Source organism: Bradyrhizobium ingae, from assembly GCF_055791185.1.
Genome location: NZ_JBVUBB010000021.1, coordinates 1 through 54,492, shown reverse-complemented (window position 1 = coordinate 54,492; position 54,492 = coordinate 1). Strand labels below are relative to the sequence as shown.

Genomic DNA, 54,492 nt, shown 5'->3' with positions numbered 1-54,492 from the left:
TGCGGCGCTCGGTCTCTATGAACTCAGCAGCAGGCGCGAACGCGGCGACAACGCCAGCGCCTGGGATGCCATGGACGTGCTTCGCTCGCCCTCCTTCGGCGCCATGCTCGGGCTCGGCACACTCCTGCTCGCGCTGTTCGTGACCTGGGTTGCGACCGCGCAGGCGATCTACGTGGCGGCGTTCGGCTATGAAGGCGTCACCGGCATTTCCGACTTCCTCAAGCACGTCCTGACGACACCGCAAGGCTGGTGGCTGATCGTGGTCGGCTGCGGCGTCGGCTTCCTGTTCGCGCTGGCCGCGCTCTGCATCAGCGTCATCTCGTTCCCGTTGATGCTCGACCGGCACGCGACCGCCGGCGAAGCCATGGTGACCTCGCTGCGCGCCGTGGCGAAGAACCCGGTGCCTATGGCGGCCTGGGGCGTGATCGTCGCGGTGCTGCTGGCGCTGGGAACCATCCCGGCGTTCCTCGGTCTCGCCGTCGTCATCCCCCTGCTCGGCCATGCCACCTGGCATCTCTATCGGAAGGTGATCGTGTCCGATCCCAACGCACGGCATGACGCTCCGCCGCCGCGCCCGCGCAAACCGGCGGCGGATTTCCCCGCCAACCTGTTCCCCTGGCGGAATCGGTCGGAGTGAAACGGAAATCACGTTGCTGCGAGTCCGCCGGTTGATCGCTTGCGGACTCGCCCAATATCGTTCCTTTAACCCTGCTCTTGCTTGAGCAGACGCCACGGGCCCCCCACCGGTCCATGGGCCTTGTTTTAGCCGCGGTTGGAACCGACATTCCGCACCGCCGGTCATACCACTTCATGGAAATCGATTTGCTCGAATGACCCCGACGATCTCTCGTCTCGCCCTCACAGCCTTTGCCCTCACTGCCTCGATTGCCTCAGCCGGGCCCACGCTCGCGGCGGTCGCCTGCGGTTCGGGCAATTTCGATGCCTGGATTGCCGACTTCAAGACAGAAGCCGCCGCCAAGGGCATCTCGCAGCAGGCGATCACGGCCGGCCTTGCCGGCATCACGCTCGATCAAAGCGTGCTGTCCCGCGACCGTTCGCAAAAGGTCTTCAGCCAGAGCTTTGAGGAGTTCTCCGGCCGCATGGTGCCGCCCCGCATGCAGCGCGGCTCCAACATGATGAAGCAATACGGCTCGGTGCTGTCGCGGATCGAGCAGACCTATGGCGTGCCCGGCGAGGTGCTGGTCGCCATCTGGGGACTGGAGACCGATTTCGGCGTCAATACCGGCAAGTTTCCGACGCTGCGCTCGCTCGCGACGCTTGCCTATGACTGCCGGCGCGCCGAGCAGTTTCGCGGCGAGCTGATGGACGCGCTGCGCATCGTCCAGCGCGGCGATCTCGCGCCGAACGAGATGAAGGGTGCCTGGGCCGGCGAGCTCGGCCAGACCCAGTTCATGCCGTCATCCTGGATGAAATATGCCGTCGATTTCGACGGCAATGGCCGTCGCGATCTTCTGCATAGCGCGCCCGACGTGCTCGCTTCGACGGCCAATTATCTTGCGAACTACGGTTGGCAGCGCGGCAAGGACTGGGAGCCTGGCGGCCCCAACTTTGCAGTGCTCCAGCAATGGAACAAGAGCGAGGTCTACGCGAAGACGGTCGCCTATTTCGCGACCCAGCTCGCACGCGCCCCCTAGGAAGCTAAAAATAGGGGCCGATCGCGTCGCGACCGGCCCTCCTTGGTTCCCTGGCGTTACTTGCCCGCGGTGGCGTGCATCGCCTTGTTGAGGTGCGCACCGCAAACACCCATCTTGCCGTTCAGCAGCGCATCCTGGGCCGCAGCAATCTCCTTCTGCGCGGTGAACTTGCTGTCACCGTCGGACATGTTCTCGATCGCAGTCTCGGTTTGCTCGAGATTGGACGAGCTGCATCCGCCCATCTTCTTCGCGGCCTGCGCGGGAGCGACGGCGAATGCGACGGCAGCAATTGCGATGACCCCTAGTAACGTCTTCATTGTTACCTTCCTTATATTGTTGCGCAGCCCGACATCATTGCCGGAATCTGCGGATCAGATTGTTCGTCGACCGCTGCAAGTTTTGAGAATGAATTCCGCGCGAGAATTGCGTGATGTTGCGCGGCGCGCAGAGCCTCATGCGAAATTTCTGATTTTCATTACAACTCTGTAATTTGGCCATCACACGCTCGGCGTGTGTGCGTCGCAGCGAAAGATGATGCGAGGCGCAGTCTGGTCCCTCGGACCGGAAATCGGCGGCCCGTGAACGAGTCTAAGTCGGAATCGATGCCGGCTCCGACCTGAGCAATCTTCGCTTCCACCCTTGAAGCCCCCTGACGCCTCGTCTCCTCGCCAGCCGCTTCAGATGACAAAATAGTGAATTTAAAATCAGTTCTATGAATCATAATGCATGCGATTCGCGCATACGAAGGATAAGGCATTAATTCCGCCTGGCGGCTTGCAGCGGACACAACGCAACATATTTCCGTAACGAATAAAGCTCACAGAAACTGTTAAAACCCGTGGTTTCACGGGGCGTTATCGCGCTTTATGGGGCACGGCTTTGGCGAATGGCTGGGAGCGCCAACGGGTTAATCGTCCCTTACCGGCGCTATGCGCTGACCGCTTAGCTGCATCGCAACATCGGAACTTCTGCAGTGCAGCAGTCCGACCTATATTCATTTCAACGATGACGCCCAGGTCAAGGGTTGAATCGAACTACAGGAGACTACCATGCTGCTCTCGCTCATTCGTATGATCCACGCGTTCCGGGACTATCAGCGCAATGTCGCTGAACTCTCGCAGCTCAGCGATCGCGAGCTGGCCGACATCGGCCTCGACCGTTCGGACATTCCGCGCGTTGCCGCCGGCGCCTTCAAGGGCTGATTGGCCTTCACGGACCGGACGAACCGATAGCGCCCGCTTCGTGCGGGCGTTGTCGTTTCTGGGGTGAGAAACGCCATCTCGGCGATTCCACTCGACACTGAAAAGCGCTACCTGTCGCGCCCATGACAGGATCTCATTCCAAGACCGTACACATCATCGGCGCAGGCCTTGCCGGCTCCGAAGCCGCCTGGCAGGTTGCCAGATCAGGCATATCCGCGGTGCTGCACGAGATGCGGCCGAGCCGCATGACCGAGGCTCACCGCACCGATGGGCTCGCCGAGCTCGTCTGCTCGAACTCGTTCCGCTCCGACGATGCCGCCAACAATGCCGTCGGCCTCCTGCACGCCGAAATGCGCCGGCTCGGCTCGCTGATCATGCGCGCGGCCGATGCGAATCAGGTTCCCGCAGGTGGCGCGCTGGCCGTCGACCGCGATGGATTTTCCGCGGCCGTCACCAAGGCGCTGAACGAGCATCCTTTGATCGAGATCGCCCGCGGCGAGGTCGCCGGCCTGCCGCCGGTCGATTGGGACAACGTGATCGTTGCAACCGGTCCCCTCACCTCTGCGCCGCTGGCGGACGCGATCCGCGAGCTGACGGATGAAAACGCGCTCGCGTTTTTCGATGCGATCGCGCCGATCGTGCACCGCGACTCCATCGACATGTCGGTCGCCTGGTTCCAGTCGCGCTACGACAAGGTCGGTCCCGGCGGCAATGGCGCCGACTACATCAACTGCCCGATGACGAAGGAGCAGTATGACGGCTTCGTCGCCGCGCTGATTGCCGGCGAGAAGACCGAGTTCAAGGAGTGGGAGACCAACACGCCCTATTTCGACGGCTGCCTGCCGATCGAGGTGATGGCCGAGCGCGGGCCCGAGACGTTGCGTCACGGCCCGATGAAGCCGGTTGGGCTGACCAATCCGAACGATCCGACGACCAAGCCGTATGCCATCGTGCAGCTGCGCCAGGACAACAAGCTCGGCACGCTCTACAACATCGTCGGCTTCCAGACGAAATTGAAGTACGGCGAGCAGCAGCGCATCTTCCGCAGCATTCCGGGCCTTAAGAATGCCGAATTCGCGCGCCTCGGCGGCCTGCATCGCAACACCTTCCTCAACTCGCCAAAGCTGCTCGACGGCCAGCTCCGGCTGCGTGCGCAACCGCGGCTCCGCTTTGCCGGGCAGATGACGGGCTGCGAGGGCTATGTGGAATCAGCCAGCGTCGGCCTGATCGCCGGCCTCTATGCGGCGGCGGATGCGCGTGGCGAGCAGCTCGCGAGCCCGCCGGCGACGACCGCGCTGGGATCGCTGCTCGGCCACATCACCGGCGGCCATATCGAGACCATCGAGCCGGGCACGCGCTCGTTCCAGCCGATGAACATCAATTTCGGCCTGTTTCCGCCGCTTGCCGTCCTGCCGACCAAGAAGCCTGACGGCACGCGGCTGCGCGGCAACGAGAAGACGGTGGCCAAGAAGCAGGCGCTGAGCGCCCGCGCGCTCGCCGAGCTCGATCGCTGGATCGCCGATCACCAAAACATCGCCGCAGCGGCGTGAGCCTGTCATGAACCTACCCAAAGAAGACGCCACGGTGCTCGCGGCGCGCTGGACCGAGGGCGTACTCCTGAAGCGCGACGTGTTCTCGACTGTCGAGCGCGGCCGTTTCGGGAGTGAGCGTGGAGAGGTCGATGCGGTGCTGCGCCGGCTCGATGAGGTGCCGTGGTGGTCGTTCGTGCTCGCGCGCCATCTGTTCGCGCGCGAGAAACACGCGCTGGCGCTCGCGAAGGGCCTGAATGTCGGCCCCGAGCTGCTATGGGCCGGCCGACGTGCGCTGGTCCGCGGCTTCGTCGACGGCGTTGCGCTGCATCTGGCCAAGCCGCACGGCAATGTCGCCTATTTCCGTTCCGCCAAAGACGCGCTGCGCCGGCTGCGCCGCGCCGGCATCTGCCACAACGACCTGGCGAAGGAGCAGAACTGGCTGGTCGGCCGCGACGGCCGCGCCTATGTGACCGACTTCCAGCTCGCCGCCTGCTTTGAGCGTCGCGGCCGGCTGTACCGCATTCTTGCCTACGAGGACCTCAGGCATCTGCTGAAGCACAAACGCTCCTATGCGCCCGAGGCGCTGACGCCCAGGGAGCGCAAGATCCTCGCGAAGAAATCCTTTGCCGCCAGCCTCTGGCTCGCGACCGGCAAGAAGGTCTACCGCGCGATCACCCGCGGTCTCTTCAATTTCACCGACCGCGAGGGCGGTGGCCGCCGGCTCGTCAACGACGCGCCCGTGCTGGCCGACTTGATCCGCAAGAATCCCGCCGTGCGCGATACTGCCATCGTCGCCTTCGCCGACCGCCGTTCCGGCGTCGGGCTCTACGCCTTTGTCGAGGCCGACCAGTCGGCGCTCGAAGACCAGCTTCGTAACGAGCTTACGGCTGCGAAGGGGCCAAAGCCGCCCGAGCACATCCAGATCGTGCACGCGCTGCCGCGCGATGCCGGCGGCAAGCCGCGCACCGAGATCCTCCAGCTCGTGGCGATGAACCAGCTCGATCTGATCGAGCCGATGATGACGAGCGACCAGGACCGCGCGTTCCTCAAGGACATCCTGGAGCAGCGCAAGAACTTGCGCGACCGGTTCAATTTCGAAGCGGATCTGCCGGCGAGCTGACAGTCTGTGCTCGGCCTCGGCATCTGAAACCAAGCCGGGCCATCTTGCTCGCATTCCTCGACGCGTCTAATTCATGCACGACGATCGCGAAAAGCGGAGGCGTGGGTGATCGACATCGACCGAATACGTGCCGACACGCCGGCCGCTGACCGGCTCGCCTATCTCCATAACGCGGGCGCTGCTCTCATGCCGGCACCCGTTGTCGCGGCGATGAAAGGGCATATCGATCTGGAGAGCGAGATCGGAGGTTATGCCGCCGCCGACCGGGAGTCCGATCGGCTCGAAGCAGTCTATGGCTCGGTGGCCTGCCTGCTGAATGCTGCCCCCGATGAGATCGCCCTCGTGGAGAACGCGACGGTTGCCTGGCAGATGGCGTTCTACGCGCTTCAATTTCGTAAGGGCGATCGGATTTTGACCGCCGAGGCGGAATACGCCGCCAACTATGTTGCGTTTCTTCAGGTCGCAAAGCGCACGGGCGCGGTCATCGACGTGGTGCCGAGCGATGCCAGCGGCGAGCTCGATATCGAAGCGCTCGAACGCATGATCGACGAGCGGGTGAAACTCATCGCCATCACCTGGGTTCCGACCAATGGCGGGCTGGTCAATCCCGCAGCGGCAATCGGCAAGATCGCGCGAGCGCACGGCATTCCCTATTTGCTCGACGCCTGCCAGGCGATCGGCCAGATGGCAGTCGATGTGGAAGCCATCGGCTGTGACATGTTGTCGGCCACGGGCCGCAAATTCCTGCGCGGCCCGCGCGGTACCGGCTTTCTTTATGTCCGCAGGGCATTGATGCAGCAGCTCGAGCCACCGATGATCGATCACTTCGGGGCGCCCTGGATCTCGCGCGATGAATATCGGCTGCGCGACGATGCGCGCCGCTTCGAGACCTGGGAGAACAATTACGCGGCCCGGCGCGGCCTCGGCGCCGCTATCGATTATGCCCTTGAGATCGGCCTCGGCCCTATCGAGCAGCGCTGCCGCATGCTCGCGGACCGTCTTCGCAGCGGCCTCGCTTCCATTCGTGGCATCACCATTCGCGACCTCGGCCGCGCGCCGAGCGCCATCGTAAGCTTCACGATGGACGGGCATGAGGCGGACGCCATTGTGCGCAGCGCCGCTGTCGCCGGCATCACCATCGGCGCTTCACATCCGTCCAGCACCCGCATCGATGCCGAAGCACGCTCGCTGCCGGTAGTCGCGCGCGCATCCCCGCATTATTACAACACGGAATCCGAGATCGATCGGCTGATCCGCCACCTCGCGAGTTTGACGCCGCGATAGCACGCGGGGCGCGCCTCCCTCACGTGCAGCGCGCGCTCAGGCCGGATGCACCGAGCTTGGCCATGACTTCGTCGAGATGCGCGGCGTCGCGCGTCTCGATGACGAGCTGAAGCAGCGTCGCCTTGGCCGGCAGGTCGGAGAACGTCCGCTGGTGCGAGACCTCGATGATGTTGGCGCCCGCCTCCGCCAGCAGCGCCGCCACCGCGGCAAGCTGGCCCGGTCTGTCTGGGATATCGAGCGACAATTGCGTCAAGCGCCCCTCGCGCGCGAGCTCGCGGGTCAGCACCGAGGCGATCAGCCGCGTGTCGATATTGCCGCCGCTCAGGACGAGACCGACCTTCTGGCCGGCAAAGCGCGAGGGATCGCTCATGGTCGCCGCAAGTCCGGCGGCACCAGCGCCCTCCACCACCGTCTTCTCGATCGAGATGAGGGTCGCAACGGCGCGTTCGAGCTCGGCCTCGTTGACCAGCGCGATGTCGTCGACGAGGCGGCGGACGATCCCGGTCGTGATCTTGCCCGGCGACTTCACCGCAATGCCTTCGGCCAGCGTATCGCCGCGCGCGGGCAGGTTGCCATCATGGATGGCGTTGTACATCGAGGGATAGAGCCACGCCTCGACGCCAAGAACTCGCAAGGACGGCTTGAGCGCCTTGGCGGCAATGGCAATGCCGCTGATCAAGCCGCCGCCCCCGATCGGGACGACCAGCGTATCCAGCTCCGGCACCGCCTTGAGCATCTCGAGTCCGATCGTGCCCTGCCCGGCAATGACCAGCGGATCGTCATAGGGATGGACGAAGATCATGCCGCGCGCCTCGCCGTGTTCGCGCGCGAAGACGGCGGCTTCTTCCAGGGTCGCTCCGGTGACGATCACCTCGGCGCCGTGATGCCTGGTGTTCTCGATCTTCACCATCGGCGTGCCGACCGGCATCACGATGGTCGCGGGAATGCCGAGGCGCTTGGCGTGATAGGCAACACCCTGCGCGTGATTGCCGGCCGACATCGCGATGACGCCGCGTTGCCGTTCCTCCACTGAGAGCGCGGTCAAACGGTTGAGGGCGCCGCGCTCCTTGAACGAGGAGGTGAACTGCAGATTTTCGAACTTGAGCCAGAGATCGCAGCCGCAGATCGCGCTCAGCGTCCGGCTGTAATTGCAGGGCGTCTCGACGATGGCGCCGCGGACCACATCCGCAGCCGCGCGCACGTCGGCGAGCGTGACCGGAAGGCCGTCGAGGTCGACCGCCGGATTCGGCGTATCGTGCAAGGTGGTGTCGAGTGCTTCGGCCATGGGGCAATATACGGCATTTGACCGGCTGCCGCGATACGGGAGCCGCTATTTGGTAAATTGCCGCGACCGCGAGGCGCGCCAGAGCGTCCACAGGGTTCCTAACCGCGTCGGCGGCTGCGGCAGGAAGGGATTGCGATCCGCGCGGGACAGGCGCGCCAGGTCGCGGCCCGCCACTGCCAGCGGCAGGAACGCCAGCCTTGCCGGCGGCGGTATTTCCGCCAGCAGCGAGGTCGCCATCGCGACATGCTCTCGCGCTTCGCCGGCTAACTCGTCCAGGGCCGCGCGCAGCGCCGGCGTCTCCTTGCCGGCAAACACTTGCTCAATGGCGCTGCCATGGTTTTCTAGTGTCTGCTGCGGCACGAAGAGCTGGCGATGCGCAGCATCGCGCGGCAGGCTGGCGATCACCTGCACCATGCCCTGCGCGAGACCGGCGTGACGGGCAAGATGATCGACCGCCTCCGACGGCTGCGCGCAGATCCGCGCGGCAAGTGACAGCAGCGCCGAACACGTTTCGGTCAGATACCCCTCCAGCGCAGCCATGGTCGGCATCGGGTCATTGTAGAGGTCGAACTGATGCTCCTCGACCAGCCGCGACAAGGGATCGACCGGCAGATCGTGGTCGCGGATCGCAGCCAGAAGCTCGGCAGCGACGGGATTGCCCTCGGCGCTGCCATGGACGTGGCCGGCCAGCATGTCGGTCCACCATTGCAGGCGGATTTCGCCCGGCAGCGGCTGGGTCACCTGATCGCGGACGCGGACGATCTCGGCATTGAAGGCATAGAGCGCGAGCAGCGCGCGGCGTTCATTGGCGGGCACGAACAGGGTCGTTGCATAGCGTGCGAAATCATGGGTGCGCACGAGATCGGCGCAAAAGGCAGCATCAGCCGCTGACGCGCCGCCGCTCATGGCACCGCGATCAGAGCCGCCGCGACCCGTCGCCGCTCGCCGATCATGATGTTGTAGGTACGCACGGCTGGTCCGGTCTGCATCGTGTCCAGCACCACCCTCACCGCCTTCAACGCCTGGCGCAGCTCCGGCGGCGGCAACCAGACGCCGGCGCCGGTGCCGATCAGAAGCGTGTCGATGCTGTTGGCGGCGGCAAAGACCCGCTCCAGCGAATAACGGTCGATCTTGGCGGGGTCGGTCACGTCCCAGGCCCAGATCGCGTCGGGCAGGCACAGCAGCGAGCCGCGATGCGACATCCCGGCAAAGGCGAAGCCGCCCTTGCCATAGGCGTCGATCGGCGCCGAGCGCGGGAAATGTGGAGCGTTGGGATCGCCGGCCATGGGTTTCGTCCGAGTGGGCTACTGCCCTCGCAAACTCTTGCGAGGGCATGCGGTTCGGATCATGGCCGGTTTTTCTTGGCCGGCGTAGCCGTATCCACGGCGTCCTCGCGGTGCTCGCCGACGCCGAGATAGATCAGGATCGGGGCCGCGATGAAGATCGAGGTGTAGGTGCCGACCAGCACGACGCCGAACATCATCACCGCGGTAAAGCTGTGGATGGCGTGGCCGCCGAACAGCAGCAGCGCCAGCAAGGCCAGCGTCACCGTGACGTGGGTGATGATCGAGCGCGACAGCGTCGAGTTGATGGACTCGTTGAGGAGCTGGGGCATCGGCATCTTCTTGTAGCGCCGCAACATTTCGCGGATGCGGTCGTAGATGACGACGGTATCGTTGAGCGAGTAGCCGAGAATCGTCAAAAGCGCCGCGATGCTGGTCAGGTCAAAATCGACCTGGCTGATCGACATGAAGCCGATCGTCAGCACGATGTCGTGCACGTTGGCGATCATGGCGCCGAGCGCGAACTGCCACTCGAACCGGAACCAGAGGTAGATCAGGATCGCGCCGATCGCGAGCATCAGGCCGGCCATGCCCCAACCCAGGAGTTCGCCGGAGACGCGCGGACCTACCACCTCGACGCGGCGATACTCCACCGATTCGCCGAGAGCGCCGCGAACCTTGTCCACGGCGGCCTGCTGCGCCTTGTCGCCGCCCGGCTGCTCGGCCACGCGAAGCAGCACGTCGGCGGGACCGCCGAATTGCTGTAGCTGAACCTCGCCAAGACCCAGGCTGCCGAGGGTGCTGCGCATCTGCGCGAGGTCGGCTGTGCCCGACTTGGCGCGCACCTCCATCAGGGTGCCCCCCTTGAAGTCGATGCCAAAATTCAGGCCATGAGTGAAGAATAGCACGATGGCGACGATCGAGAGCGTCGCCGAGATCGGGAACGAGATGCGGCGAAACTGGGTGAAGTCGAAATGCGTATCGTCTGGCACGATGCGCAGCGACGGCAGAAGGCCGAGCACGCTGACCACGGTCAGCACAGCAATCAAGACGCCGAGAGAAATGAGAACGAGTTGAGTAGTGGTCACAGCCGGCCTCGAATTATCAAATCGGCACAGTCTTCGGCCGCTTCCACTGCACCCACCATGCCACGATCAGGCGGGTCATGGTGAAGGCGGTGAAGACCGTGGTGATGATGCCGATGCCGAGCGTCACTGCGAAGCCGCGCACCGGACCGGTGCCGATCATGAACAGCACCGCAGCGGCGATGAAGGTGGTGATATTGGAGTCGAGAATAGTCGCAAGTGCCCGCTTGAAGCCTGCGTCGATCGCCGAGATCGGGGTTCTCCCGCCGCGCAACTCCTCGCGGATTCGCTCATAGATCAGCACGTTGGAGTCGACCGCGATACCGACGGTGAGCACGATGCCGGCGATGCCGGGCAGTGTCAGCGTGGCGCTGAGCAGCGACAATAGGCCGAAGATCATTGCGACGTTGATACAGACGGCGATGTTGGCGAACACGCCGAACAGCCTATACGTCAACAGCATGAACACGACGACCATGATCGAGCCGACATAGGCGGCGAGCTCGCCCTTCTCGATCGAGTCCTGGCCGAGGCCCGGACCGACCGTGCGCTCTTCCACGACAGTCAGCGGCGCAGGTAGCGCGCCGGCGCGCAAGAGGATCGCGAGATCGTTGGCCGACTGCACGGTGAAACTGCCGGAGATCTGGCCCTGGCCGCCGGTGATCGGCTCGCGAATGACCGGCGCCGAGATCACCTTGCCGTCGAGGATGATCGCGAAGGGCACCCCAACATTCTCCTGGGTCGCCTGCGAGAACTTGCGCGCACCCGACGTGTTGAACTTGAAGCTGACGATGGGTTCGCCAGTGCGCTGGTCGAAGCCGGGCTGGGCGTCGGTCAGATCGCTGCCGGAGACGAGCACCTGCTTCTTGACCACGTAGCTGGGCGGCGGCGGCGTGGCGCTCGGCAGGAGCTCGGAGTCCGGCGGCAATCCGCCCTGCTGCGCTTGGTCCGGCGGCACCGAGGGATCGACCATGCGGAATTCCATCTTCGCAGTCTTGCCCAGCAGTTCCTTCAAATGGGTGGGATCCTGCAAACCCGGCACCTGCACCAGGATGCGGTCGTTACCCTGACGCTGGATGATAGGCTCGACGGTGCCGAGCTCGTTGACGCGCTTCTCGACGATCTGGATCGACTGCTCGATGGTCTTGCGCAAACGCTCGATCATCGCGGACTCCGGAATACTGAGGCGGATCAATCCGCCACCGGAATCGGCGACTTCAAGGTCGCGCTGACCGCTGGACCCCATAAGGCCGCCAATCGGCTGCGCAAGCTCACGCAACTTGGACAGTGCGGCCGGCACATCGGATTCCTTGGCGATGCGGACCTCGACCGCGTCATTGCGGACCGTGGGAGCGCCGTTATAGCCGATCTTGGCCTCGCGCAGCACGCGACGGACGTCGTCGCGGATCTGGTTGAGCTTTTCCTTCTTCACATAGTTGGAGTCGACCTCGAGCTGCAGAGAGGAGCCACCCTGCAAGTCGAGGCCGAGCACCAGGCGGCGCTGCGCCCAGGCGGGCCACGTCTTGACCTGCGCTTCGGGGAAGAAGTTCGGGACCGCGCAGAGGCACACGATCAGCGCAATCAGGATGATCCCTAGCGCCTTCCACCGCGTGAAATACAACATCGAGTGAACCTGTCAGATCAGAAGAATACGAGGCTCGAGCGAGCGATCAGCTCGCCGAGTCGTCCTTGGCGCTGTCCTTGGCCGGCTCGCCCTTAGCACGCACGCCGGAGATCATCTGGCGCATCTGCCGCACCCGCACGCCGTCGGAAATTTCGAACTCGATCTGGTCGTCGTCGACGACCTTGGTGACCTTGCCGACGAGGCCGCCCGAGGTCACGACCGTGTCGCCACGGCGGATGTTCTTCACGAGATCGGCATGGTCGCGCACCTTCTTCTGCTGCGGACGCAGAATCAGGAAGTACATGATCACGAAGATCAGGGCGAACGGCAGCAGCGACATCAACATGCTGTTGGTGTCGCCGGCGCCCGCGGCCTGGGCATACGCAGGGGTAATGAACATTCGGACGATCCTCGTGAACGGGAGAAGGCCGGCATTGCCCCCTTGAGGCAGCCGGGTCGGTCAAATTTCGCGCGGACTATAGCGGCAGCGGTCCCAATTGCAACGCTGCCAGACCGACGATTTGGCCACCTTGCGGGCGACCCTCAGGCCCGATAAGGCTGCATTCTCAGGAACTTCGGACATGCCCAGAAAACCAAGCAAAACCGCCGGCAGGAAGGCCACCAGCCTCCCCGCCAAAAAGCCCGCCCGCCTCGCGGCAAAACGACCCACGGCTGAAGCCACCGACCTCGCTCAGGACCGCATCGTGCGCGCGCTGGAGACCATTGCGGCGCACCTTGCGACCCAGCGGCCCGGGTCCGCCGCTCCCGTCTCGTTCGAGCGTGCCGACGCCTTCGTCTGGCATCCGGACGGCCGCCTCTCGGCGGTGCCGCGGGTCAGCCGCGTCGACCTTTTTCTGCTCAAGGGCATCGACCGGATGCGCGACATCCTGATCGAGAACACCGAGCGCTTCGCAAACGCCCTTCCCGCCAACAACGCCCTGCTCTGGGGCGCGCGCGGCATGGGCAAGTCGTCGCTGGTGAAGGCTGCGCATGCCAGCATCAATGCGGACCGGAAAGCCTCAGACAAATTGAAGCTGATCGAGATTCATCGCGAGGACATCGAGACGCTGCCTGCGCTGATGGAGCAGTTGCGCGGCTCGTCCTTCCGGTTCATCGTGTTCTGCGACGACCTTTCCTTCGACGGCAATGATGCGTCCTACAAATCGCTCAAGGCCGTGCTCGAAGGCGGCATCGAGGGCCGGCCCGACAACGTCATCCTCTATGCTACCTCCAACCGCCGTCATTTGCTCGCGCGCGACATGATCGAGAACGAACGGTCCACCGCGATCAACCCGGGTGAAGCGGTCGAGGAGAAGGTCTCGTTGTCGGACCGCTTCGGCCTGTGGCTCGGCTTCCACCGTTGCAGCCAGGACGAATATCTCGCCATGGTGCGCGGCTATTGTGGCCACTTCGGCATCGAGGTCGATGACGAGGCGCTGGAGCGCGAGGCGCTGGAATGGTCGACCACCCGCGGCTCACGCTCCGGCCGCGTCGCCTGGCAGTTCGTGCAGGAGCTGGCGGGGCGGCTAGGTGTGAAGCTGACGGGGAAATAAGTCGGAAGGTCGCGAAGTCCGAAAGTCGCGCCCCACTCACCACTGTCATTCCCCGCGAAAGCGGGGAATCCAGTATTCCAGAGACTTCGAGATTCGGCCCAACCGCATCCTTGCGGATGTAAGCCTCACGCCCCGTTCAGGAATTGAAGCGGGTCAACCGGGTTTGATCCTTTACGGATCTCGAAGTGGAGCTGCGGCGACGCCACCTCCCCGGATTGACCCGACTTGGCAATGACCTGGCCGCGCTTGATGGTATCGCCGCGCTTCACCAGCAGCTCACTCGCATGGGCATATGCGGTGACGTAGCCGTTGGAGTGCCGAACCAGGACCAAATTGCCGTAGCCCTTCAGCTCGTTGCCCGAATAGGCAACGACGCCGTCTTCAGCCGCCTTGACCGGCGTGCCTTCGGGCACCGCGAGATTGATGCCGTCATTGGACTTGCCGTTGGTCTTGGCGCCGTAGCTCGTGATCACCTTGCCGCGTACCGGCCAGCGGAAGGTCGGCAGCGCGCCGGTGGCGTCAGCGGCCTTTGCGGGGGTCTCGGCGGACTTCTCTTCGACATTGGCGGTGGCTTGCGCCAGCCGCGCGCTTTGCACCGGTGCGACGCTGGCGACCGCGACCTTGGTGGCGGGCACGGTTGCGACCGCGGCAGGCTGCTGGGCAACGGCGACGGGCGCGGCGGCCACCGCCACGGGGGCGAGCGGCGCGGCAACAGCCGCAGTCTTGCCGCCCGGCACGGTCAGCTTGGTGCCGAGCTTGAGCTTGGCGGACGGTTCGAGACCATTGGCGCGCGCGAGCTCGGCCACCGGAATGTGGTTCTTGCGCGCGATGCTCGCGAGCGTGTCGCCACGATTGACGAAGTGGGTGCCGGATGGCGCGCCGACGGCCGCCATCGGCTTGGCTGCCGGTGCCGCGACCGGTGCTGCGGCGACCGGAGCCATGGCCGGCGCAGGCGCCGCGGCGACGGCTGCCGGATGCGGAATGACGAGCTGCTGGCCGGGCGAGAGCGCGCGCGGGCCCTTGTAGCCGTTGGCGGCGAGGATCGCCTGCGGAGTGACGTGATAGCGCTTGGCGAGCACGTCGAGCGTGTCGCTGGTGCCGACGATGATCTTGGTCCCTCCGGCAGGGTGGGCCGCGGCAACCGAGCGCGGCGGCACGGTGCCGGTGGATTCAAGATGCGGCTGCGCCGGCGGCGCATAGGATCCCATGCCACGCCCGCCTCCGGCAACGCTCCCACCTCCTGCGGTGGGATAGGATTGCGGAGCGGCGACCGCCGGCGGCGGCAACGGCTGGGACTGATAGCCGGGCTGTGTCTGCGGCCGAGTATACTGCGGCAGCTCGCGTTGCGGCGGCGGCGCCTGCTGCACCGATCCGGTGGAGTCCTGGGACGCGAAGGGGTTGGAGAAGTTGGATTGCGAAAGCCGCGACGACATATCGGCGCTGCATCCTGCGAAACCGAACGAGATCAGCGCCAGCACCGCGACGTGCGGCACGCGGCGCGAGTAAAGCAACTCGGCAAGAGCGGACATGGTTACTCACTCGTACGCAACTGAACTGGTTTTTTAAGTAAACACGCGCCGAGTAAATAACCGCTTAACCCTCCCAATAAGGTGTTGGCCGGACAGCCGATCCCGAATTCTACAGCTCGCGGGCCACGCCAGGCAGCGCGGGGACGAAGCGGACGTCGACGAGTTCCTTGCGCTCAATGCCCGTCTCGGTGCGGGTCAGTCGGATCAGGGTCTGCACCCCCTGATGAGGGCCGACCGGCGCGATCAGGATGCCCCCGACCTCCAGCCGCGCGATCAGATTGTCCGGGATCTCTTCCATCGCGGCGGTGACGATGATGCGGTCGAAGGGACCGATATTGGCGGGCAGATCGAGACCGTCGCCCAGCATCACCTCCACATTGTGGCAGTCGAGCTTTTCCAACCGGGCCCGCGCCGCATCGGCGAGTTTTCGATAGCGCTCGACCGTCAGGACATGTCCGGCAAGGCGCGACAGCACTGCGGCCTGGTAACCGGAGCCCGCGCCGATCTCCAGCACGCGATGCTGCTTTTGCAACTGGAGCTGCTCGGTCATGTAGGCGACGACGAAGGGCTGGCTGATAGTCTGCCCACAGGCGATCGGCAACGCGCTGTCGCGGTAGGCGTCCTCCCGATCCGCCGCCTCGACGAACAGATCGCGCGGCACCTCCTCCATGGTACGCAGCACCGCCTGGTCACTGATGCCGCGACGTCGCAGCGTGAGCTGAAACATCATTTTTTCCGGCGGATGCTGATTGGCGGTCATTGCTTTCGTCGCGTTTTGATCTCGGCCAGGCCCAACCCGCGGCGAGTTGCGACCTTCGTCGCAGCCGCTCGATTCTTGTTCCGGCTCAGGAACCCATGATAGTCTTCTGCCACGGCATCTGACCACATAATCTGCTTTACACAGAGTTGGCCATGCCACCATTTCCAGATCGGGGTTCGTCTAAACGCTCGTTGCGTCGCATGGCTTTATCTGCGAACGTTTGATGGGAAGGGCAAGGACTCACGGATGACTGCGGGCGGTTCTGTTTTCCTCGTCGAAGACGAGGTCATGATCAGGATGATGGTCGCAGACATGCTCGAAGAGCTTGGCTACAAGGTCGCGGCCGAGGCCGGCGACATTGCCGAAGCGATGCGGCTTGCCCAGTCGACAGAGTTCGATTTCGCCATCCTCGACGTCAACGTCAACGGCAAGGTGATCTCGCCGGTCGCCGAAATCATCAAGGCCAAGGGCCGCCCCTTCATCTTCGCCACCGGCTACGGCTCCTCCGGACTGCCCGAGCAGTATCGCGACCGCCCGGCCCTGCAAAAGCCGTTTCAGCTCGACGCGCTCGGCAAGACCATCGAGTCCGCGCTGCGCGGCGGTTAGAGCCGCTCCGCTCCCCTATTTCAGCGTCTCGCCGAGCGCCTGCGAGAAGGCCTCGTCCGTGCGGTCGAGCTTCAGCGGTGTCACCGAGATGTAGCGCTCGCGCAGTGCGGCAAGGTCGGTGCCTTCAGCGGGCAGATCCATCATCGCCGTGCGCTCGAAGCCGATCCAGAAATAGGGATTGCCGCGGCCGTCGCGGCGTTCGTCGACCCTGAGGAAGCCGAGATTACGCTTGCCCTGCCGCGTCACGCGGATGCCGAGAACCTCTTCCGGCGCGCAGGATGGAAAATTGACGTTGATCACGGTGTTCCTGGGCACACCGGCCGCGAGCACCTTGCGCACGATGTCGGGGCCGAACTTGCGAGCGGTGTCCCACGGCGGACGCTCGCGCGTCTCGACGCTGAATTCCTGCGACAGCGCGAACGACGGCAGGCCCAGGATCGTGCCTTCCAGCGCGCCCGCGATGGTGCCGGAATAGACGACGTCCTCGGCGACGTTGCGGCCCTTGTTGACGCCGGACAGCACGACGTCGGGCAGTGTCGCGCCCAGAATATGACGCGCGCCCATGATGACGCAGTCGGTCGGCGTGCCCCTGACCGCGAAGTGCCGCGGGCCGACCTCGCGCAGGCGCAAGGGGTCGTTCAGCGACAGCGAATGCGACACGCCGGACTGGTCAAGCTCGGGCGCCACCACCCAGACATCGTCAGACAGGGCGCGCGCGATCTCCTCCACGACCGTGAGGCCGGGCGCGTGGATACCGTCGTCATTGGTGCAGAGAATGCGCATGCGTCGGATCGATTCCTTTGGGGCTGTGAGGAGGTCTTATCCGGCTACGGCCGATCAGGCAAACCGGGGGAACGCCGGAGTTTCCGGCTGTTTGGAACCTGCCAGCGGCCGTCGCCACGCCTTCGCCTAGCGGCGGATACGCCATTGCGGCAGGAAGCGCGCCAACCGACCTTCAGCTCGCAAAGCGAGCATGACCGGAGTGGCTGGCCTTGCTGATGGTGCAACGGGGGCAGGGCCAGGCGGCAGCTCGATGGCCGCGTGCACCGGCGCACGCGCCGGTGGTGTGGGCGACTGCGGATAGCGCGTGCGCGCGAGCGCCAGGGCTTTGTCAAAATCTTCGATATTGAGCCCGGGCTTGGCGCGCCTGCTTTGCACGAAATCGTCGTCCCAGAGCCGCGCGATCTCGACGTCGAGCACACCGCGCAACCGCTGATCGACCGCCTGGATGCCGAAGCCTGTCACCGCCCATTGTCTGCCGATCCAGAAGATGTCGCGGTGCAGGGCCATGGGCGGTCGCTGGAGATATCGGAGGGGCGTCAGGATAACCGCCCGTCCGATCTTCGCAACCGTCTATCCCGGCAAATGTCGCACTACTCGCGCGCGACCACCTTCAGCCCGCCCATGTAGGGTTGCAGCACATCCGGCACGGCAATCGAGCCGTCCTCCTGCTGATAGGTCTCCATCACGGCGATCAGCGCGCGGCCGACGGCGGTGCCGGAGCCGTTCAGCGTATGGACGAAGCGCGGCTTGCCGTCCGGCCCGCGCGAGCGCGCATCCATGCGTCGCGCCTGGAAATCGCCGCACACCGAGCAGCTCGAGATCTCGCGGAACATGCCGCCCTCGCCCTGCCCCGGCATCCAGACCTCGATGTCGTAGGTCTTTTGCGACGAGAAGCCCATGTCACCCGCACACAGCGTCATCACGCGGTAGTGCAGGCCGAGCTTCTGCAAGACCTGCTCGGCGCAGGACAGCATCCGCTCCAGTTCGTCCTTGCTGGTCTCGGGCGTCGTGATCGAGACCAGCTCGACCTTGGTGAACTGATGCTGCCGGATCATGCCGCGCGTGTCGCGTCCCGCCGCGCCCGCTTCGGCGCGGAAGCACGGCGTCAGGGCGGTGAGCCGCATCGGCAACTGCTTCTCGTCGAGGATGGACTCGCGCGCGAGATTGGTGAGCGACACTTCGGCGGTCGGGATTAGGCCGAGGCGCTCGGTCATTAGCTGCTCAGGATCGGGGGACGCGAGCAGCTCGCCCTTGATCGCCCAGAACTGATCGTCCTCGAATTTCGGCAATTGCCCGGTGCCAAACATCACCTCGTTGCGCACGAGGAGTGGCGGGTTGATCTCGGTATAGCCATGCTCGTTGGTGTGCAGATCGATCATGAACTGGCCGATCGCACGCTCAAGCCGCGCGAGCCCCTTTTTCAACACGACGAAGCGCGCGCCGGAGAGTTTTGCCGCCGCTTCGAAGTCCATGTAGCCAAGCGCAGTGCCGAGATCGTCATGCAGCTTCGGCGCGAAGCTGTAGTTGCGCTTGTTGCCGAACACGTGATGCTGCACGTTGCCGTGCTCGTCGACGCCGTCGGGCACCTCGGCAAGCGGCAGATTGGGGATCGCCGACAGTTCTTTTGCCAGTTCCTCATCGGCCGCCTTCGCAGCGGCCTCGAGGTCCGGCATCGTGGTCTTGAGCTCGGCGACCTCGGCCATCAGCTTGGCCGCGCGCACCTCGTCCTTGGCTTTCTTGGCCTCGCCGATCTCTTTCGAGGCCGCGTTGCGCCGGGCCTGGGCCTGCTCGGAAGCAAGGATCGCCGCACGCCGCTTCTCGTCGATCGCCAGGAGCGAGGCCGACATCGGCTTCAACCCACGCCTGGCAAGGCCGGCGTCGAAAGCTTGCGGATTGTCGCGGATCGTCTTGATGTCGTGCATGGCTGTGGTCCTGGGGCAGCGCGCAAACCAGCAACGTCAAACGTTGCAAGTCAGCAAATGGCTGATTTCCCTACCACAGGCGTCATCGCCCGCGAAAGCGGGCGATCCAGTATTCCAGAGACAGCGCGAGGGTACGGAGGGGCGGCGGCGTACTCAATTCCCCGCTTTCGCGGGGAATGACAGCCAAAGGATACGGCGCCCTATTCCGCCGGGTTGGCGCTCGACGACGCGCCTCCGCTGGAGGCCTGCGAGGCGGCGGCCTTCTTCTCCACCATCGATACCGCAATGATCGAGCCCTCATAGAGCGCCAGCAAGGGTATGGCGAGCGAGCACTGGCTCAGCACGTCGGGCGGGGTCAGGACGGCCGCGATGATGAAGGCGATGACGATGAAATAGCGGCGCTTCTCGCGCAGCATCTTTGACGTGATGATGCCGATGCGGCCGAGCAGCGTCAGGATCACCGGAAGCTGGAAGGCGATACCGAAGGCGAAGATCAGCGACATCATCAGCGACAGATATTCGCCGACCTTGGGCAGGAGCTGAATCTGCGCGGTCTCGTCGCTGCCGGTCTGCTGCATGCCGAGCGAGAAACGGATCAGCATCGGCAGCACGACGAAATAGACCAGCATCGCACCCAGCACGAAGAAGAACGGGGTCGCGACCAGATAAGGCAGGAAAGCCTGCTTCTCGTGCTTGTAGAGACCGGGCGCCACGAACTTGTAGATCTGCGTGGCGACGATCGGGAACGAGATGAAGCCGGCGCCGAACAGCGCGAGCTTGAGCTGGGTGATGAAATATTCGAGCAGCGCCGTGTAGATGAACTTCGAATTCTCGGGCCCTGCGACCCACACGAACGGCCAGACCAGCACGTTGTAGATCTGCTTGGCGAAGAAGAAGCAGAAGATAAACGCGATGCCAAAACCGAGCAGCGCCTTGATCAGCCGCGAGCGCAGCTCGATCAAATGATCCATCAACGGCGCCTTGCTGGCTTCGATGTCGGCGTCGGTCATGACGCTTTGGCGTCCTTGATCGCTTCAGGTAGCGCAGTGTCTTGGATTACAGTGTCTTGGACTACAGTCTCCCGGGTCACAGGAGCCGCCTCGACCTCGCGGGTGATCGCGAGCGGTTCATTTGCCGCCGCATGTGCCTCCGCCTCCACAAAGGTCGCGGGCGTCGGAGCTTCCGGTGTCGTCGGCATCACCGGCGCTTCGCCTGAAGTCGCCGGCGCTTCGCTTGAAGTCGCCGGAGCTTCGCTTGAAGTCGCCGGAGCTTCGGTTGACACCGCAGGCGGCTCGATCGCAGGCGTAGCCGCGGTGTCCGCCGGCTTGTCGATGTCCTCGATGCGCAGCGCCTCGTTGACGTCCTTCGTGAGCGAGGTCATCAGATTGTTGCCGGTGAAGCCGGAAGCCGCTTCCCTGACCTCGTCAAAGCTCTTCTTGAGGTCGGCCATCTCGGCCTCGCGCATGGCTTCCTGAAACTGGCCCTGGAATTCGGCGGCCATCTTGCGGGCCTTGCCCATCCATTGGCCGACCATGCGCAGCACACCGGGGAGCTCCTTCGGGCCGATGGCAACGAGCGCAACGACCGCGATGAGGACCAGTTCACTCCACCCGATGTCGAACATGAAGTCTTCCGTTCAGGCAAGCCGCGATTGGCCCAATCCTCGACCTGCGGGATCGGGACCGCCCACGTCGTCTGCCGATCTTTGGCTCAGACGGCCTTGCTGCCGACGTCGGACCGGGCCGCAGTCGGCGCGGCGTTGTGCTCGATGGACTTGGCGGCGTCGGGCTTGTCGGCAACCTTGTCGTCGTCCTGCATGCCCTTCTTGAAGGCCTTGATGCCCTGCGCCACGTCACCCATCAGGTCCGAAATCTTGCCGCGGCCGAACAGCAGCAGGACCACTGCGATCACCAAGATCCAGTGCCAAATGCTAAGCGAACCCATCCTGCAACCCTCCAAACACGCATGGCCGGGGACCCGGCCGATCTTCACCGAAACCTAGGCTTCGCAGGTGTCAAAAACAAGGACCAAGGCAGCGCCAATTCGCTGTCGGCGCTACGTAATCTTGCTAGTGTTAACTGGTCGGGGGAGACCGTAGAACGACGGGCCGTCAGCCCTCGTCGCTGCCCTCGCCGCCGCTTTCCGGCGTCTCAGGTTCCGGCTCTGGCGCCGGGGCCAACGCAAGGTCCAGATCCTCGCCGGGCTCAAGCGGATCCTCGTCCTCACGCAACGCCGGATCGTCCGACGGCGTCGGGACGCTGAAACCGGTCGGCAGACGCGAGTCCAGAAGACCGGTGCCCTTCAGCTCTTCCAGTCCCGGCAAATCGCCGAGCTGTTCCAGTGTGAACTGCGACAGGAAATCCTCGGTGGTTCCGAAGGTCAGCGGACGCCCCGGTGTCTTGCGCCGCCCACGCGGCTTGATCCAGCCGGTCTCGAGCAGCACGTCGAGCGTGCCCTTCGAGGTGACGACGCCTCGGATCTCCTCGATCTCGGCGCGAGTCACCGGCTGGTGGTAGGCGATGATCGCCAGCACCTCGATCGCCGCACGCGACAGGCGGCGCGTCTCGGTGCTCTCGCGCGTCATCAGCCAGGCAAGGTCGCCAGCGGTGCGGAAGGTCCATTTGTTGGCAACACGCACGAGGTTCACACCGCGCGTCGCATATTCGGCCTGCAACTGCGCGAGCGCAGCCTTCACGTCGACGCCATCAGGCATGCGCTTGGCGAGCGTCGCGGTATCCAGCGGCTCGCTGGACGCAAACAGAAGCGCTTCGAGAAGCCGCAACTCTTCGGGACGTGCCTGGGATTCGTTGTCCATCGGCTCGACCTCTTCTACCCGAACTTCCGCCAAGGCCATGGCAGCTTCTCCTTCTTGCACTTAGCCGACCGGCGTTTCAGGCGCGGGAGGCGCGTCTGGCACCGGTTGATGCCGCCCCTTTCGGAAATAGAGCGGCGCAAACGCCTCTTTCTGGTTCAATTCCAGCTGGCCTTCCCGCACCAGTTCCAGCGCGGCGGCAAAGCTCGAAGCGAACACCGTCGCACGCTGCGACGGATCGGCGACGTAGCGGATCAGGAAGTCGTCGAGGCGACCCCAATCGTCCGATTCAGTAAGGCCCCCGACCAGCCGCTCCAGCGAGGCGCGTGCCTCGGCGAGCGACCACACCGTGCGCTTCGCAAGATGCACGCTCGCCAGCACGCGAGACTGGCGCTGCGAGGCATAGGCGGTGAGCAGATCGTACAGCGTCGCGGTGTATTTCGGATGCTTGACCTCGGCGATCTGTTCGGGCTCGCCGCGCGGGAAGATATCGCGCAGCAATTGCTGCCTGTTCATCAGCCGGTTCGCCGCTTCGCGGATGGCCTCGAGCCGGCGCAGGCGATTGGCAAGCGCGGTGGCCATCTCCTCCGCGCTCGGACCTTCCGCCGTCGGCGGTTCCGGCAGCAGGAGGCGCGATTTCAGGAAGGCGAGCCACGCAGCCATCACGAGATAGTCGGCAGCAAGCTCGAGCCGGATCTTCCGCGCAGCTTCGATGAAGTGGAGATATTGATCGGCAAGCGCCAGGATCGAGATCTTGGCGAGGTCGACCTTCTGCTGCCGCGCCAGCGCGAGCAGCAGATCAAGCGGGCCCTCATAGCCCTCGACATCGACGACCAGCGCCGGCTCGCCCTCGGCGAGCTCGGCGGGCCGCCCGGTTTCGAACGATAGGATTTCTGCGGTCATGCGGATGCCGTGTTCGCCTGTGCGATCAATGCGTCGAGTTCAGCGCGTGCCGCCATCCGGTCGAACGGCTGCGGCGCCCTGCGCGCGGCCAGCGCCCGGCTCGCGCGCTCCAGCGCCTTGCCCGACAATTCGGGCGTTTGCCCGACGACCTCGCGCATTTCCTCGATATTTCCGTTGCAATGCAAGACGATGTCGCAGCCGGCAGCAAAGATCGAACGCGTGCGCTCGGTAATGGTGCCCGCCAACGCATTCATCGACACGTCATCACTCATTAACAAACCCTGGAACCCGATCACGCCACGAATCACCTGCTGAACCATTGTCGCAGATGTCGTCGCCGGATGGGCGGGGTCGAGCGCGCTAAACACAACATGTGCGGTCATCGCCATCGGCAGGTCAGCCAATGGCTTGAACGCGGCAAAATCGGTGCGCTCCAGCTCATCCCGTGGCGTGTCCACCGTCGGCAGCCGGAAATGCGTGTCGGCGGTCGCCCGTCCATGACCGGGGATGTGCTTCAGGATCGGCAGGACGCCGCCCTGCTCCAGCCCGTCCGTGACGCCGCGGGCGATCGCAGCGACCTTGGCCGGCTCGGTTCCATAGGCCCGGTTGCCGATCACGGCGTCGGCGCCAGCGACCGGCACATCGGCGAGCGGCAGGCAGTCCACGGTGATGCCGAGATCGGCCAGATCCGCCGCGATAAGCCGGGCGCTGAGGCGGGCAGCGGCCAACCCGAGCACCGAATCAATGTCGTAAAGCGTCCCGAATACGGCACCGGACGGATAGACCGGCCAATGCGGCGGGCCCAGCCGCTGCACCCGTCCGCCCTCCTGATCGATCAGGACGGGGGCATCCGGAGCGTCAGCGGCACCGCGCAATTCCTGAACAAGCGACGCAACTTGAGCCGGAGTCCCGATATTCCTCTTGAAGAGGATGAAACCCCAGGGACGTTCGGCACGGATAAAATCCCGCTCGGTGGCGGTCAATTCCGTTCCGGATACGCCGGTAATGAAGGCCCGCGTGCTCATAGTCGCCGATTAACCGTACCCCGCTAGGGGGTCAAGGAAACGGCCGATAATACTACGGGATAAAGCACTGGCCGCCGGCAGACTTCAGCTCGGTGCAGAACTGGACGGCTTCCTGACGGGTCCGGTACGGACCAACCATGGCGCGGTACTTCACCTTGCTGTCCGCCAGATCCACCCGTTTGATCACCGGCGAGCGCGATCCGAGCGCCGACGGGAATTTGCCCTGAAGCACGCGGAAGGAATCCCGAGCCGCGGATTCGGAATCTTGGGACGAAATCGAGACCATGTAGCTGCCACCGCCCTCGACGGGGGCCGGAGCGATCTGCGTCGGGTTGGTCGCGGCCATCCGGGTCGGCGGCGCGGAAGGCTCCGGCGCGCCCGCCTGCGGCGCCAGCGACATCGGCTGGTTGGCGCTGGCATTGGCCGAGGTCGGCGGATTGCGTGGCACGGCCGGAACGGCGGCGGCTTTTTGAGCGCCCGCCTGCTTGGCTGCGGCCGCAGCCGGCGCGGGCGTGCTGTCGGTCTGATCGCCCTTCACCGAGAGTGTCCTGATCTTGCGCGGCTCGCTGTTCGGCATCGTGCCGTTATTGGGCGCAACGGCTGGCGGCGGCACGGTCGACGGTGAAACGCTCGCGACCGACGGCGGGTTGGCGTTCGGATTGAGCGGCGGGAAGACCACGCGCGGGCCACCGGACTTGGCGTTGACGTCGATCGGCGCTTCCTCGCGCGGCACGATCTTTTCGCTGCCGTCACCGGTGACCATACGATCGGGCACCTTGGCGGAGCCGTCCGCCGGCGCCGGCACGACCTTGGTCGGCGTGTTGTCCGCCTTGATGATCGGAGGCTCGCCGCTGCGGGGGGATCCCAGATAGGACTTGTAAGCGAAGGCGCCCCCGGTACCGACCACGGCGAGCGCAAGGATAGCCGCAACGGTCACCAGCCCGCCGCGCTTCTTCTGCGGAACCTCGTCGTCGAGCTCATCCTCGGGATAGTCGCTCTGATAGGCGTAAGGATCGTCCGGATAGGACGGATCGCGCTGGAAATCCTGCTGGCCTGCATCGAGCTGGCCATAAAGCGCATCGTCATAGCGCGACGGATCGATCGGATCGTCGTGCTCAGGATAGGCCTGCGGCTCCTGGTAGTTGGGCTCGGGCGCGGGCAGCTGGGCCGTGAAGCGCTGCAGCGGATGCACCGGGTTCACCGCCGGCGCGTAGCCCGGCTGCTCAGGCATAGCCGGCTGCGGCCGAACGTTGGCACGCCTGATCCAAGCCGGCGGTCCGGGCGGTGGTGGCGGCTCGTCGTAATTGTCGTCGTAGCTGTCTGGCGCGTAGCTTTGCGCGGACGGCTGATACGGTTCGGGCGGCGGCGGAGTTGGCGCCCTCGCGGCGGGCCGGCCCTGCGTCGCGAACGGATCAGTCTGACCGATCAGGCGCGCGAGTTCGGCCAAGGGATCGCTATCCGCCCTGCCATGCTGATCGCCACCGCGGTCATAGTCATCGGAAGGATACGGTCTGTTCTGATATCGATCGGCCATCGTGATGATGCGTCCCCTTCGGGAAAGCCGCCAGTCCTCGACCCGAACAGCGGCCTTCACCCACAAGGCATTCAACCAAGTCGCATTACGTAAGCGAGCCGGCTTCTGCCGGTTAGCCCCCACAAATTCCTTGAAGTAGTTCGCCCCAAACTACCGCATCTCGTCCGGGGCATGGACGCCGAGAATGGCGAGGCCCGATGCCAGGACCGAGACGACGCCCTGGACCATTGCCAGCCGCGCCTTTGTAAGCTGTGCATCATTATTGATAATGAAGCGTAAATAGGGCAAATCGCGCCCCTTCGTCCAAAGTGCGTGAAACTCGCTGGCTAAGTCATAGAGATAAAAAGCAATTCGGTGCGGCTCGTGGGCCGCGGCGGCCGCTTCGACGGTCCGTGGATAAATTGCGAGCCGGCGTAATAAATCGAGTTCCACCGGGTCCGACAGCCGCTCCAGTGCGGAATCCAGGAGCCAGCCAATCCGAGAATCAGTCGTCTCCGGCAGGTCTGCGAATATCTCCGCCCTTGCGTTGCGGAAGATCGAGTGGCCGCGGGCATGGCCATACTGGACGTAGAAGACCGGGTTGTCGCGCGACTGCTCGATGACCTTGGCGAGGTCAAAATCGAGCACCGCATCGTTCTTCCGGTAGAGCATCATGAAGCGGACGGCGTCCCGACCGACTTCGTCCACAACCTCACGCAGGGTGACGAAGTCACCGGCGCGCTTGGACATTTTGACCGGCTCGCCGTTGCGCAGGAGCTTCACGAGCTGAACGATCTTGACGTCGAGCGCAGCCTTGGTCGCCGTGACCGCCTTCACCGCCGCCTGCATGCGCTTGATGTAGCCGCTGTGGTCGGCGCCCCACACGTCGATCATGTCGGCGAAGCCGCGATCGAACTTGTTCTTGTGATAGGCGATATCGGACGCGAAATAGGTATAGGAGCCGTCCGACTTGATCAGCGGACGATCGACGTCATCGCCGTAAGCCGTGGCCTTGAACAGAAGCTGCTCGCGGTCCTCCCAGTCCTCGACCGGCGCGCCCTTCGGCGGCGGCAGACGGCCTTCGTAGATGTCGCCCTTGGCTTGCAGGAAGTCGATGGTCTCGGCGACCTTGTTGTTGCCGCCCTCGATCAGCGAGCGCTCGGAGAAGAACACGTCGTGACGGATGTTGAGTGCGGCAAGATCACCCTTGATCTCCTCCATCATCATCGCGATCGACTTCGCGCGCACGGCCGGGAGCCATTCGGCTTCGCTTAGCGAGCGCAGCCTGTCGCTATGCTCCTTTGCCAGCGCCGCGCCGACCGGCTTGAGATAGTCGCCGGGATAGAGGCCTTCCGGAATCGCACCGATGTCCTCGCCGAGCGCCTCGCGATACCTGAGGAATGCCGAGCGTGCGAGCACGTCGACCTGCGCGCCGGCGTCATTGATGTAGTACTCGCGCGTGACGTCGTGGCCGGCGAAATCGAGCAGGCTTGCCAGCGCATCGCCGAACACCGCGCCGCGGCAATGGCCGACATGCATCGGCCCGGTCGGATTGGCCGAGACGTATTCGACATTGACCTTCCCGCGCCCGCTCAGGCGACCGTAGCTCGCCCCCTCGCGCAGCAAGGTGCGCAGCGCTTCCGCCCAGGCGGACGGCTTGAGCGTCAAATTGATGAAGCCGGGACCGGCGACATCGACCTTGGCGATCAGCACATCGGCGCGCAGCCGTTCGGCGATTTGCTCGGCGAGATCGCGCGGCTTGGCCTTGGCCTCTTTCGCCAGCACCATCGCGGCGTTGGTCGCCATGTCGCCATGGGACGGATCACGCGGCGGCTCGACCACCACGCGCGAGAAATCGATGCCTTCCGGCCAGTTGGCTTCCGCCGCGAGCGCGCGGCAAACGGCGTGCACGCGCGCGAGCACGTCGGCGAAAAGATGCAGCGATGAGGGTGTGTCGGCCATGGCCGCCGCCTAACGCAAATCCGGGGTCGAGTCAAAGAGCCGCTGGTGCTCGGTCAGGGCGAAACGGTCGGTCATTCCGGCAATGAAATTGCCGATCCGGCGCGCCCTGTCGGCCTCATCGTCAGCCTCCGCCCCGGCCAGCCATTCCGGCGGCAGCTCGTCGGGCGAGGCCTGATATTTCGCGAACAGGTCGAACAGGATCTGTTCCGCCTCCCCCATTACCCGCACCACCCGCTTGTGGCGGTACATGTGCTGATAGAGGAAGGTCTTGATGGCCGCCTCCTCGACCGCCATGGCCAGCGGAAAGGCGATCATCGCCCGGCTCTGCTGGCGCACGTCCTGGGCCGATTGCGGCTGGATGGCCGCAAGATTGACCTTCGCCTCGGCGAAGACGGCGCCGATCAGGTGCGAAATCAGCTCTCGAACCAGCTCGGCGCCGCGCCTGACATCCTCGAGGTTCGGGTAATGTGCACCGATCTCGGTGATGATCTCCGCCATCAGCGGGATCGCCTTGAGATCGTCGACCCCAAACAGCCCTGCTCGCAGGCCATCATCGATGTCGTGAGCATCATAGGCAATGTCGTCCGCGATCGCCGCGACCTGCGCCTCCAGCGAGGCGAAGCTCCAGAGCTCCAGGTCGTATGCCTTGACATAGTCAGCGATGCCGACGGGAACGCCGTGCTCGCGGTAGCGTCCGGCCGGCGCACCGCCGCGATCGGTCAGCGGGCCGTTGTGCTTGACGATACCCTCGAGCGACTCCCAGGTCAGGTTGAGGCCGTCAAACTCGGGATAGCGGTGCTCGACCGATGTGACGATGCGCAGGGTCTGGGCGTTGTGGTCGAAGCCGCCGTGGCTCTTCAGGCAGGCATCGAGCGCCCGCTCGCCGGCGTGCCCGAAGGGCGGATGGCCGAGATCATGCGCGAGCGCCAGCGTTTCCGTGAGGTCCTCGTCGAGCCCGAGTTGCCGGGCCAGCGCGCGGGCGATCTGCGCCACCTCCAGCGAATGGGTCAGGCGGGTGCGGTAGTGGTCGCCTTCGTGGAACACGAACACCTGGGTCTTGTACTTCAGGCGGCGGAAGGCGGTGGAATGGATCACCCGGTCACAATCCCGCCGGAACGGGCTCCGGGTACGGCTGGGGGGCTCGGCGACCAGCCGGCCGCGACTGCGATCGGGATCGCAGGCATAGGGCGCGCGGGGGGCAGCCATTCCGACGGACACGGTGAATTTAGTCCCTATCCATTTGATTCTGCGGACCCTTGCACTTAACTATGACCGACGCGGGATACCAAATGAATTGGATATGACGCGGGACTATCGGAGTGGAACGATGACGACTGCCGTGACCATCAGCGACCGGGCCGCGCGCCGGATTGGGGAGATCCTCAAGGGCGAAGGCACCGGCGCCATGCTGCGGATCTCGGTCGAGGGCGGCGGCTGCTCCGGCTTCCAGTACAAGTTCGACATCGAGCGTGACCGCACCGACGACGACCTCGTCATCGAGCGCGACAACGCGGTCGTGCTGGTAGACTCCGCATCGCAACCGTTCCTGGCGGGCTCCGAGGTCGACTTCGTCGACGACCTGATCGGCGCGTCCTTCCGCGTCAACAATCCCAACGCCACCGCGTCCTGCGGCTGCGGGACGAGCTTCTCGATCTAGCCCGGATCAAATTTCGCAAAAACAACCATGCAAAGTAGCCGGGGAGCCGGCACGATGCATTTCTACTTTTGCGAAAAGTTTGACCGTCAGGCAAATCAGGGGCAACCTGTGATGATCGCGAGATCGCCACGGGCGGGGAGGATCGGCCGGACACGCACTTGGCGGGTCCGATACAGTCTGACGCCGAAGCGGCCCTGCCGCAGTCCAATTGTTCGAGAAAGTTCGAATCTCCTCAGCGCCGCCGCTTAGACTAGGGTCTCGCCAGGGACCTGTCGGTGAATACGGAGATGATCCATGAAACTCGCGCGTGATGGCATCCAGCTGTCCTTCGACATCGCCGGGGCGGGACCGCTTCAATTCCTGTTTGTCCATGGCCTCGGTGGCGATCGCACGCATTTTGCGCCGCAGATGGAGTTTTTCGCCCGACAAGGTCGGGCGTTGAATGCCGAGTTGCGGGGACATGGTGAAAGCGACAAGCCGCAACAGACGTACTCGATCGAAGGCTTCGCCGATGATCTCGTCTGGCTGTGCAACCGGCAGCAGATCACAAAGCCGGTCATCGTTGGTCAAAGCATGGGTGGCAACATGGCGCTCGAAATCGCCGCGCGCTATCCGGACTTTCCTGCAGGTCTGGTGCTGCTCGACTCAGGGGTGCTCTTCCCTGCCTCGGCAGGGACCGTGTTCGCCGGGTATCTGGAGGGCTTAAGGGGCGCGGATTTTGCGGACGAGGCGCGAAGAATTGTGGCGGACTCCTGTCTGCCGACCGACAGATGCCGCGCCCATGTTGAACAGACCTTCCTGTCGACGCCACAGCACGTGCTGGTGTCCACGTTTACAAGTCTATTCCCCTGGGATGTGCATCGCGCGCGCGAGTGCGCCCAGGCGTGCCGGGTCCCGGTGCTCTACATCGAAGCGGCCCATCGGCTCGCGGATCTGGATCGTTTTGCGGCGCTGTGCCCGCAACTGGTCACGGCCAAGGCCGTCGGCTCCGGGCATTTCCTGTCGCTGGAAGTACCGGAGCAGATCAACCCGATGATCGACCGGTTTATCTCGCTCTACGTGCGAAGACCCGAGTAAGTTTAAAATTGCGGTGACGGCGCATTCAATCTCAAGCCTCAGTTAAATGCGCGGTCATCGTACGATATTGCCGCGAGACTGTCGCAACCTGCACTCGATCTCTGCGGCCCGTGGTGATGGACGGGCTCTACCACGGAACACAGTGCGAAATCGCGGGCCGTCCCAGACTTGACGGTTGAGGCGCATCGCAAGCCGCCGCATCATCGCGCCACGGCGAAGAACATGGTGCATTGGATCAGATAAAGCCAATGGTTGTGCCAATGCGTATTCTCATTCTCGGTCCAAGTGGCGCCGGCAAATCGACGCTTGCGCGCCGCCTTGGCGAACGCCTTGGGCTTCCCGTCGTGCATCTTGATGCCCTTTACTGGAATCCGGGCTGGTCACCTTCGGAGACCGGACTCTTTCGTGCGAGAATGGCTGAGGCTGCTGCACGTGATGCCTGGGTTATCGAGGGCAATTACTCAAGCCATCTCGATCTTCGACTGCCGCGGGCCGAAACCCTCATCTGGCTTGACCTGCCGCGCTACGTTTATTTTCCACGAGCGATATGGCGAAGTATCCGAAACTACGGCCGCGAGCGCGATGATACCGGGGTCGGAAACCCCGAACAGTTCGACTGGTCGTTTTTCAGAGACTGGGTTTGGACCTATCCAGCACGCAGTCGAGCCCGACATGCAGAGCTTCTGGCCAATCTCCCACAGGGTATCCGAGGTATAATTTTGAGATCGCCAGCCGAGGTGCAGAAGTTCACAAGCAACCTGCCTCGTTCCCTGATCAGCGGTGAAAAGAGCTGACACGGCAGGGAAGGCAGTCACTATGCGGGGAGTACACACGGCGCCTTCGAGCGTACGCGGCCCTGATCCCGTCAGTCGCGGATGATCGCCGTTGCCTCGATCTCAACCCGTGCAGAGGCTGGCGTAAGACCAGCGACCTGAACGAGCGTACTTGCCGGACGGATTTGATCGAAGGCTTCGGAATGAGCACGGGCAATATGTTGAGTGTCAGCCATGTCGATAACGTACACCACTGTACGAACAACATGCTGCATCCCTGCACCGGTCTTGGCTAGTGCGTCGGCTATAGTCGCCAGCGCGGCTTTCGCTTGCATATAGGCATCGCCGCCCAGTTCCGGCGGACGGGCCGTTGTACCGGATACAAAGACTTGATTTCCAACGCGGACGGCTCGTGAGTAACCGTACACGTCTTCAAAGGCGTAACCGGACGAAATGTTCTGCCTTTGCAAACGAGCTCCCCTGCATTGTTCGGTGGCTGCCGCGAGACACGCACGTCAACTTGCATCATGCACGTAGCGCATGCCGATAGCGAGCCGATTCCAAAGATTGATCATGCCAATGAGGATGGTGAGATCGACGATTTCTTTATCAGTAAATTGCTTTTTTAGTTCCTCGTAGTCTGCATCCGGCGCGTGCACCTCTGCGATCCCCGTGAGCGCCTCAGTCCATGCCAGTGCGGCACGTTCGGCCTGCGAATACAGCGGCGATTCGCGCCATCCATTGAGAAGGTAAAGGCGCTGTTCGCGCTCGCCGTTCCTGCGTGCATCCTTGCTGTGAACGTCGAGACAATACGCGCAGCCATTGATCTGGGACGCTCGCATCTTCACGAGGTCGATCAAACCTCGTGGTAGGCCGCATCGAAGGATGTAGGCTTCTACCGCACGGAGTGTTGCGTAGCCCTCGGGCGCGGTCTTCACCGGCAACAATCGTTCGGCATGCATGTCTCTGTCCCTTTTTCATAGGCCGCCAATCTGGCGCAAAATCGTAGGCTGCCGCCGGATCGTCGGTTGGAGCGTGCGATAGGCCGGCGTGTCATTGCGCACCCCGGATGCTCAAATGCCAGATTGCAGCACCCGAGCGGTGGGCGGCCCCTGCTCCGGCTGTAGCGGCGCATCATCAGCAGCCATGAGATCCAGCGCCCGCAACAGCGCGGCGACCAGTGCAGGCTTGCGCAGCGGCTTGGCCAAAAAGTCCGACATCCCCGCTTCACGGCAGATCTTGACGTCTTCCGGGAAAGCGTTGGCAGTCAGCGCGATGATCGGGAGCAGCGCGAAGCGGCCGCCCGCCGCGCGGATCGCCCTCGTCGCGGCAAGGCCGTCCATCTCGGGCATGCGCACGTCCATCAGCACCACGTCGTAGTCGCCGTCCGCGGCGGCTTCGATCGCTTCGACGCCGTCGGCCACGACACGCAAGTCGACGTCGAATTCGCCCAGCATCTTGCTCACGACCAAACGGTTGACGGCGTCATCCTCCGCCACCAGCACCTTCAGCGGCCGATCGAGCGCCGCGATGCGGGCCTTGAGGTCATCGGCTTCGCTGCGATCGGCCTCTCGGTCGGACACCAGCGCCTGGCTCCACGGCAGCACCAGAGTGAAGCGGAAGGTCGAGCCCTCGCCCGGCACTGAGGTGACGCCGATCGTGCCGCCCATCTGCTCGATGATGCGCCGGGAGATCGCAAGGCCAAGTCCCGTGCCGCCGAAGCGTCGGCTGATCGAGGCGTCGGCCTGCGCGAAATCGGCGAAGAGCTGACCGACCTTCTCGGGCGCAATGCCGATGCCGCTGTCGGTCACGGCAAACTCGATGGTCGCGAGCATGTCGCGTCGTGCCTGGCAGATGGCTGATATTGACACCTCGCCGGTGTCGGTGAACTTCACCGCGTTGGAGGCGAGATTGAGCAGCACCTGCCTGATCCGGGCGACGTCGCCGCGCAGCGCCGGCGGCAGGTTCGGATCGAGCGCGACCTTCACTGCGAGGCCCTTGGCCTTGCCACTGGCGCGCACGATTGTGGCAACCGTCTCGACCAGTGCCTGCGGCGAAAAGTCGATCGCCTCGAACTCGAAACGGCCGGCCTCCAGCTTGGAGAGGTCGAGGATGTCGTTGAGGATGCGCTGGAGATTGTCTCCGGACTCGCGGATCGTGGTCACGGCCTCGCGCTGCTCCGGATCGAGCGAGGTCTCGAGCAGCATGCTCGCTAGGCCGAGCACACCGTTCATGGGCGTGCGGATCTCATGGCTCATCACGGCGAGGAAGTTCGATTTCGCGCGGTTTTCGGCCTCGGCCTTTTCCGCCCGCCAGCGCTCGGTGACGTCGCGGCCGAAGCCGCGATAGCCGAGGAACTGGCCGTCGCGATCGTATGACGGCTTTGCCGTCAGCGACCACTGCCGCGCCTCGCCGCCGGCGACGACCTTGATGCTCATCTCGTGCAGCGGTTCGCTCTGCTCCATCAGGCCGATGATGTCGTAGGCGGCGCTCTTATCCTCGGGACAGAGCATGTCGAGCACGTCGGCGAAATGTGCGCCTTGCAACAGCGGCAGCGGCATCTGCGCGACCGCGGCGAAGCGCTCGGGCACGTGCACGAGATGCCCTTCCCCATCGGTCTGCCACAGCCAGTCGCTGGCGTTCTCCTGGAACTCCTTCAGCAGGAGCGAGATGGTCTCGGTCTGCCGTTCGAGCGCGAGCTGCGCCTTGAGATTGCCGAGGAACAGATTGCCCTGCGAGACGATGTTGCGCGCCATGAAGAACGCGAACAGTAGCAGGAACACCGCGGTCAGCAGATACGGCCCGCTGCCGCACAACAGCAGCGCGCCGACGCAGGCGAGCGTGATGGTGGCGAGGTAGACGAGACCCGCGCGCGGGAAGGTCGAGAGCGTGAAGGCGCCGCCTGCGATCATCCCGACCATCAGGCAGGCCAGGATCAGCTGGCTGGTCGGCCCGACCTGGCTGAACAGCGCGAGCGGCAGCGTGCCCCAGATGGCCGCGAGGAAGAACGCCTGCCGCATCATCTGCCGCGTCGCGCGCGATGAGGCCTCCTGCGGTGGATCGACGTGGGAACGCTGCCATCCGCGCAGTGCCAGCGTGGCGACCGCCGCGAGCGTCAGTCCCCAGATCGCGAGGAAACCGTTCCAGCCCCTGCCCCAGAACAGGATCAGCACGATCGCGACCGTGAGCATGTTCACGGCCATGGTCACCGGGATCAGCTGCGTGACGGCATCGACCTGCTTGGCCCGGATGCGACGCATCTCGCGCTCGCTGAGATCGGCCGTCAGGCTGTCCTCGATCGCGAAGCCGCCGAGCCAGTAGAGGAACGCGCCGATCAGGCCGTTGCGCGGCTCATTGCTATCTGGGGAATTGCCGGGCCATCCCATGCATCAGGACCTTTTCCGGCATGAATGGCAGAGCTCCGGCTTAAGCCGGGTTAATTTCTTGGGAGATTTTGCGCTTCCGGGCCGACCGTCCTTGACGGCTGAGTTTGCAGTTTGTTCTAACGGTGCCCCAGCCTGGAGTACCCTCATGACGATCCGCATTGCCACCTGGAACGTAAACTCGGTCCGGCAGCGGATCGAGCATCTGATGACCTGGTTGAGGGAATGCTCGCCCGACATCGTCTGCCTGCAGGAGATCAAATGCGTCGACGACGCCTTCCCGCGGCTGGAGATCGAGTCGCTCGGCTACAACGTCGTCACCCATGGGCAGAAGACGTTCAACGGCGTGGCGCTGCTGTCCAAGCTCAAGTTCGACGAGACCAAGTCGGGACTTGCCGGCGATGACGAGGACGCGCATGCGCGCTTTCTCGAGGGCGTCGTGACGCTGAAGCAAGGCGTCTTGCGGATCGCCTGTCTCTATCTGCCCAACGGCAATCCAGTCGGGACTGAGAAATATCCGTATAAACTCAAGTGGATGTCGCGTCTTCTTGAGTATTCGAAGGAGCGTCTCAAGGCCGAGGAGCCGCTGATCCTCGCCGGCGACTTCAACGTCATTCCCGCTGCTCGCGACGTCCACAATCCCGCGGCCTGGACCGAAGATGCCCTGTTCAAGACCGAGACGCGCGAGAGTTTTCAGTCCCTGCTCGGCCTTGGACTCACCGACGCGCTGCGGGCGGTCACCGACGAGCCCGGGCTCTACACTTTCTGGGATTACCAGGCGGGTGCCTGGCAGAAGAACCAGGGCTTGCGGATCGACCATCTCCTGATGTCGCCGCAGGCAAGCGACAAGCTCGCCAATGTCGGCATCGACAGCTATGTGCGCGGCTGGGAAAAGCCCTCGGACCACGTCCCGGTGTGGGCGGATCTGGATCTCGAGGCGGCGTAAGTTACGGTAGGATGGTGGGCACGGCGCACGCGCGCGATTGCCCACCCTTCGCAGCGATCAATCGCGGCGGTTAGTCTCGCCGACCTTGCACCCACTGCTCGAGCATTTGCAGGCACATCGCGCGGTCGTCATCGGAGGCTTTTGCGATGGCGCGATTGTAGCTTTCCTTGATCCAGGTCTCGTCCGTGCCTGCGCTGTCACGGGCCAGCGTCAGCCACATCAGGCCGCGGGCAGCCTGTCGCGGCAGCCGATCGCCGTTGAACAGCATCTGGCCAAGCAGCGCCTGGGCCTCGTGCTGGCCCTTCTGCGCGGCAAGACCCAGCCAGCGCGCGCCCTGCGTGAAGGTATCGCGCGAGGCGTCCGGCGACTTCAGATAAAGCCGGGCTAGATCGTACTGGGCATCCGCATTGCCGAAATAGGCCGCGGCATAGGAGAATAGCTCGCGCGCCCGCTCCGGATCCGGCTTCACCTTCGAGTTCGGGATGCCGTTGAGATAATAGCGGCCGAGCGCCACGAAGGCGTTCGCCACCATCGGCGCCTGGGGCAGCGACGGGCTGTCGGTCGCATGCGCGTTCACGAGCCGGCTGAAATAGTCGAAGGCGCGCAAATCGTCCTGAGCGACGCCCTCACCATTGGCGTACATCCGCCCGAGCTTCCATTGCGCGATGGGATGGCCACCTTCGGCCGCATATTGCAACGCGGTGAAGGAGGCATCGGGATTGGTTGCAGTCGGAGGAACGGCCTTGCGCAGCGCTGCGGCGCTACCGGGCGCCGGCGAGACCACCGGGATGGCGGCATCCTGCGGATTGACCGGCGCACCGTCGAAGGCAAGCGCCGGCGCGGCCAGCGCGAAAGCCCCCAACACAAACGCAACTATGGTACGCCTAGATGTCCGCATAGCACTGTTTCTCGTGCGCGCCGCCCGGATGGGTCACTGCCCCGCCGATCGCTGGTCCTACCTGCTGAGCATATTTCCACAGCGCACCCGACGTATGATTAGTCGCGCGGGAACGCCATTTGGTCCGGCGTTGAGCCAGCTCATCGTCGCTCAATTTTACGTTAAGAGTGCCGGCGACCGCGTCGATCTCGATGATGTCGCCATCCTCGAGCAGCCCGATCGGGCCGCCCACCGCCGCCTCCGGCCCGACATGGCCGATGCAGAAGCCGCGGGTGGCACCGGAGAACCGGCCGTCGGTGATGAGCGCGATCTTGCCGCCCATGCCCTGGCCGGTCAGCGCTGCGGTGGTCTGGAGCATTTCCCGCATGCCGGGACCGCCCTTCGGCCCCTCGTAGCGGATCACGAGGACTTCGCCTTCCTTGTAGGTGCGCTTCTGGACCGCGTCGAAAGCGTCCTCCTCCCGGTCGAAGCAGCGTGCCGGACCGGTAAACCTGAGGTTGGACATTCCCGCGACTTTCACGATCGCACCTTCTGGCGCCAAATTGCCCTTCAGACCAACCACACCACCGGTGACGGTGATCGGCTTGTCTGCCGGGTGCACCACGTCCTGGTGCGGATTCCATTTCACGCTCTTGAGATTTTCGGCGATCGTCCGGCCCGTCACAGTGAGGCAATCACCGTGCAGGAAACCATTGTCGAGCAGCGTCTTCATCAGAAGCGGGATGCCGCCAACTTCAAACATGTCTTTGGCGACATAACGGCCGCCGGGCTTCAAATCCGCGACATAAGGTGTCTTTTTGAAGATTTCGGCGACGTCGAATAAGTCAAACTTAATGCCGGCCTCATGCGCGATCGCCGGCAGGTGCAGCGCAGCATTGGTCGAGCCGCCGGAGGCTGCGACCACGGCGGCCGCATTCTCCAGAGATTTCAGAGTGACGATGTCGCGCGGCCGGATGTTGTCCGCGATCAGCTCCATCACCTTCTCGCCCGCCGTCATGCAGAAGGCGTCGCGGATCTCATACGGAGCCGGAGCTCCTGCCGAGTACGGCAGCGCCAGCCCAATGGCTTCCGACACGGTCGCCATCGTGTTGGCGGTGAACTGCGCGCCGCAGGCGCCGGCCGAGGGGCACGCCACGCGCTCGATCTCGTCGAGGTCCTCGTCGGACATGGCACCGACCGAGTGCTTGCCGACGGCCTCGAACATGTCCTGGACGGTAACCTGCTGCCCGCGGAAGTTGCCGGGCAGGATCGAGCCGCCATAAATGAAGATCGAGGGCACGTTGAGACGGACCATCGCCATCATCATGCCCGGCAGCGACTTGTCGCAGCCGGCAAGGCCGACGAGCGCATCGTAGGCATGGCCGCGCACGGTCAGCTCGACGGAGTCTGCGATGCATTCGCGCGACGGCAGCGAGGAGCGCATGCCGTCATGGCCCATGGCGATGCCGTCGGTAACGGTGATGGTGCAGAATTCACGCGGGGTGCCGCCGGCCGACGCCACGCCTTTCTTCACCGCCTGCGCCTGGCGCATCAGGGCGATGTTGCAGGGAGCAGCTTCGTTCCAGCAGGACGCGACGCCGACGAAGGGCTGATGGATCTGCTCGGTGGTCAGACCCATGGCATAGAAATACGAGCGATGGGGCGCGCGCGCAGGGCCTTCCGTGACGTGACGGCTCGGCAGTCTCTGCTTGATGTTCGTCTTGGCGTCCATCGTAAAACCAGTTTGCTCGGTCAACCCTTGTCAGACCCGGAAAACGACACCCAAGATTTGAATGAACCCTGGGATTTTTTCCTTCGCTGGTGCGAGCGCCGCAGCCCTGAAAAATTTATGGAGATTTTATTCACGGAGGGGTGTGGCCAAAAAGCGGCGCGGATGAGAACGACCTGCAATGACGGTTTAATCCGGAAGGAGTGTTGCGCAGACAGCACAATCGTGGCTCGCGGGACACGGATAGGATTACAATGCTACCGTCGCAGGATCCGTTGATCACAACCCAAGATATTGCAAGGCGCAGCGCGCATCCAGGCTCGCGCCTGCCAGGAATATTCCCCTGGCTGAGTCGCGACTGATGACGGATGATCGGGACAGAGCAAACCTCCTCGTTCTCGCGGCGCACTTCGTCCGCAGCCGACGGGCCCTATCAGCACCGCCGTGGAATCCACAACCGACCTGACAAGTTCGAATTCACCGACGGCTCCTTCGCATCGGCTGGGCGCGATCGACGCGTTGCGCGGGCTGGCACTGTTCGGCGTGCTGGCGATCAACCTCGAGACTGAGTTTCGTGTCTCGATCTTCCTGCAGTTGCTCCCCTCAGGCCCGGCCCCGACGCTGAACGGCATTGTCGACGCGGCGCTCACGCTGTTCGTGGACATGAAGGCGTTCGCACTGTTCTCGTTCCTGTTCGGCGTGGGCCTCGCCATCCAATTCGACCGGCTCGGCACCTCGCCGCGACGGACACAGCTCCTGGTCCGGCGGCTACTCGTGCTGCTGCTGTTCGGGGTGATCCACCTGGTCCTCATCTGGAACGGTGACATCCTCACCGAGTACGCGCTGGCCGGACTTGTCGTGCTGCCGTTCCTATGGGCGCCGCGCTGGACGATCGCGATCGCGGCGGCGATCATGCTGATCTTCTATGTGCTGCAACCGGTGCTGCCGTCCTTCATCGCCTTCCCCGATCGGGCAGCGCTGGTCGCACTCGTGCAGACAGCCGACCAGACGTACGCAAACGGAAGCTTTGCGAAGGTGCTGGCGCTCCGCGTGCAGGAGCTCCCTGCCCTTCTGCCGCTGCATCTCTACGTGTTTCCGCGCACGACCGGCCTCTTCCTGGTGGGCATTCTGTGCTGGCGGCACGGACTGTTCACGGAGGCAGCCGAACGACACCGAAACCTGCTGGCGATCGCGGGATTTGTGGCCGTCGCGGTTGGCCTGCTTTTGGCGCGGCTCACGCCCCCCTCAGCGACCATGGCTAGCCAGATCGTCCTGGCGTCGGGATACGCTGTCCTGGTGATCGCCGCCGAACGCACGTCAGCCGGCGCAAGGCTGCTCCGTTTCGCCGAGCCGGTCGGACGCATGGCCTTCACCAACTACATCGTCCAGTCGGTCGTGCTGGGCTTCATCTTCTACGGCTACGGCCTCGGACTATTCGGCAGGATGGGCTCGGTGACCGGGCTGCTGCTCGTCCTGACGATCTACGCCGCGCAGGTGCTGGTGAGCCGGCTCTGGCTTGCGCGTTTTGCCTACGGTCCGATTGAATGGCTGTGGCGGGCGCTGATGTATGGCCGGGCGCCGGCGTTCCGCAAGGAAAGCCTTCGCTTCCACTTCACGACCTAGGAAGGATCGAGACATGACGTACGCATTTCCCACAAGGCTGGCACCTTCATTGATCGGCCTTGCGACTGCGGCGTTTCTCGCGCTGGGCGGATCGATGCCGGCTTTTGCCCAGGATGCGGTCATCGCAACGCTTCCTCAGGACATTCGTTTCGAGGGACCAGTCGGAGCGGTGGGGATCGCCACCCTATTTGGCGACCCAAAAAAAGCGGGATTACTTTCGGAGCGGGTGAGAATCCCAGCCGGGTTCAAGATCATGCCGCATTGGCACGGTGAGACACGAACGGCCGTCGTTGTGTCCGGCACCTTGTACTACGCGAACGGTGATCAGTGGGATGAAAGTAAATTCAAGGCATACCCACCTGGCTCGTTCTTAGTTGAACCAGCGAAGATCTCCCATTACGCGATGGCAAAGGACGGCGAAGTGGTTCTTCACGCGACGACCATCGGTCCAAGCAGCACTTTCAGGATTGAACAAACGAAGAAGTAGGTTAGCAGCGGCGCACGCCTCAACCTGAATGTTCGATTCTGGCCGATCGGCGAAGTAGACGCTCACCTCGTCGAGGTCCGGATATGCAGGTGTAGCACAGATGCAGAACTCCGGTCTTAGCCGCAAGGCCGCATGGTCGCTGGAGAGGACGATGCAGTTGCTGACTGCATCTGCTCTGTTGTACGGCAAACCTAAATTAGGCAGCTAAAGGAAGAAGTAGGTTGTGAAGTTGATCGTTTTTGACTTCGATGGAACACTTGTCGACAGCCGAGCTTTGATATTGGAATGCCACCGCTTGGTCTTTACCGAATTTCGCTTAGCGCCCCCATCGACTCAAGACAGCCTAGCGTTGATTGGAAGGTCGCTTGAGCTTGTCCTTGCGCAACTCGCTGGACCGCAAGCACCAATTCAAGACATGGTGCGGGCCTACGGCCGCGTCCTCCCTCAGCTCAGGTCCGAGCCCGCTTTTGTCGAAAGGCCATTCGATGGCATCGCTGATCTGCTTCGCGATTTAGACCGCATGCCCGGCGTCGAGCTTGGGATCGCAACCGGCCACACCTCGGCCGCTGTCGTTCCGGCCCTGGAAGCGCTGGGATGGCGACACTACTTCAAGACCATCCAAGCCGCAGACATGGCGCCCTCCAAGCCCCACCCTGGGATGCTGATCCAGGCACTTGAAGCCACCGGCACAAAAGCTGAGGAGTCGATCTTTATCGGCGACACCTCCTTCGACATGGAGATGGCGCGGGCAGCGAAGTTTGGAGGCATCGGGGTAGCCTGGGGATACCACACGGCCGCGCGCCTATTTGATGCCGGTGCACACCGCGTTGCTCACTCTGTCGAAGAACTCAGAAGCTTTCTCCGTCTCGGAGGCGCTAACGTTCGCCCCTATCCCTAATGCAATTCGAGGTCAGACGACGCTCTGGCCCGTCGGCAAAGTGGACGCTCGCCTCGTCGAGGTCCGGATATGCGGTTGTAGCACACTAGATTTGCTCACACTGAGTTCTTCCCATTTTTCCCCAGAACGGTAGCACCATCGCTTCCGTACGGGCGCGCCTCACCGGCGCTGCAGCTCGTCTGGCACACTTGGATAATTCCGAACGCGGTGGTAGCGTCATTGGCCGACGTCTCTCGGCGGGGGGCGTTCGCGAACATTCGTTTCGCGAGCTTGCGTCCGAACAAATGTCCTCAATAAAACTTGCCTCGTTTGGACGCTCGCGAAGATAGCTCTGAGCTGAACAATGTTGTTGCTCTTGGCAATTATCCTGATCGCGCTCGCAGTGGGTCTCCATCACAACGTTGTCGGTGAAATTCGTCCGCTTCTGCCTGGATCATTGCAAGACAGTTCATATGCTTCATCAGCACTCTACGATTTGGTCTGGAAGCCATCGGTCCCGAGGCGCGCAGTAAGGAAGTTTGTTGCATCATTGTTGTGTGGCTCAGCTGGACTCGCCTGCATTGCACTTTTCATGTTCATGCAAGGATCATTTGTCGGAGCTGCTCTGTTTGCCGCGGTTTGCATTTTAAGCATCAGCTACACGACTTTCAGCCTTTTCAAACACCGCTCGCGATTCCTAGGCGTCTCGGACGGATAGGATTGGCGGTTGAATGCGCGGCGACAGCTTGACGGGCACTATCTTTTGGACGACTGATCGGGGCTGCAATCGCGTCGAACGCTTGCCCTAGGCGCGCCACATCAGCTTGAGCGAAGCCGCAAGACGGAGGCTGCGCTTGCCTGCGAGGGCGATGCCTTCGAGCTCCCCGCTGTCAGCGGTGCAGCTTCCTGAAAAACCGATGCCGACCTCATAGCCGCCGAACACCGGGTTCTCGCCCTTCGCCGGCGTATGCTCCTGGTTGAGCATCTCGCCCTTCCACCGGCCGTCCGCCGAGGAGTAGGACCCGAGATAATAGAAGAACGCGTCGCCACCGAGGATACGGCCATCCATCAGCAGCATGACGCCCGAGAGGCCAGCGTCGACGCCGTCGAGCGCACGCAGATCAATCGCATAGAGCCCGTTTGCGATGCCGCCTGCTCCGACGATGCCCCGCGGCGGCAACGCATCGTCATCGAGCCGCGTAAGCTCGGCCCAGAACATCGCGCCCGGCACAGGGGCGGCCTCGCCTTCGAAACGGATGCCATTGCTGGTGGTCCGGCCGAGCACGCTGATGGCGGCGACATCAGTGCCCATCAGCGGCTTGTAGTAGGGATCGTCGTTGTGACGCTCGGTGATGACCTCTCCGATGATCTCGCCGTCGAGCTCCTCATAGGTCCCGAGATGCGCAAAGGCGGAATTGCCGCCCAGCAGCTTGCCGTTGTGCATGCACATGATGCTGCGGCCGAACGCATCGTTGACGCCGTATTCGACCTTGTAGAGCCCGTTCAGCAATGAAGGAATCCCGAAAAGTCATTTTGAGTAGCGGATCAATGGCGGGCTAACTAGCACCGCTGCCGTATCAAGGCCATCCGGCTTTTCCGCGCAGGGCGCGCCTTTGGAGAGATGTGTTCCACGCCGTTGATGCCATCATGCGGCTGATTTGTCCGACGTGCCATCAGATTTTGCTAAATCCGCAATCAATCACACCATCCCCTGCTCTTTACTTTGCATGGGGTTGTTTTCGACATTTTTGTTGCTCGGCACCCTAGTGCCGCTTGAAATACTGCACCTCGCGTTCGTGCTTCTCCGCCGCCGCGCGGCTCTTGAACGTGCCAAGGTTGCGGCGCTTGCCTGTCTTCGGGTTCACCTTGCGCGAATAGAGACGATATTCGCCGGACGCCAATTTGCGGATCATGTCGCGCCTCCTGTTCATTTCGGTCTCAACGACGGGGGCGCGAACTAGGTTCCTCCAAGGCTCGCTTGGCGAGAACGACTGACTTGCGAAGCGGATTAAAAGCAAAGCGTGGTCACGAGCTGGCCCTGCTTGTTCTTGATCGCATAGGGACAGCGGATCCGTTCCAGCGCCTTCTTGGCGTCTTCATCGCCGAGCGCGGCCGCGCGCTCGTAATAGGCCTTCGCAGCAGTCGCATCTTTCGGGCCGCCGCGGCCTTCCTGCGCGAATGCGCCCATCCGCTCCAGCGCGCCCGGATGATTTTGAGCGGCGGCCTTCTCGAACAGCGCGCGGGCCGCGACGTCGTCCTTTTGACCGCTGTCGCCGTTCGCGAGCATCAGGCCGAGCTGGTACTGCGCCTCCGCATTGGTCTCGGCGGCCTTGCCGAGCAGCTCGCGCGCCCGCGCCGGGTCGGCAGGAGCAGCCCCTGGCGAACCGCCAAGCGCGGCAAGATTGCTGACGCCACGCGGGTTGCCGGCCTGCGCCGCCTTCTCGAACAGCTTTCGCGCCTGCGCCTCGTCCCTGGCGACGCCTGCGCCGGTGCCATAGAGCACACCGAGCTCGACCATCGCCGCGCTCGAGCCCTTGTTGGCCGCCTTGCTCCAGGCCGCCATCGCTTCAGTCATCTGACGATTGGCAGCGTAAGCCCGTCCGAGCTCGTACATCGCGCGGCGCGAGCCGCCTGCCGCCGTCTTGCAGAACTTGATCGCGGTCGCGATGTCGGCGCTCGCGACCTCAGCTACTCCCTTTACGTCGATCGGCTTGTCGGGATCGCTAGGATCGGCCGCCAGCCGATCGCACAGCACGAGATCGGCCGACTGCGCCTGTGCGGCGAGCGGTGCCGCGAACGTCAGAAGGATGGCGCAGAGAGCTGTCCGCATGGCCGGAAGGTTGCGTCCGGGCGTTGGCGAATTCAAGGCTCGAGGCCCGACCGCCGCAGCACGGGCGCAACGTCGGGCGAAGCCAGGTAGCGCAACAGCCGATCCGCGGCCTCGGCATTTTTCGCAGTTGCCAGGCGGCCGGCCGAGAACAGCGCCGGCGTCTGCAAGTCGAGGGGGATCGGTCCGACGACCTCGATGCCCTCGACCTGCTTCAACTCGCTGATCTGCTGCACGGCGAGATTGGCCTCGCCGCTGGCCAGCCGTTCCGCAGTAAAGCCCTGCTGCACGATGGTCGCCCTGGCGTTGATCTCGGCCGCGATGCCCATCCGTCCGATCAGCTCGGCGAAGTAGATCCCGCTCGCGCCCAATCGCGAATAGGCGACGGATCGCGCCGCAAGCAGCGTCCTGCGCAAGGCGCTTTCGCTGGAGATGTCGGGATGCACCTGCCCTGCGGCCACGGCGATGCCGACATGGGAGCGCGCAAGGTCAGCAGCGCCTTCCGCCACGACGCGGCCCTCGGCAATGACCTCGTCGAGGCCTTCGCGCGTCAGGATCACGACATCGGCGGCCTCGCCGTCTCGCAGACGCTTGAGCAGCGCCTGGGTCGGCGCGAAGTCTGCATCGATGTGGACACCCGTCGCGGCTTCATAAGCGGAGGACAGGCTGCGCATCGCCCCCATCAGGCCAAGCGTCGAGAGCATGCGGACGGTGTTTTCCATGGTTCTCCCAAACATCCAGTCAGGCGCGATGCATCAGCTTCAGCGCCGCGGTCAGCCGCATGCTGCGTTTGCCCGCGAGCGCGGTGGCTTCCAGCACCGCCTCCTCGTCGTCATAGGTGCCTGAGAAGCCGATGCCGACCTCATGGCCGCCGAACACCGGATTTTCATCTCGAGCTGGCGTGTGCTCCTGGTTCAGGATCTGGCCCTTCCAGCGGCCATTCGCGGCCGTGTAGCTGCCGAGATAGTAGAACGAGGCATCGCCACCGAGGATGCGGCCCTGGTTGAGCAGCATGACGCCGGTGAGCCCCCCTTCGATGCCGTCCAGCATCCGCAGATGGATCGAGTAGAGACCGTTGGCGATGCCGCCCTCGCCGACGCCGCCGGCGATCGGCACCTCGTCCTCCCTGATCGGCATCATCACCGACTGAAAGGGAACGCCGGGCAATTCCTTCAGCTCGCCCTTGAAACGATAGAGATCGCCGTCCGGCAGGCCCTTCGCGATCAGCGTCGCATCGTCCGTGCCGGCCATCGCGCGATAATTCGGATCGGGATTATGGCGCACGGTCTTGATGACGATTGCGACCTCCTCGCCCGTCTTCTCATACGTGCCGATATGGGCAAAGGCCGAGTTGCCGCCCAGCATCTTGCCGTCGCCGACATGCATGACGCTGCGGCCAACAGCTTCGCCGAGCTGAAACCGTACTTTGTAAAAACCTTCCAACACCAGCCGTGTCCCCGGCCTGCGCGCATCCGAGGCGCCAGTCTATCCCTCTTTAGGTCGTGGGAGACAAGTTTCGTACGCCAGACCCAATACCCGATAGCGCCAACTGTCATCAAAATGCAAAAATCCGCCGAAGCCTCGCAGCCGCGGCGGATTTGAGAGCCAACCCGGACCAAGTCCCCAAGGTCCGGGCCTGAAAGATCTTAGGCGGCCGCCTTCTTGTCGGTCGGCACGGACGAGATCGTCTTCAGGATCTGCGAAGCGATCTGGTATGGGTCGCCTTGCGAGTTCGGACGACGGTCTTCCAGATAGCCCTTGTAGCCGTTGTTGACGAAGGAGTGCGGAACGCGGATCGAAGCACCGCGGTCGGCCACGCCATAGCTGAACTTGTTCCAGGGCGCGGTCTCGTGCTTGCCGGTCAGACGCTTGTCGTTGTCCGGGCCGTAGACGGCGATATGGTCCATGAGATTCTTGTCGAAGGCAGCCATCAGCGCCTCGAAGTACTCCTTGCCGCCGACCGTGCGCATATACTCGGTCGAGAAGTTGGCGTGCATGCCGGAGCCATTCCAGTCGGTGTCGCCGAGCGGCTTGCAGTGGAATTCGATGTCGATGCCGTACTTCTCGGTCAGGCGCAGCATCAGGTAGCGGGCCATCCACATTTCGTCAGCGGCCTTCTTGGAGCCCTTGCCGAAGATCTGGAATTCCCACTGGCCCTTCGCGACTTCCGCGTTGATGCCTTCATGGTTGATGCCGGCCGCGAGGCAGAGGTCGAGATGCTCTTCCACGATCTTGCGGGCGACGTCGCCGACGTTCGAGAAGCCGACGCCGGTGTAGTACGGACCCTGCGGCGCCGGATAACCCGAGGCCGGGAAGCCGAGCGGACGGCCGTCCTTGTAGAAGAAATATTCCTGCTCGAAGCCGAACCATGCGCCGGCGTCGTCGAGGATGGTGGCGCGCTTGTTGGACGCATGCGGGGTCTTGCCATCGGGCATCATGACTTCGCACATCACCAGCACGCCGTTGGTGCGGGCGCCGTCCGGGAACACCGCGACCGGCTTCAGCACGCAATCGGAGCTGTGGCCTTCGGCCTGCTGGGTGGAGGAGCCGTCGAAGCCCCAGAGCGGAAGCTGCTCGAGCGTCGGGAACGACGCGAATTCCTTGATCTGAGTTTTGCCGCGCAAATTCGGAGTCGGCGTATATCCGTCGAGCCAAATGTACTCGAGCTTGTACTTGGTCATTGAGCCTCTCTGTAGATGATGCGAAAGGTGGGGACCTGTGGTCCCCGCACGTTGTACCCGGCCACCATCGGCCGGCGCTTTACAAGCATTTCGCGTGCCAAAACGCCGCACTGCGGGAGGTTTTCCACCGTCAGCCGGCAGGCTGCGAACCTCACCAGCGATTCACAAAGGCATGCGTCAAAGCAGCGCACCTTTTCGTGACTTCGCGCTGCAAAAACCTGCAGAAAACGCCCGATTTGTCGGCATGTACCGCGCTGCACCCGGCCACCGGTTAAAGCAGCGCCACTCCTTGGCAATTTTCGCGAAGCCCCGGGGCCGCTCTTCGCAACCTTCGGAATGGCCCATGCGTTGATCACGTGGAACTTGCCTTGCAGCGTGCAGAGGCCTGACTGCCTACAAATTAGGCCAACAATGATGCCGTTTTCGGCACTTTGCATTTCGCCAAGCAGGGCCAATATGGGGTGACCCAGTAACCATAAGCGAACGAGTCGGGCGCACCATGGAGGTCAAGCGCTCCGGCTGAAGGAGATACCGCAATGATGAACAGTAACTTGGGCCAAGGGTCGGCCACGATCTACCAATTCCCTGTCGGGGGCCGTGCGGCTCTCGGCGGTCGCCGCTACGGCGAGGCCAGTCTGCCGGCCGATCACGTCTCCTCGCCTGTCGTTGAGACGATCTGCAGCGGCAGCTGGTATCACCAGGAGGCGATCGAGGAAGCCAAGCCGAAATGGGATCGCTGATGCCTGCCGTGCCTTCGGTACCGCCCCACGCTCGCAAGCGTCCGGCGGAAGTTTGAAAAGGGTCGAAACGGGATCGTTTCGGCCCTTTTTGATTCTGCTTTGATTCTTGCGCTCAGCTCACTTCGCAGACTGTGACCGGCCGCTTCAGATGCTTGACGGTTGTACTGGTCTTGCTGATGCTCAGTGTGATCCCGGCACCGGAGTAACGCACACCCGATAGCGTGAGCCGCTTGGCGAGCGGAATGGCGCCGCCGTCGATCTGCATGAAGGCGCGCTTGTCGTCTGGGTAAAACGCGATGATGAACTGCGTACCATCAGCGCAACGATAGCCATGAAACGTCTGCGCCTTCGTGCCGGTCGCCATCAAAGTTCCGCCCGCCAAAATGGCGATGGCCAAAATAATGGCCTTGTGCCGGTCCATATTCGCCCCCTGTAATGAAGTTCAAGTCTATCGCGCGCGAGCCGCGCGGCCGATTCCGTTGGCAACATAGCCCAGGCCGATCTGATGTCAGACTCCCCTGCCCGCCACCTCGCCTTGCAAGGCGCGAGCAATTTTCGCGACCTCGGCGGTTATCCGACCGCCGATGGTCGACAGACGCGCTGGCGGCGACTCTTCCGCTCCAATCACCTTGGCCTTCTCACCGCAGCCGATGTCGCGATCGTCCGCGGTCTCGGTGTGCGGAGCGCATTCGATTTCCGAGGCGTCGAAGAGCGCGCGGACGCGCTGTGCGGCGTGCGCGAGATCACCACGCATTCGCTGCCGATCGAGCCGACCGTGGTCGCCGCGCTCAGGGCGCGGATGGCCGACGGCACGTTGACCGCGCCCGTTGCGCTCGAGATCATGCGCGAATCCTACCGCAACTATGTCCGCCACAACACGCACAGCTTTCGCGCGCTATTCGGTCATCTCCTCGAAGACCGCGCACCGCTCGTCATCCACTGCACCGCCGGCAAGGACCGCACCGGCTTTGCCTGCGCGCTCATCCTTCATGCTCTCGGCGTGCCCGAAGAAACCATCGCGGAGGACTATCTGCTGACGAACCGGTTCTACCGCCGCGATCCTTCCGCAGCATCCGAACTGCCGCAGGACGTGCGCGACGCCATCGGTTCGGTTGAGGCCTCTTATCTCGCAGCCGGCTTCGAAGCCGTGCGCGCCGACTATGGCGAACTCGAAACCTATTTGCGCGATGGCCTCAAGCTCGGGGCAGCCGAGCGCACCGCGTTGAAGGCACGCTATCTGCAATCCTGATCAGGATTGCTTTTCGGCCGGAAGCCAGCTTGCCGACAAGGTTGCATCGGTAATCGCTCGGCACAGGGCCTTGGAAACCTGCATGGTGCTCCAGTCACTCTGATGCAGCTTGTCGCCATCGCTCGGATCGAGCAATTGCTCAAGCGACACGCCGTTGTAGACGTGCCAATGCCGCATCAGGGCCCAGCGCCGAAACAAATTCACTTGAGGAGTCTTCTCCGCGATCTCACCGATCGCCGCGACCATCCTTTCCGACAGTTCGGCGCTATCGTCACGGAGCATGGCGGTCACATATTGCGGATCGATCAACACGATATCCATTGGGTGCTCGCGCAGCCGGCGCAGACCGTCCCTGATCTTGTCGACGACGACGTCGAACTTGTATCGATCCTTGTGAAAGACCGCATTGGTGCCGACCTGCCAAAGCACCAGCGCCGGCTTGTCGAGAAAAATATCCGCATCGAAACGGTCCACCTCTTCCGGCGCTTCCTGGTCTCCAACGCCCCGGTTGAAGAGATCGATGCGGATCTTCGGCAGATCGCCCTTGTAGTGTTGCCTGAGATACATTTCGAGGCGATAGGGATAAGGCACGACATCTTCCCGTCCAGCCGTCGAGGACGATCCCATTGCCACGATGCGGACAGGGCTTTTGCCACGCAGCGCTGCCAGGAAATTTCGCAATGGATGCTTCAATTTGATGATGTCCGGGGGGACGTCTACCGTCGGCAGATTGTCGGGCATGCCGCCTCCTGCGATCCAAGGTTGCAATCGCCATTCAGCCTTGATGATCTCGTCATTGCAAGTCCAGTTTGCTTTCGCGATAGTCGGCGCGCATCGTGACGACGGAGGACATCGTGCAGGGAAAAGTCATTGTCGTGACTGGCGCTCTCGGCGCGCTGGGCCGGGTGGTGGCGGAGACGGCGCTGGCGCGGGGCGCGCGGGTCGCCGGCATCGATCACGCACCATCGCAGGCGCCTGCGACAGCGCAGCATATAGAGTTCGGCGGCGTCGATCTCTCGGACGAGACGCAGGCGAATACGGCAGTCTCGGCGGCGGCAAAACATTTCGGCCACCTCGATGCATTGATCAACATCGCCGGCGGCTTTGCGTTCGAGACCGTTGGCGACGGCGACATCAGGACCTGGCAGCGCATGTATGCGCTGAACGTGCTGACCGTGCTCAACACCTCGCGCGCCGCACTCTCCCATCTTGCGGCTTCTAAGGCCGGCCGCATCGTCAATGTCGGCGCCATGGGCGCACTCCAGGCCGGCTCCGGCATGGGGCCCTATGCAGCCTCGAAGGCCGGAGTGCACCGCCTCACCGAGGCGCTCGCCAATGAGTGGAAAGGCAAGGTCACGGTCAACGCGGTGCTGCCCTCGATCATCGATACCAAGGCCAACCGCGCCGACATGCCGAAGGCGGACTTCTCCAAATGGGTGACGCCGCAGGAGCTCACTGAAGTGATCCTGTTCCTCGCAAGCGATGCAGCAAGCGGCGTGACGGGCGCGCTTATACCGGTGAGCGGACGCGTCTAGTCCGCTACCAGGAGCCGCAGATTGCCTCTGAAGCGGATGCTCTGCTTGCCGGCGAGCGCAATGCCTTCGCCATAGGCGGTTTCATCGGTGTAGGTACCGCTGAAGCCGATGGTCACGACCTTGCGGCCCCACACCGGCCGCTCGTCGAACGAGGGCGAATGCTCCTCGTTGGTCAGCTCGCCTTTCCATTTGCCGTCGGCTGAGGTGTAGCTGCCGTAGGCGAAGAAAAATGAATCGCCGCCCCGCATGGTGCCGTCGCGCAGCACCATGACACCTTGATTGCCACCCTGCACGGCATCCAGCATCTCGATCCGGATGTGATAGAGCCCGTTCCTGATTGTCATCTTCCGCAAAGCGCCCGACTGTCCCGCTGGCAAGATAGCCGCACCATCCGCTCCCGATCAAATGGCGCGAGAAGCGACTCCGATCCGGGCTAGACTGGCCGCAACTGATTCTCCGACGGAACAGCCTGTGGAAACCGCGCTTTATCTGCCCGTCAAACGATTCCTCGAAGAGCTCGGCTTCACCGTGAAGGGCGAGATCGGCGGCTGCGATCTCGTCGGTCTCAGCGCTGGCGATCCGCCTATCGTGGTGATCGGCGAGCTCAAGCTCGCCTTCAATCTCGAGCTGATCCTGCAGGCGGTCGATCGCGCCCCGGCGGGTGACGAGATCTGGATCGCCGCAAAAATGTCCGCGCGCGGCAAGGGACGCGAGAGCGATGCCCGCTATCGCAATCTCTGCCGCCGCCTCGGCTTCGGCATGCTTGGAGTTACCGAGCGCGGCCAGGTCGAGGTGCTGGTGAAGCCGCCGACCGCGGCGCCGCGCCGCGAGCCGAAGAAGCGCTCGCGGCTCGTCGCCGAGCACCAGCGCCGCCAGGGCGATCCGGTGCTCGGCGGCAGCACGCGCGCACCCATCATGACTGCCTATCGCCAGCAGGCGCTGGCCTGTGCCTCGGCGCTCGCCGAGGGCCCGCGGGCGGTGCGCGAACTGCGCGCGCGATGTCCCGATGCCGGCAAGATCCTGCTGCATAATGTCTACGGCTGGTTCGAACGGGCCGATCGGGGAATCTACGGATTGACCGACGCCGGGCATGCGGCACTAAAGCGCTGGCCCCAGCCGAAGAGCGCGCTCGATGCGGGCCAACCGTCACCGCCCTGACATCGGATCAATGCAAGACGCGTATAACTGAGATGCCACACCAAATTCATATTGCAATGCAACATAGGCAGCACTAGGTATCTCGGATCGAAACGAGGCTACCATGAGCGCAGACTGGAATACCAAATACGGCACGCGGCGCGTGCGCCACGATCCGCCGACCCTGGACGAGGCGATTTTCGCCGCGATCGGCATTACCGACAATCAGGAGCAGCAGGCCGAGATCGCCGCGTCCCTGATGGGCATGCCGCTCGACGTCGTGCAGGCTGAGGTGAAGAAGCAGGCCCGCACCAACAGCCGCATCACCGCTACGCGCGTCATCGCCGGTGAACAGGGCGCGCAGCGCTCCGTAGTGGTCGAGCGCCGCGTCGTGCGCCGCTTCGGCAACGACAAGCGTACCGGCACCTGAAGCGCTCTGATCTTTGAGGATACGAAAAGCGGACCGGCAGTGCCGGTCCGCTTTTTTGATTTTAGGCGGCGCGATTGCCGTACATGCGGGAAAACAGCTTCCACCATGTGCTGTTGAAGCTCAGCAGCGCGCGGCCCGCCTTGAACGGCGCAGCAGCGAGATCCGCCAGCTCCGCCTCCGGCGTCCTGGTGAGATCGATGGTGCCGGTCGATTCGCCGTGCCGGAATGCCAGATGCGCGCCGAACTTCTTCGCCAGCGCCCGCATCGCGTGATTCTCCGCGCCTGTCGTAATGCGCAGGCGCTCAAAACCCTTCCAGCGCGCTTCCGCGATCAGACGCCGGAACAGCACGGTGCCGACGCCCTGGCGGCGCGCGCAGGCTTCCACGCTGAACGCCACTTCGGGCAGCGAATCACCTTCCGCCGGATGCAGCTCGGCCGCGCCGCGGACCACGCCGTCGACGATGTAGGCGACGATCACCGTGCCGTCGTCGGCGCAGCGGGCCGCGTAACGCTCGATGAAGCTGTCGTCGAGAAAACCGTTGAAGCGGTCGTGCCGGCTCTCGGGATCGAGCCTCAGCAAATGATCGCGCAGGAGCGGCAATTCCTCTTGCTGGATCAGGGTCCGCACATAGCCCTGCACGGACTCGGTGTGCATGGTTTCTTCAAGTGCCACGTCAAAACTCCTCTTGGTGTCCCTCGAGGAGGCGTTCGAATCCCTAGGCCTCCTATATTGTGCGTCGCAGCATGGTTTGCAAGACGGGAACATGCCCAAGTTAGAGGCATGGCAAACGACCAATTCGTTAACAAAATCAAAGCCCCCGTAATCATACGAGGACCATCTGCGTCTGGGTCACCAGCGCCACCAGCTTGCCGTCCTCGGTCTCCAGCCGAGTCTGCCAGACCTGCGTCCGCCGCCCCCGATGGACCGGAGTCGCGGTGGCGATCAGCGTGGCCCCCTCCTTTGCGCCGCCAATGAAATTGGTCTTGCTCTCCAGCGTGGTCGTGCCCTTGGCGTCCGCCGGTAGGTTGATCACGGTCGCGGCCGCCCCGACGGAATCGGCAAGGGCCATGATGGCGCCGCCATGCGCGATGTGGCCGAGCGTGCAGAGGTCGGGCCTGATGATCATTTTCGCCACCACGCGATCCGGCTCGGCCGCGATGAACTGCACGCCCTGGAGCTCGGCAAACGGCATCTTCATCGCATGAAGTCTTTCGAGCGGAGTCATCGGATATCCTCCCAGTGTCTTGAATTCTCAACGTGAATTGTCCCGCGGGGCAAAGCAATGACGTCCGAGGTCATGGCCGCGATGATATCGCTGCCGTTTTTTGCCCGAGGACGCCCAGGTCGCCAAACCGGCTGCAACCGGACAGAATGACGAATCTGATGAGCCCTGAGGATCATGACAGCGCCGCGTAAGGTCGTTCCCTTTGCACCGTTCGAGTGGATGCTGTCAGCACGCTATCTGCGCGCGCGGCGCAAGGAAGGCCTTGTTTCGGTCATCGCAGGGTTTTCATTTCTCGGCATCATGCTTGGCGTCGCGACCCTCATCATCGTGATGGCGGTCTTGAACGGCTTTCGCAAAGAGCTTCTGGACAAAATCCTCGGCCTCAACGGCCATGTTCTGGTTCAGCCGCTGGAATCGCCTCTGACCGACTGGAACGATGTGAGCGAACGCATCAGCCGGTTGAAGGGAGTTCGACTGGCCGCTCCCGTCGTTGACGGGACGGCATTGGCATCGTCCACAAATGCCTCGGGCGTTCTGGTGCGCGGGATCCGCGCGGTCGATCTCAACAAGCTGACGTCGGTCGCCGCCAACATCAAGCAGGGCTCGATCGAACGTTTTGACGGAGATCAGGGCGTTGCGATCGGCCAGGGCCTCGCCGATCAGCTTTCCGTACAGGCCGGTGACGCTATCACGCTCGTCGCGCAGCAAGGCGCAGTGACACCGATGGGCGTCATGCCGCGCATCAAGAAATACAAAATCACGGCCGTGTTCGAAATCGGCATGTCGGAGTACGACGCGAGCATGATTTTCATGCCGATCGCGGAGGCGCAGTCCTACTTCAATCGCAACGGCGATGTCACGGCGATCGAGGTGTTCACGACTGACCCGGATCGCATCGACACCTTTCGCAGGAGCGTGATGGAAGCCGCTGGCCGGCCGGTCTTCCTGGTCGATTGGCGTCAGCGCAACTCGACCTTCTTCAGCGCGCTTCAGGTCCAGCGCAACGTCATGTTCCTGATCCTGACCCTGATCGTCTTCGTGGCTGCCTTGAACATCGTATCGGGCCTCGTCATGCTGGTGAAAGACAAGAGCAGCGACATTGCGATCCTGCGAACCATGGGAGCTTCGCGGGGCTCGATCATGAGGATATTCCTGATCACCGGCGCCTCGATCGGCGTCGCAGGTACGCTGATCGGCTTCGTCGTCGGGCTTCTGACCTGCCTCAATATCGAGACGATCCGGCAGTTCATGTCCTGGCTGACCAGAACCGAACTGTTTCCGCCCAAGCTCTACTTTCTTTCGAAGCTGCCGGCGGAGGTCGAGGTCGGAGAAACCTCCGCGGTCGTGATCATGGCGCTGACGCTTTCGTTTCTCGCAACGCTCTACCCATCCTGGCGCGCCGCGCGGCTCGATCCCATCGAGGTGCTGCGGCACGGTGGCTCATGATCGGTTACGCCGTTTGCGTGCGGGGCGCACCACAATCTCGACGTCGTCGCCCAGTTTGACCGGGCGACCCAGTACGCTGCGGCATCTCCGTGTCCCACAACGGCGCCTCTGGAATACCGGATCACCCGCTTTCGCCGGTGATGACGCAGAGATTGAGGCACCAATTGCCTGCGACGACTAACGACAGAGTACTGACCCTATTATCTCTTGTCGCCTCCCAGCGCATTCTTGTAGATCTTGCCGCCTTTCATGATGATGACGAAATTCTTCGCGGGATCTGCGACCAGCTTGATGTTCTCGATCGGATTGCCGTCGACCAGCAACAAGTCTGCCAAAGCACCCTCCTCGACCACG

At 63.4% G+C, this 54,492-nt stretch carries 58 protein-coding genes and 1 pseudogene (1 of these 59 only partly in view); 21 read left to right on the top strand and 38 right to left on the bottom strand.

The window, feature by feature from the left end; genetic code table 11:
• A protein-coding gene (locus tag ACV1FX_RS26235; protein ID WP_473120464.1) for a DUF2189 domain-containing protein crosses the window boundary here: on the top strand, nt 1–637 show its 3' portion. 263 nt of this gene lie to the left of the window's left edge; only the last 637 of its 900 coding nucleotides appear in the window; its start codon lies off the left edge, out of view; it ends in the stop codon at nt 635–637.
• Nucleotides 638–830: 193 nt separating this feature from the next.
• Nucleotides 831–1,655 carry a lytic murein transglycosylase gene (locus ACV1FX_RS26230; protein WP_473120463.1) on the top strand — a complete coding sequence of 275 codons (825 nt, stop codon included), beginning with the start codon at nt 831–833 and terminating at the stop codon, nt 1,653–1,655.
• Nucleotides 1,656–1,711: 56 nt separating this feature from the next.
• On the opposite strand, the gene ACV1FX_RS26225 is transcribed toward ACV1FX_RS26230, so the two are convergent.
• Nucleotides 1,712–1,972 (bottom strand): hypothetical protein, encoded by a 261-nt coding sequence (locus ACV1FX_RS26225; RefSeq protein ID WP_473120462.1) that lies wholly within the window; start codon nt 1,970–1,972, stop codon nt 1,712–1,714.
• A gap of 732 nt (nt 1,973–2,704) precedes the next feature.
• On the opposite strand from ACV1FX_RS26225, the gene ACV1FX_RS26220 reads away from it, so the two are divergent.
• The 4 genes from ACV1FX_RS26220 to ACV1FX_RS26205 all read left to right on the top strand — a co-directional run bounded on the left by ACV1FX_RS26220 (nt 2,705) and on the right by ACV1FX_RS26205 (nt 6,793).
• The gene (locus ACV1FX_RS26220; RefSeq protein ID WP_473120461.1) at nt 2,705–2,857 is read left to right on the top strand and encodes a DUF1127 domain-containing protein; all 153 of its coding nucleotides are present in this window, start codon (nt 2,705–2,707) and stop codon (nt 2,855–2,857) included.
• 122 nt (nt 2,858–2,979) lie between these two features.
• A complete protein-coding gene (trmFO, locus tag ACV1FX_RS26215; protein WP_473120460.1) occupies nt 2,980–4,407 on the top strand; it encodes a methylenetetrahydrofolate--tRNA-(uracil(54)-C(5))-methyltransferase (FADH(2)-oxidizing) TrmFO in 1,428 nt (475 codons plus the stop codon).
• A gap of 7 nt (nt 4,408–4,414) precedes the next feature.
• On the top strand, nt 4,415–5,509 hold the full coding sequence (locus ACV1FX_RS26210) for a serine/threonine protein kinase (RefSeq protein ID WP_473120459.1): 1,095 nt from the start codon (nt 4,415–4,417) through the stop codon (nt 5,507–5,509).
• A gap of 105 nt (nt 5,510–5,614) precedes the next feature.
• Nucleotides 5,615–6,793 carry an aminotransferase class V-fold PLP-dependent enzyme gene (locus ACV1FX_RS26205; protein ID WP_473120458.1) on the top strand — a complete coding sequence of 393 codons (1,179 nt, stop codon included), beginning with the start codon at nt 5,615–5,617 and terminating at the stop codon, nt 6,791–6,793.
• A gap of 19 nt (nt 6,794–6,812) precedes the next feature.
• Here the strand turns inward: ACV1FX_RS26205 and ACV1FX_RS26200 are convergent, their stop codons facing one another.
• Genes ACV1FX_RS26200 through yajC form a run of 6 tightly spaced genes read right to left on the bottom strand, consistent with a single transcriptional unit; the run spans nt 6,813 to nt 12,470 of the window.
• The gene (locus ACV1FX_RS26200) at nt 6,813–8,078 is read right to left on the bottom strand and encodes a threonine ammonia-lyase (protein ID WP_473120457.1); all 1,266 of its coding nucleotides are present in this window, start codon (nt 8,076–8,078) and stop codon (nt 6,813–6,815) included.
• A 45-nt stretch (nt 8,079–8,123) separates the two neighbouring features.
• Nucleotides 8,124–8,984: a phytoene/squalene synthase family protein gene (locus tag ACV1FX_RS26195; RefSeq protein ID WP_473120456.1), complete on the bottom strand. Its 861-nt coding sequence runs from the start codon at nt 8,982–8,984 to the stop codon at nt 8,124–8,126.
• Nucleotides 8,981–9,364, bottom strand: coding sequence for an Mth938-like domain-containing protein (locus tag ACV1FX_RS26190; RefSeq protein WP_458145407.1), 384 nt, complete (start codon nt 9,362–9,364; stop codon nt 8,981–8,983). Before ACV1FX_RS26190 ends, ACV1FX_RS26195 begins: the two co-directional genes overlap by 4 nt.
• Nucleotides 9,365–9,423: 59 nt before the next feature.
• Nucleotides 9,424–10,449, bottom strand: coding sequence for a protein translocase subunit SecF (gene secF, locus ACV1FX_RS26185; protein ID WP_473120455.1), 1,026 nt, complete (start codon nt 10,447–10,449; stop codon nt 9,424–9,426).
• Nucleotides 10,450–10,465: 16 nt separating this feature from the next.
• Nucleotides 10,466–12,070, bottom strand: a complete 1,605-nt coding sequence (secD, locus tag ACV1FX_RS26180; protein ID WP_473120454.1) for a protein translocase subunit SecD — start codon at nt 12,068–12,070, stop codon at nt 10,466–10,468.
• A 46-nt stretch (nt 12,071–12,116) separates the two neighbouring features.
• Nucleotides 12,117–12,470: a preprotein translocase subunit YajC gene (yajC, locus tag ACV1FX_RS26175; RefSeq protein ID WP_458145410.1), complete on the bottom strand. Its 354-nt coding sequence runs from the start codon at nt 12,468–12,470 to the stop codon at nt 12,117–12,119.
• A 181-nt stretch (nt 12,471–12,651) separates the two neighbouring features.
• Here yajC and ACV1FX_RS26170 point away from each other — a divergent pair, with 181 nt between their 5' ends.
• On the top strand, nt 12,652–13,623 hold the full coding sequence (locus tag ACV1FX_RS26170; RefSeq protein ID WP_473120453.1) for an ATP-binding protein: 972 nt from the start codon (nt 12,652–12,654) through the stop codon (nt 13,621–13,623).
• A 125-nt stretch (nt 13,624–13,748) separates the two neighbouring features.
• Here the strand turns inward: ACV1FX_RS26170 and ACV1FX_RS26165 are convergent, their stop codons facing one another.
• Nucleotides 13,749–15,152, bottom strand: coding sequence for a peptidoglycan DD-metalloendopeptidase family protein (locus tag ACV1FX_RS26165; RefSeq protein WP_473120452.1), 1,404 nt, complete (start codon nt 15,150–15,152; stop codon nt 13,749–13,751).
• 109 nt (nt 15,153–15,261) lie between these two features.
• Nucleotides 15,262–15,912 carry a protein-L-isoaspartate(D-aspartate) O-methyltransferase gene (locus ACV1FX_RS26160; RefSeq protein WP_473120451.1) on the bottom strand — a complete coding sequence of 217 codons (651 nt, stop codon included), beginning with the start codon at nt 15,910–15,912 and terminating at the stop codon, nt 15,262–15,264.
• Nucleotides 15,913–16,158: 246 nt separating this feature from the next.
• On the opposite strand from ACV1FX_RS26160, the gene ACV1FX_RS26155 reads away from it, so the two are divergent.
• Nucleotides 16,159–16,518, top strand: a complete 360-nt coding sequence (locus ACV1FX_RS26155; RefSeq protein ID WP_473120450.1) for a response regulator — start codon at nt 16,159–16,161, stop codon at nt 16,516–16,518.
• Between the two features lie 15 nt (nt 16,519–16,533).
• On the opposite strand, the gene surE is transcribed toward ACV1FX_RS26155, so the two are convergent.
• The 12 genes from surE to ACV1FX_RS26095 form a co-directional block, all read right to left on the bottom strand.
• Nucleotides 16,534–17,301, bottom strand: a complete 768-nt coding sequence (surE, locus tag ACV1FX_RS26150) for a 5'/3'-nucleotidase SurE (RefSeq protein ID WP_473120449.1) — start codon at nt 17,299–17,301, stop codon at nt 16,534–16,536.
• A 126-nt stretch (nt 17,302–17,427) separates the two neighbouring features.
• Nucleotides 17,428–17,808 carry a hypothetical protein gene (locus tag ACV1FX_RS26145; protein WP_473120448.1) on the bottom strand — a complete coding sequence of 127 codons (381 nt, stop codon included), beginning with the start codon at nt 17,806–17,808 and terminating at the stop codon, nt 17,428–17,430.
• Between the two features lie 83 nt (nt 17,809–17,891).
• On the bottom strand, nt 17,892–19,223 hold the full coding sequence (gene serS / locus ACV1FX_RS26140) for a serine--tRNA ligase (protein ID WP_473120447.1): 1,332 nt from the start codon (nt 19,221–19,223) through the stop codon (nt 17,892–17,894).
• 200 nt (nt 19,224–19,423) lie between these two features.
• Nucleotides 19,424–20,233 carry a twin-arginine translocase subunit TatC gene (gene tatC / locus ACV1FX_RS26135; protein WP_473120446.1) on the bottom strand — a complete coding sequence of 270 codons (810 nt, stop codon included), beginning with the start codon at nt 20,231–20,233 and terminating at the stop codon, nt 19,424–19,426.
• The gene (gene tatB, locus ACV1FX_RS26130) at nt 20,230–20,847 is read right to left on the bottom strand and encodes a Sec-independent protein translocase protein TatB (protein ID WP_473120445.1); all 618 of its coding nucleotides are present in this window, start codon (nt 20,845–20,847) and stop codon (nt 20,230–20,232) included. The genes tatC and tatB overlap by 4 nt, the downstream gene beginning before the upstream one ends.
• Before the next feature lie 86 nt (nt 20,848–20,933).
• The gene (locus ACV1FX_RS26125) at nt 20,934–21,167 is read right to left on the bottom strand and encodes a twin-arginine translocase TatA/TatE family subunit (protein WP_449383300.1); all 234 of its coding nucleotides are present in this window, start codon (nt 21,165–21,167) and stop codon (nt 20,934–20,936) included.
• A 166-nt stretch (nt 21,168–21,333) separates the two neighbouring features.
• Nucleotides 21,334–22,077, bottom strand: a complete 744-nt coding sequence (scpB, locus tag ACV1FX_RS26120; RefSeq protein ID WP_473120444.1) for an SMC-Scp complex subunit ScpB — start codon at nt 22,075–22,077, stop codon at nt 21,334–21,336.
• Between the two features lie 21 nt (nt 22,078–22,098).
• Nucleotides 22,099–22,938 (bottom strand): segregation and condensation protein A, encoded by an 840-nt coding sequence (locus tag ACV1FX_RS26115; protein WP_473120443.1) that lies wholly within the window; start codon nt 22,936–22,938, stop codon nt 22,099–22,101.
• Nucleotides 22,935–23,963, bottom strand: a complete 1,029-nt coding sequence (gene nagZ, locus ACV1FX_RS26110; RefSeq protein WP_473120442.1) for a beta-N-acetylhexosaminidase — start codon at nt 23,961–23,963, stop codon at nt 22,935–22,937. Before nagZ ends, ACV1FX_RS26115 begins: the two co-directional genes overlap by 4 nt.
• A 52-nt stretch (nt 23,964–24,015) precedes the next feature.
• Entirely contained in the window at nt 24,016–25,497 is a 1,482-nt protein-coding gene (locus ACV1FX_RS26105) for an SPOR domain-containing protein (RefSeq protein WP_473120441.1), read from the bottom strand.
• 150 nt (nt 25,498–25,647) lie between these two features.
• On the bottom strand, nt 25,648–27,438 hold the full coding sequence (argS, locus tag ACV1FX_RS26100) for an arginine--tRNA ligase (protein ID WP_473120440.1): 1,791 nt from the start codon (nt 27,436–27,438) through the stop codon (nt 25,648–25,650).
• A 9-nt stretch (nt 27,439–27,447) separates the two neighbouring features.
• Nucleotides 27,448–28,656, bottom strand: coding sequence for a deoxyguanosinetriphosphate triphosphohydrolase (locus tag ACV1FX_RS26095; protein WP_473120439.1), 1,209 nt, complete (start codon nt 28,654–28,656; stop codon nt 27,448–27,450).
• A gap of 109 nt (nt 28,657–28,765) precedes the next feature.
• Here ACV1FX_RS26095 and erpA point away from each other — a divergent pair, with 109 nt between their 5' ends.
• The 3 genes from erpA (at nt 28,766) to ACV1FX_RS26080 (ending at nt 30,966) form a co-directional block, all read left to right on the top strand.
• Nucleotides 28,766–29,095, top strand: coding sequence for an iron-sulfur cluster insertion protein ErpA (gene erpA / locus ACV1FX_RS26090; RefSeq protein WP_027527378.1), 330 nt, complete (start codon nt 28,766–28,768; stop codon nt 29,093–29,095).
• Nucleotides 29,096–29,389: 294 nt separating this feature from the next.
• Nucleotides 29,390–30,172 carry an alpha/beta fold hydrolase gene (locus ACV1FX_RS26085; protein WP_473120438.1) on the top strand — a complete coding sequence of 261 codons (783 nt, stop codon included), beginning with the start codon at nt 29,390–29,392 and terminating at the stop codon, nt 30,170–30,172.
• A gap of 260 nt (nt 30,173–30,432) precedes the next feature.
• Nucleotides 30,433–30,966 (top strand): P-loop NTPase family protein, encoded by a 534-nt coding sequence (locus tag ACV1FX_RS26080; RefSeq protein WP_473120437.1) that lies wholly within the window; start codon nt 30,433–30,435, stop codon nt 30,964–30,966.
• Between the two features lie 71 nt (nt 30,967–31,037).
• Here ACV1FX_RS26080 and ACV1FX_RS26075 read toward each other — a convergent pair whose 3' ends face one another.
• The 3 genes from ACV1FX_RS26075 to ACV1FX_RS26065 form a co-directional block, all read right to left on the bottom strand.
• Nucleotides 31,038–31,415, bottom strand: a complete 378-nt coding sequence (locus tag ACV1FX_RS26075) for a RidA family protein (protein WP_473120436.1) — start codon at nt 31,413–31,415, stop codon at nt 31,038–31,040.
• A gap of 45 nt (nt 31,416–31,460) precedes the next feature.
• Nucleotides 31,461–31,907 (bottom strand): carboxymuconolactone decarboxylase family protein, encoded by a 447-nt coding sequence (locus ACV1FX_RS26070; RefSeq protein WP_473120435.1) that lies wholly within the window; start codon nt 31,905–31,907, stop codon nt 31,461–31,463.
• 111 nt (nt 31,908–32,018) lie between these two features.
• On the bottom strand, nt 32,019–34,331 hold the full coding sequence (locus ACV1FX_RS26065) for a hybrid sensor histidine kinase/response regulator (RefSeq protein ID WP_473120434.1): 2,313 nt from the start codon (nt 34,329–34,331) through the stop codon (nt 32,019–32,021).
• A 145-nt stretch (nt 34,332–34,476) separates the two neighbouring features.
• Here ACV1FX_RS26065 and xth point away from each other — a divergent pair, with 145 nt between their 5' ends.
• The gene (gene xth, locus ACV1FX_RS26060; RefSeq protein ID WP_473120433.1) at nt 34,477–35,274 is read left to right on the top strand and encodes an exodeoxyribonuclease III; all 798 of its coding nucleotides are present in this window, start codon (nt 34,477–34,479) and stop codon (nt 35,272–35,274) included.
• A gap of 70 nt (nt 35,275–35,344) precedes the next feature.
• On the opposite strand, the gene ACV1FX_RS26055 is transcribed toward xth, so the two are convergent.
• Both ACV1FX_RS26055 and ilvD read right to left on the bottom strand, forming a co-directional pair.
• The gene (locus tag ACV1FX_RS26055) at nt 35,345–36,172 is read right to left on the bottom strand and encodes a tetratricopeptide repeat protein (RefSeq protein WP_473120432.1); all 828 of its coding nucleotides are present in this window, start codon (nt 36,170–36,172) and stop codon (nt 35,345–35,347) included.
• Complete coding sequence (gene ilvD, locus ACV1FX_RS26050; protein WP_473120431.1) at nt 36,159–37,883, bottom strand: dihydroxy-acid dehydratase; 1,725 nt, start codon at nt 37,881–37,883, stop codon at nt 36,159–36,161. Before ilvD ends, ACV1FX_RS26055 begins: the two co-directional genes overlap by 14 nt.
• A 441-nt stretch (nt 37,884–38,324) precedes the next feature.
• Between ilvD and ACV1FX_RS26045 the strand changes: the two genes are divergently transcribed.
• The 3 genes from ACV1FX_RS26045 to ACV1FX_RS26035 all read left to right on the top strand — a co-directional run bounded on the left by ACV1FX_RS26045 (nt 38,325) and on the right by ACV1FX_RS26035 (nt 40,888).
• Nucleotides 38,325–39,503: a DUF418 domain-containing protein gene (locus ACV1FX_RS26045; RefSeq protein WP_473120430.1), complete on the top strand. Its 1,179-nt coding sequence runs from the start codon at nt 38,325–38,327 to the stop codon at nt 39,501–39,503.
• 13 nt (nt 39,504–39,516) lie between these two features.
• Complete coding sequence (locus ACV1FX_RS26040; protein ID WP_473120429.1) at nt 39,517–39,990, top strand: cupin domain-containing protein; 474 nt, start codon at nt 39,517–39,519, stop codon at nt 39,988–39,990.
• Between the two features lie 223 nt (nt 39,991–40,213).
• Nucleotides 40,214–40,888, top strand: coding sequence for an HAD family hydrolase (locus ACV1FX_RS26035; protein WP_473120428.1), 675 nt, complete (start codon nt 40,214–40,216; stop codon nt 40,886–40,888).
• 784 nt (nt 40,889–41,672) lie between these two features.
• Here ACV1FX_RS26035 and ACV1FX_RS26030 read toward each other — a convergent pair.
• From ACV1FX_RS26030 to ACV1FX_RS26005, 6 genes are all read right to left on the bottom strand, one after another.
• Nucleotides 41,673–42,377, bottom strand: a complete 705-nt coding sequence (locus ACV1FX_RS26030; RefSeq protein WP_473120427.1) for a GrlR family regulatory protein — start codon at nt 42,375–42,377, stop codon at nt 41,673–41,675.
• Between the two features lie 253 nt (nt 42,378–42,630).
• Entirely contained in the window at nt 42,631–42,780 is a 150-nt protein-coding gene (locus ACV1FX_RS26025) for a hypothetical protein (protein ID WP_007609497.1), read from the bottom strand.
• Between the two features lie 95 nt (nt 42,781–42,875).
• A complete protein-coding gene (locus tag ACV1FX_RS26020; RefSeq protein WP_473120426.1) occupies nt 42,876–43,697 on the bottom strand; it encodes a tetratricopeptide repeat protein in 822 nt (273 codons plus the stop codon).
• Between the two features lie 32 nt (nt 43,698–43,729).
• Complete coding sequence (locus ACV1FX_RS26015; RefSeq protein WP_473120425.1) at nt 43,730–44,416, bottom strand: substrate-binding domain-containing protein; 687 nt, start codon at nt 44,414–44,416, stop codon at nt 43,730–43,732.
• 19 nt (nt 44,417–44,435) lie between these two features.
• Nucleotides 44,436–45,140, bottom strand: coding sequence for a GrlR family regulatory protein (locus ACV1FX_RS26010; RefSeq protein WP_473120424.1), 705 nt, complete (start codon nt 45,138–45,140; stop codon nt 44,436–44,438).
• A 200-nt stretch (nt 45,141–45,340) separates the two neighbouring features.
• The gene (locus ACV1FX_RS26005; RefSeq protein WP_473120423.1) at nt 45,341–46,375 is read right to left on the bottom strand and encodes a glutamine synthetase beta-grasp domain-containing protein; all 1,035 of its coding nucleotides are present in this window, start codon (nt 46,373–46,375) and stop codon (nt 45,341–45,343) included.
• Between the two features lie 536 nt (nt 46,376–46,911).
• Here ACV1FX_RS26005 and ACV1FX_RS26000 point away from each other — a divergent pair.
• A complete protein-coding gene (locus tag ACV1FX_RS26000; RefSeq protein ID WP_027523928.1) occupies nt 46,912–47,115 on the top strand; it encodes a DUF2735 domain-containing protein in 204 nt (67 codons plus the stop codon).
• Between the two features lie 112 nt (nt 47,116–47,227).
• Here ACV1FX_RS26000 and ACV1FX_RS25995 read toward each other — a convergent pair whose 3' ends face one another.
• A complete protein-coding gene (locus ACV1FX_RS25995; protein ID WP_473120422.1) occupies nt 47,228–47,536 on the bottom strand; it encodes an MliC family protein in 309 nt (102 codons plus the stop codon).
• A gap of 84 nt (nt 47,537–47,620) precedes the next feature.
• Here ACV1FX_RS25995 and ACV1FX_RS25990 point away from each other — a divergent pair, with 84 nt between their 5' ends.
• A complete protein-coding gene (locus ACV1FX_RS25990; protein WP_473120421.1) occupies nt 47,621–48,364 on the top strand; it encodes a tyrosine-protein phosphatase in 744 nt (247 codons plus the stop codon).
• Here ACV1FX_RS25990 and ACV1FX_RS25985 read toward each other — a convergent pair whose 3' ends face one another.
• Nucleotides 48,365–49,105, bottom strand: coding sequence for an SGNH/GDSL hydrolase family protein (locus ACV1FX_RS25985; RefSeq protein ID WP_473120420.1), 741 nt, complete (start codon nt 49,103–49,105; stop codon nt 48,365–48,367).
• Nucleotides 49,106–49,218: 113 nt separating this feature from the next.
• On the opposite strand from ACV1FX_RS25985, the gene ACV1FX_RS25980 reads away from it, so the two are divergent.
• Nucleotides 49,219–49,899: an SDR family oxidoreductase gene (locus ACV1FX_RS25980; protein WP_473120545.1), complete on the top strand. Its 681-nt coding sequence runs from the start codon at nt 49,219–49,221 to the stop codon at nt 49,897–49,899.
• On the opposite strand, the gene ACV1FX_RS25975 is transcribed toward ACV1FX_RS25980, so the two are convergent.
• Nucleotides 49,896–50,243, bottom strand: coding sequence for a hypothetical protein (locus tag ACV1FX_RS25975; protein WP_473120419.1), 348 nt, complete (start codon nt 50,241–50,243; stop codon nt 49,896–49,898). The genes ACV1FX_RS25980 and ACV1FX_RS25975 overlap by 4 nt on opposite strands.
• A gap of 127 nt (nt 50,244–50,370) precedes the next feature.
• Here ACV1FX_RS25975 and ACV1FX_RS25970 point away from each other — a divergent pair, with 127 nt between their 5' ends.
• Together ACV1FX_RS25970 and ACV1FX_RS25965 are read left to right on the top strand one after the other, a co-directional pair.
• Nucleotides 50,371–51,057 (top strand): DUF2161 domain-containing phosphodiesterase, encoded by a 687-nt coding sequence (locus ACV1FX_RS25970; protein ID WP_473120418.1) that lies wholly within the window; start codon nt 50,371–50,373, stop codon nt 51,055–51,057.
• A gap of 103 nt (nt 51,058–51,160) precedes the next feature.
• Complete coding sequence (locus tag ACV1FX_RS25965; RefSeq protein ID WP_473120417.1) at nt 51,161–51,466, top strand: hypothetical protein; 306 nt, start codon at nt 51,161–51,163, stop codon at nt 51,464–51,466.
• Nucleotides 51,467–51,527: 61 nt separating this feature from the next.
• Here ACV1FX_RS25965 and ACV1FX_RS25960 read toward each other — a convergent pair whose 3' ends face one another.
• Both ACV1FX_RS25960 and ACV1FX_RS25955 read right to left on the bottom strand, forming a co-directional pair.
• The gene (locus ACV1FX_RS25960; protein WP_473120416.1) at nt 51,528–52,139 is read right to left on the bottom strand and encodes a GNAT family N-acetyltransferase; all 612 of its coding nucleotides are present in this window, start codon (nt 52,137–52,139) and stop codon (nt 51,528–51,530) included.
• Between the two features lie 151 nt (nt 52,140–52,290).
• The gene (locus ACV1FX_RS25955; RefSeq protein ID WP_473120415.1) at nt 52,291–52,692 is read right to left on the bottom strand and encodes a PaaI family thioesterase; all 402 of its coding nucleotides are present in this window, start codon (nt 52,690–52,692) and stop codon (nt 52,291–52,293) included.
• Nucleotides 52,693–52,866: 174 nt separating this feature from the next.
• Here ACV1FX_RS25955 and ACV1FX_RS25950 point away from each other — a divergent pair, with 174 nt between their 5' ends.
• Complete coding sequence (locus ACV1FX_RS25950) at nt 52,867–54,138, top strand: lipoprotein-releasing ABC transporter permease subunit (protein ID WP_473120414.1); 1,272 nt, start codon at nt 52,867–52,869, stop codon at nt 54,136–54,138.
• A 200-nt stretch (nt 54,139–54,338) separates the two neighbouring features.
• Here the strand turns inward: ACV1FX_RS25950 and ACV1FX_RS25945 are convergent.
• Nucleotides 54,339–54,492 (bottom strand): annotated as a pseudogene (locus ACV1FX_RS25945) (amidohydrolase family protein); the annotation flags it as partial.

Coding starts and splice junctions, on each gene's coding strand:
- ACV1FX_RS26230 (WP_473120463.1), top strand. CDS start 831: ATGACCCCGACGATCTCTCGTCTCGCCCTCACAGCCTTTGCCCTCACT.
- ACV1FX_RS26225 (WP_473120462.1), bottom strand. CDS start 1,972: ATGAAGACGTTACTAGGGGTCATCGCAATTGCTGCCGTCGCATTCGCC.
- ACV1FX_RS26220 (WP_473120461.1), top strand. CDS start 2,705: ATGCTGCTCTCGCTCATTCGTATGATCCACGCGTTCCGGGACTATCAG.
- trmFO (WP_473120460.1), top strand. CDS start 2,980: ATGACAGGATCTCATTCCAAGACCGTACACATCATCGGCGCAGGCCTT.
- ACV1FX_RS26210 (WP_473120459.1), top strand. CDS start 4,415: ATGAACCTACCCAAAGAAGACGCCACGGTGCTCGCGGCGCGCTGGACC.
- ACV1FX_RS26200 (WP_473120457.1), bottom strand. CDS start 8,078: ATGGCCGAAGCACTCGACACCACCTTGCACGATACGCCGAATCCGGCG.
- ACV1FX_RS26195 (WP_473120456.1), bottom strand. CDS start 8,984: ATGAGCGGCGGCGCGTCAGCGGCTGATGCTGCCTTTTGCGCCGATCTC.
- ACV1FX_RS26190 (WP_458145407.1), bottom strand. CDS start 9,364: ATGGCCGGCGATCCCAACGCTCCACATTTCCCGCGCTCGGCGCCGATC.
- secD (WP_473120454.1), bottom strand. CDS start 12,070: ATGTTGTATTTCACGCGGTGGAAGGCGCTAGGGATCATCCTGATTGCG.
- yajC (WP_458145410.1), bottom strand. CDS start 12,470: ATGTTCATTACCCCTGCGTATGCCCAGGCCGCGGGCGCCGGCGACACC.
- ACV1FX_RS26170 (WP_473120453.1), top strand. CDS start 12,652: ATGCCCAGAAAACCAAGCAAAACCGCCGGCAGGAAGGCCACCAGCCTC.
- ACV1FX_RS26165 (WP_473120452.1), bottom strand. CDS start 15,152: ATGTCCGCTCTTGCCGAGTTGCTTTACTCGCGCCGCGTGCCGCACGTC.
- ACV1FX_RS26160 (WP_473120451.1), bottom strand. CDS start 15,912: ATGACCGCCAATCAGCATCCGCCGGAAAAAATGATGTTTCAGCTCACG.
- ACV1FX_RS26155 (WP_473120450.1), top strand. CDS start 16,159: ATGACTGCGGGCGGTTCTGTTTTCCTCGTCGAAGACGAGGTCATGATC.
- surE (WP_473120449.1), bottom strand. CDS start 17,301: ATGCGCATTCTCTGCACCAATGACGACGGTATCCACGCGCCCGGCCTC.
- ACV1FX_RS26145 (WP_473120448.1), bottom strand. CDS start 17,808: ATGGCCCTGCACCGCGACATCTTCTGGATCGGCAGACAATGGGCGGTG.
- serS (WP_473120447.1), bottom strand. CDS start 19,223: ATGCACGACATCAAGACGATCCGCGACAATCCGCAAGCTTTCGACGCC.
- tatC (WP_473120446.1), bottom strand. CDS start 20,233: ATGACCGACGCCGACATCGAAGCCAGCAAGGCGCCGTTGATGGATCAT.
- tatB (WP_473120445.1), bottom strand. CDS start 20,847: ATGTTCGACATCGGGTGGAGTGAACTGGTCCTCATCGCGGTCGTTGCG.
- ACV1FX_RS26125 (WP_449383300.1), bottom strand. CDS start 21,167: ATGGGTTCGCTTAGCATTTGGCACTGGATCTTGGTGATCGCAGTGGTC.
- scpB (WP_473120444.1), bottom strand. CDS start 22,077: ATGGCCTTGGCGGAAGTTCGGGTAGAAGAGGTCGAGCCGATGGACAAC.
- ACV1FX_RS26115 (WP_473120443.1), bottom strand. CDS start 22,938: ATGACCGCAGAAATCCTATCGTTCGAAACCGGGCGGCCCGCCGAGCTC.
- nagZ (WP_473120442.1), bottom strand. CDS start 23,963: ATGAGCACGCGGGCCTTCATTACCGGCGTATCCGGAACGGAATTGACC.
- ACV1FX_RS26105 (WP_473120441.1), bottom strand. CDS start 25,497: ATGGCCGATCGATATCAGAACAGACCGTATCCTTCCGATGACTATGAC.
- argS (WP_473120440.1), bottom strand. CDS start 27,438: ATGGCCGACACACCCTCATCGCTGCATCTTTTCGCCGACGTGCTCGCG.
- erpA (WP_027527378.1), top strand. CDS start 28,766: ATGACGACTGCCGTGACCATCAGCGACCGGGCCGCGCGCCGGATTGGG.
- ACV1FX_RS26085 (WP_473120438.1), top strand. CDS start 29,390: ATGAAACTCGCGCGTGATGGCATCCAGCTGTCCTTCGACATCGCCGGG.
- ACV1FX_RS26080 (WP_473120437.1), top strand. CDS start 30,433: ATGCGTATTCTCATTCTCGGTCCAAGTGGCGCCGGCAAATCGACGCTT.
- ACV1FX_RS26070 (WP_473120435.1), bottom strand. CDS start 31,907: ATGCATGCCGAACGATTGTTGCCGGTGAAGACCGCGCCCGAGGGCTAC.
- ACV1FX_RS26065 (WP_473120434.1), bottom strand. CDS start 34,331: ATGGGATGGCCCGGCAATTCCCCAGATAGCAATGAGCCGCGCAACGGC.
- xth (WP_473120433.1), top strand. CDS start 34,477: ATGACGATCCGCATTGCCACCTGGAACGTAAACTCGGTCCGGCAGCGG.
- ACV1FX_RS26055 (WP_473120432.1), bottom strand. CDS start 36,172: ATGCGGACATCTAGGCGTACCATAGTTGCGTTTGTGTTGGGGGCTTTC.
- ilvD (WP_473120431.1), bottom strand. CDS start 37,883: ATGGACGCCAAGACGAACATCAAGCAGAGACTGCCGAGCCGTCACGTC.
- ACV1FX_RS26040 (WP_473120429.1), top strand. CDS start 39,517: ATGACGTACGCATTTCCCACAAGGCTGGCACCTTCATTGATCGGCCTT.
- ACV1FX_RS26025 (WP_007609497.1), bottom strand. CDS start 42,780: ATGATCCGCAAATTGGCGTCCGGCGAATATCGTCTCTATTCGCGCAAG.
- ACV1FX_RS26020 (WP_473120426.1), bottom strand. CDS start 43,697: ATGCGGACAGCTCTCTGCGCCATCCTTCTGACGTTCGCGGCACCGCTC.
- ACV1FX_RS26015 (WP_473120425.1), bottom strand. CDS start 44,416: ATGGAAAACACCGTCCGCATGCTCTCGACGCTTGGCCTGATGGGGGCG.
- ACV1FX_RS26005 (WP_473120423.1), bottom strand. CDS start 46,375: ATGACCAAGTACAAGCTCGAGTACATTTGGCTCGACGGATATACGCCG.
- ACV1FX_RS26000 (WP_027523928.1), top strand. CDS start 46,912: ATGATGAACAGTAACTTGGGCCAAGGGTCGGCCACGATCTACCAATTC.
- ACV1FX_RS25995 (WP_473120422.1), bottom strand. CDS start 47,536: ATGGACCGGCACAAGGCCATTATTTTGGCCATCGCCATTTTGGCGGGC.
- ACV1FX_RS25990 (WP_473120421.1), top strand. CDS start 47,621: ATGTCAGACTCCCCTGCCCGCCACCTCGCCTTGCAAGGCGCGAGCAAT.
- ACV1FX_RS25985 (WP_473120420.1), bottom strand. CDS start 49,105: ATGCCCGACAATCTGCCGACGGTAGACGTCCCCCCGGACATCATCAAA.
- ACV1FX_RS25975 (WP_473120419.1), bottom strand. CDS start 50,243: ATGACAATCAGGAACGGGCTCTATCACATCCGGATCGAGATGCTGGAT.
- ACV1FX_RS25965 (WP_473120417.1), top strand. CDS start 51,161: ATGAGCGCAGACTGGAATACCAAATACGGCACGCGGCGCGTGCGCCAC.
- ACV1FX_RS25955 (WP_473120415.1), bottom strand. CDS start 52,692: ATGACTCCGCTCGAAAGACTTCATGCGATGAAGATGCCGTTTGCCGAG.
- ACV1FX_RS25950 (WP_473120414.1), top strand. CDS start 52,867: ATGACAGCGCCGCGTAAGGTCGTTCCCTTTGCACCGTTCGAGTGGATG.